Here is a 57,671-nt window from a genome sequence, read left to right as displayed (position 1 = left end):
GCTTATCATGATTGACTACCTTCAGTTGATGCGCGTGCCGTCGTTGTCCGACAACCGTACGCTGGAAATCGCCGAAATCTCCCGCTCACTGAAAGCGCTGGCCAAAGAGTTGCAGGTGCCGGTGGTGGCGCTGTCGCAGCTTAACCGCTCTCTGGAACAACGTGCCGATAAACGTCCGGTCAACTCCGACCTGCGTGAATCCGGCTCCATTGAGCAGGATGCGGACTTGATCATGTTTATCTATCGTGATGAGGTTTATCACGAAAACAGTGACTTAAAAGGCATTGCGGAAATCATTATTGGTAAACAGCGTAACGGCCCTATCGGGACGGTGCGCCTGACATTTAACGGGCAGTGGTCGCGCTTTGATAACTATGCGGGGCCTCAATATGATGACGAATAAATTTCCGTCATCCTTCGTGCCGCAGGTGCGTTGACGGAGCCCGCTCACCCGGTCACTTAGTTTACTAAGCTCCCGGCGATCCCCGGGTTTATCTCCCTCCTGCGACACGAATGATTCAGGAAATTCTTTTAGTAAGGAATTGAAATGCAAGCGGCAACCGTAGTAGTGAACCGCCGCGCTCTGCGACACAATCTGCAACGCCTGCGCGAACTGGCCCCCGCCAGTCGACTGGTTGCAGTCGTGAAAGCGAACGCCTATGGACACGGTCTTCTTGAGACCGCGCGAACGCTCCCTGATGCCGACGCTTTTGGCGTCGCCCGTCTCGAAGAAGCCCTGCTCCTGCGTGCAGGCGGCATAACGCAACCGATCCTGCTGCTGGAAGGTTTTTTCAATGCCGAAGCGTTGCCGCTGGTCGCTGAACATCAGCTACAGACCGTCGTCCACAGCGAGGAACAGCTTAAGGCGCTGGAAACGACCCCTCTGAACGCGCCAGTCACCGTGTGGATGAAACTCGATACCGGCATGCACCGTCTTGGGGTGCACCCCAATGAAGCGGAGGCCTTTTATGCCCGCTTGTCGCAGTGTAAAAACGTCCGCCAGCCAGTGAACGTCGCCAGCCATTTTGCCCGTGCCGATGAGCCGGAGTGCGGCGCGACGGAACGCCAGCTCGATATTTTCACCACCTTTACCGACGGTAAGCCAGGCCTGCGCACGATTGCTGCCTCCGGCGGCACGTTGCTGTGGCCGCAATCGCACTTCGACTGGGTGCGTCCGGGCATTATTCTGTATGGCGTATCGCCGCTGGAAGACAAACCCTGGGGTGCAGATTTCGGTTTTCAGCCCGCGATGACCCTGACTTCACAGCTTATTGCTGTGCGCGAACATAAAGCAGGTGATGCTGTAGGGTATGGTGGCACCTGGCAGAGCGAACGCGACACCCGCCTGGGCGTGGTCGCGATGGGTTACGGCGATGGCTATCCTCGTGCTGCGCCTTCCGGTACGCCGGTGCTGGTTAACGGGCGTGAAGTGCCGATTGTGGGGCGGGTAGCGATGGATATGATTTGCGTCGACCTGGGGCCGGAAGCAGAAGATCGCGCCGGTGATAGGGTCGTGTTATGGGGCGAAGGGTTACCCGTTGAACGCATCGCTAAAATAACGAAGGTAAGTGCTTACGAACTTATTACGCGCCTGACCGCCAGGGCGACACTGAAATACATCGACTAAAAAGGATTGCCCTTTGTCTCCAATGGAAATCGCCGCCTGCCTGGCCTATGCCCTCTCTGTATGGCTTGCCGCGCGCAATAACATGCACACCTGGTGGACGGGGATTATCGGCTGTGTGCTGTATGGCTGGGTGTTTTACTCGGTGCAACTGTACGCGGACGTCACCCTGCAAGTGTTCTTTATTGCCAGCAGTATTGCCGGGTGGGTCAATTGGCTGAAAGGGAATCATGGCAGTGAACTGGCGGTGCGCAAAACGCCGATCGGTCGGCTGTTGCCCATGCTGGCTGGCGCGTTGCTGGTGGCGGGCGGTTATGCGTGGTTGCTGCACCGTTTTACCAACGCGTGGTCGCCGTGGCTGGATTCCGCCATCATGGTGTTCAGCGTGCTTGCGCAGTTCATGCTGATGGGGCGCAGGCTCGAGAGCTGGTATTTCTGGCTACTGGTCAACACCATTGCCGTACCGCTTTATGCGGCGCGCGATCTCTGGCTGACCGCCGGGTTGTATCTCGTTTTTTGGTGTAACGCATGGCACGGTCTGTACCAGTGGCGCAAGGCGCTGGTCGCGCGATGACACGTTTCGCCAGTGGACTGGTGGTGGGGAAGTTCGCCCCGCTGCATTGTGGTCATGAGCGGCTGATCAATGCCGCGCTGGCCCAGTGTGACCGCGTCTGGCTGATTAGCTATTCGCAACCGGAAATACCGGGTTGTGAGCCAGAAAAACGCGAACGCTGGCTGCGGGAGCGGTTTCCGCAATGTGAAATCGTTGTTCTGACCCCGGAGCGCGTTGCAAGCTGGGGGCTCGGTGCGTTGCCGCATAACGATGCTCCCGGTGACCAGCATCGGCATTATATGGCCGACCTCTGTTTGCAGGTTCTGAACTGCTGCCCACAAGCGGTCTTTACCGCTGAAGATTACGGCGACGGCTTTGCCCGCGTGCTCAGTGAACGTTTTGCTCAGCCTGTGGTGCATGTACGCTTACAGCGTGAGCAGGGCGCACAGGCACCTTCCGGCACGCTGATCCGGAGCGATGTCCACCGTTGGCGGCAGATGCTCTCGCCCAGTGTCTATCGGGATTTTGTTCAACGCATTTGCCTGCTGGGAGGTGAATCCACCGGTAAAAGCACTCTGAGCGCAGCCCTGGCGCAGGCGCTGGAGACGGTTTACGTGGCGGAATATGGCCGGGAGCGCTGGGAAGAAAAGGGCGGTGAACTGGCGTACGATGATTTGCTGATTATTGCGCAGACACAGGTAAGGCGTGAAGACGCGGCGCTAGCGGCCCGTTGGCTGGTATGCGATACCTCGCCACTCACGACGTTGTTCTATACGCTGGAGATGTTCGGCAAGGCGCCGGATGAGCTATACACACTGGCAGAGCGGCACTATCACTGGGTGGTGCTGTGTGAAGATGATTTTCCTTTTGTGCAGGACGGCACGCGGCAGGATGAAACGTTCCGCCAGCGGCAGCAGGCATGGTACGTTGACCAATTGACACAGCGCGGCATCCCTTTTCTTCGCGTGCGGGGTTCGGTAAACCAGCGCGTGGCACAAATCCTTACGGCTCTTCGCGGCTAACACGCTTATTTTTCGCCACTATCATTGCTGCTCTCGACCTTCCCTGACTTCCGGTTTATTGTGTGAGTTCATGCCTACTGTAAACCTGGAGAATACACGCGTGTTTCAGAAAGTTGACGCCTACGCTGGCGACCCGATCCTCTCTCTTATGGAGCGGTTTAAAGACGATCCGCGTAGCGACAAAGTTAACCTCAGTATCGGGCTCTATTACAACGAAGACGGCATCATTCCACGCTTGCAGGCTGTCGCCGAAGCAGAAGCGCGCCTCAATGCGCAGCCGCACGGCGCGTCTCTGTACCTGCCGATGGAAGGGTTGAACAGTTACCGTATGGCGATTGCGCCGCTGCTGTTTGGCGCGGACCATCCCGTGCTGGAACAAAAACGTGTTGCGACAGTACAGACGTTGGGCGGTTCCGGTGCGCTGAAAGTGGGTGCAGATTTTCTGAAACGTTACTTCCCCGACTCGGGCGTATGGGTGAGCGATCCGACCTGGGAAAACCACGTTGCCATTTTTGAAGGTGCCGGTTTTGTAGTAAGTACTTACCCCTGGTACGACAATGAGACCAATGGCGTGCGTTTCTCTGCTTTCCTGGAAAAACTGAATACGCTGCCGGCACAAAGTATCGTTCTGCTCCATCCTTGCTGCCATAACCCGACCGGCGCGGATTTAACCAACGCGCAATGGGATGACGTGGTTGAGGTTGTAAAAGCACGCAATCTGATCCCCTTCCTCGATATCGCGTATCAGGGCTTTGGCGCAGGCATGGAAGAAGATGCCTACGCGATTCGCGCGATGGCCCGTGCCGGGTTGCCAGTGTTGGTCAGCAACTCCTTCTCCAAGATTTTCTCCCTGTATGGCGAGCGTGTCGGTGGCCTCTCCATTGTGTGTGAAGACGCAGCTGCCGCCGATCGCGTACTCGGTCAGTTAAAAGCCACCGTTCGCCGTAACTACTCCAGCCCGCCGAATTTTGGTGCGCAGTTGGTAGCGACCGTGCTGGGCGATGCGGGGTTGAAAGCCTCATGGCTGGCGGAAGTGGAAACGATGCGCACCCGCATTCTGGCAATGCGCCAGGAACTGGTAAAGGTTCTGAAAGAGGCGGTACCGGGCGGTAATTTTGATTATCTGATCAAGCAACGCGGCATGTTCAGCTATACCGGTCTGAGCGCACAGCAGGTAGAAAGATTGCGTGAAGAGTTCGGTATTTACCTGGTGGCCAGCGGGCGTATTTGTGTTGCCGGTCTGAATAGTCGCAATGTGCATCGTGTCGCGCAGGCTTTTGCATCAGTGATGTAAGTACTTGCTCACATTTTCATCCTGATCCCCTGCTTTTCAGCAGGGGGTTATTCCCCCGTATTCTCTTATTCTATGGCTAATCCGCAGAAAATCCTTTGTTTCACCTGCCGCTGGGGTTATGGTCGGGTAGATTTTTGACCGTTCGCACCATTTATAAAACATAACGAGCTGATAATTTAGGGATAAATATGCGAAAGTTCACACTTGCCCTTGGCGCTGCCTGTCTGTGGTTTACGCTGGGAGGCGCTGCGGTTTATGCCTCCGCCCCCACACCCTCTTCTGATGGCACCAATGTGGCCAAACTGGCGGAACAGGCACCCATTCACTGGGTTTCCGTCGCACAAATTGAACGTTCGCTGGTTGAACGCCCACCAATGGCGGTAGGGTTTGATATTGATGATACCGTGCTGTTTTCCAGCCCTGGTTTCTGGCGCGGGAAGAAAACCTGGTCGCCAGACAGCGAAGCGTATCTGCATAACCCGGCATTCTGGGAAAAGATGAATAACGGATGGGATGAGTTCAGTATTCCCAAAGAGGTGGCGCGCCAGCTTATCGCCATGCATGTGAAGCGCGGCGACAGCATCTGGTTCATCACCGGACGCAGCCAGACAAAAACCGAAACCGTCAGCAAAACCCTGCAGGACGATTTTCTGATCCCGGCGGCGAATATGAATCCGGTGATTTTCGCCGGTGACCAGCCCGGGCAAAATAGCAAAACGCAGTGGCTGAAGGCGAAGCAGATCCGCATCTTCTATGGTGACTCAGATAGCGACATCACGGCCGCTCGCGAAAGCGAAGCACGGCCGATCCGCGTATTACGTGCCTCCAACTCAACGTATCGCCCGCTACCGCAGGCGGGAGCAATGGGTGAAGAGGTGATCGTCGATTCCGAATATTAGCCGGGGTTTACCTTTCGGCGCTATGCTGCACACTTAAGCAACATCATCTTTTCGGCTAAGGAGCAGTGAATGTGGTATCAACAAACTATTACGCTTGGCGCAAAGGCGCGCGGGTTTCACCTGGTCACGGAGGAAGTGCTCGGGCAAATCCGCGATCTTTCCCGTGTGCGGATCGGTTTGTTGCATCTATTGCTTCAGCATACTTCGGCCTCTCTCACGCTGAATGAAAACTGCGACCCGACTGTGCGTTACGACATGGAACAGCACTTTCTGGACAGTGTGCCGGATAACGCCCCCTATAAGCATGATTATGAAGGGCCGGATGATATGCCATCGCATATCAAGTCTTCTCTGCTTGGCGTATCACTATTACTGCCCGTGCAAAACGGGCGGGTACAGTTAGGTACCTGGCAGGGGATCTGGCTGGGGGAGCACCGCATTCACGGCGGCGCGCGGAACATTATCGCCACGCTGCAAGGGGAGTAGCGCCGTTCTCCCGGTATTTACTGCTTCTATCGTCAGGATTTGTAACGATCGCCGTTTTTTTCATCAATACACTACGCTTAAATGAGTCAACCGGGCCGATCGGACGATCCATCGCAACACGACGAGGAGAATCAACGTGACAATTTCGGAGTTACTGCAATATTGCATGGCGAAGGCGGGCGCTGAACAGAGCGTACATAGCGACTGGAAGGCGACGCAAATCAAGGTCGCCGATGTGCTGTTTGCGATGGTGAAGGAAGTTGAGGGTCGCCCTGCGGCGTCGCTAAAAACCAGTCCGGAACTGGCGGAACTGTTGCGTGAACAGCATCAGGATGTACGCCCCAGCCGCCACCTGAATAAAGCGCACTGGAGCACGGTGTATCTGGATGGTTCGTTACCGGACTCGCAGATTTACTATCTGGTGGATGCGTCCTACCAACAAGCGATAGAACGGGTGCCGGAACAGGTCCGGCACCAGCTGTCAGTGTGACGATTTCAGCATCGGCTTAAGAAACCGCGCCGTGTGTGAGGCTTCGCATTCGGCAACGGTTTCCGGTGTGCCGGAGACGAGGATTTCGCCGCCGCCGCTGCCGCCTTCCGGGCCGAGATCGACTATCCAGTCCGCAGTTTTAATCACGTCCAGGTTATGCTCAATGACCACAATGGTATTGCCCTGATCGCGCAATTGGTGCAGCACGTCCAGTAACTGCTGGATATCGGCGAAATGCAGGCCGGTAGTGGGTTCGTCGAGAATATAGAGCGTCTGCCCGGTTCCGCGTTTTGACAGCTCACGCGCCAGTTTCACACGCTGGGCTTCGCCGCCGGAGAGCGTGGTCGCTGACTGACCAAGACGGATATAGGTCAGCCCGACATCCATCAGCGTTTGCAGCTTACGCGCCAGCGCGGGCACGGCATCAAAGAACTCACGTGCTTCTTCGATGGTCATATCCAACACTTCATGGATAGTTTTGCCCTTGTATTTGATCTCCAGCGTTTCGCGGTTGTAGCGTTTGCCTTTGCACTGGTCGCACGGCACGTAAATATCCGGCAGGAAGTGCATCTCTACTTTGATCACCCCGTCACCCTGACAGGCTTCACAGCGGCCGCCGCGCACGTTAAAACTGAAGCGCCCTGGCGTATAGCCGCGCGAGCGGGATTCTGGCACGCCGGCAAACAGTTCACGCACCGGCGTGAATACGCCGGTATAGGTCGCCGGGTTGGAACGCGGCGTACGGCCTATCGGACTTTGGTCAATATCGATCACTTTATCGAAATGCTCCAGCCCGTGGATATCGCGGTATGGCGCTGGCTCGGCAATCGTCGCACCGTTTAGCTGGCGCTGCGCGATGGGGAACAGTGTATCGTTGATCAGTGTGGATTTACCCGAACCGGACACGCCGGTAATACAGGTAAAGAGACCGACCGGCAGCGTCAGCGTCACGTCTTTCAGGTTGTTGCCGCGTGCGCCGGTGAGTTTCAGTACTTTGCTCGGATCGGCCGGAACACGCCGTTTCGGGATATCAATTTTGCGTTTGCCGCTCATGTATTGCCCGGTCAGCGACTCCGGCACTGCCATAATCGCGTCCAGCGTGCCTTCCGCCACAACCTGACCGCCATGTACACCCGCGCCCGGCCCAATATCGATCACATGATCCGCTGCGCGAATGGCGTCTTCGTCATGTTCGACGACAATCACCGTGTTACCCAGATTACGCAGATGGATTAATGTGCCAAGCAGGCGCTCGTTATCGCGCTGGTGCAGACCGATTGAGGGTTCATCCAGCACATACATCACACCTACCAGACCTGCGCCAATCTGGCTTGCGAGACGGATACGCTGTGCTTCGCCGCCGGAGAGTGTTTCAGCAGAGCGTGACAGCGTCAGGTAGTTCAGTCCGACGTTAACAAGGAATTTCAGGCGGTCGCCGATCTCTTTCAGCACTTTTTCGGCAATTTTTGCCCGCTGACCAGAGAGTTTCAGGTTGTTGAAGAAGTCCATCGCATGACCGATGCTCATATCCGAAATGGTCGGCAGCGGCGTGTTTTCAACGAAGACATGGCGCGCTTCGCGGCGCAGACGGGTGCCCTCGCAGGCGGCGCATGGACGGTTGCTGATAAACTTCGCCAGTTCCTCGCGCACCGCGCTGGATTCCGTCTCTTTATAGCGGCGCTCCATATTATGCAGCACGCCTTCAAACGGATGACGGCGCACCGAGGTGTCACCGCGATCGTTCATGTATTTGAACTCAATCGATTCTTTACCCGAACCGGAGAGGATCACTTTCTGCACGCTGGCGCTCAGGCTTTCCCATGGCGCTTCAACGTCGAATTTATAGTGTTCCGCCAGTGACTTCAGCATCTGGAAATAGTAAAAATTGCGGCGATCCCAGCCGCGGATTGCACCGCCAGCCAGCGACAGTTCCGGGTTCTGAATCACGCGGTCCGGGTCGAAATATTGCTGCACGCCCAGACCGTCACAGGTCGGGCAAGCCCCGGCCGGGTTGTTGAAGGAAAACAGGCGCGGTTCCAGCTCGCGCATGCTGTAGCCGCAAATGGGGCAAGCGAAGTTGGCGGAGAACAACAGCTCCTCGGCGTTGGCATCGTCCATATCGGCAACCACCGCCGTGCCACCGGAAAGCTCCAGTGCGGTTTCAAACGATTCCGCCAGGCGCTGGGCCAGATCGCTGCGGACTTTAAAACGGTCAATCACCACTTCAATGGTGTGTTTCTTTTGCAGCTCCAGTTTCGGCGGATCGGAGAGGTCGCAGACTTCGCCATCAATACGCGCCCGGATATAGCCCTGGCTGGCGAGGTTTTCCAGCGTTTTGGTGTGTTCGCCTTTACGCTCTTTTATCACCGGAGCCAGCAGCATCAGGCGTTTGCCTTCCGGTTGCGACAGCACGTTATCGACCATCTGGCTGACGGTTTGCGCCGCCAGCGGCACATCGTGATCCGGGCAGCGCGGTTCGCCTACACGCGCGAAGAGCAGACGCAGATAATCGTGAATTTCAGTGATGGTCCCGACGGTGGAGCGCGGGTTATGCGAGGTCGATTTTTGTTCGATGGAAATAGCCGGCGACAGCCCTTCAATATGGTCGACGTCCGGTTTTTCCATCAACGACAGAAACTGGCGGGCGTAGGCGGAAAGCGATTCAACATAGCGGCGCTGCCCCTCCGCGTAAAGCGTGTCGAAAGCCAGTGAGGACTTGCCAGACCCCGACAGCCCGGTGACAACGATCAGTTTGTCGCGAGGGATGACGAGGTTGATGTTTTTGAGATTGTGGGTGCGGGCGCCCCGAACTTCTATCTTATCCAATCCATTCACCTTTTACCCGGAGGAACGCTATTTTGCCTGGTATGTTTGAAGGACAACCGGCGGTCAGAAACGGCTAATTATGACACAATTTAACCTGAATGAATATACAGTATTTGCATGCATCCTGGCAGCGAATATGTAAAAATGCGCTGCCGCGAGAGATCTCTGGAACCTGCTTCGCAGCTATCAATAAGCCATATGGAAATGGTACACTCGCGCGTTTACACTACTAAGAAACGTTTTCAGGAGACACGATCATGGCCAGCAGAGGCGTAAACAAGGTGATTCTCGTCGGTAATCTGGGCCAGGACCCGGAAGTACGCTATATGCCGAGTGGTGGCGCAGTGGCCAACATTACGCTGGCTACTTCCGAATCCTGGCGTGATAAGCAGACCGGCGAAATGAAAGAGCAGACCGAATGGCACCGCGTTGTGCTGTTTGGCAAGCTGGCAGAAGTCGCTGGTGAATACCTGCGTAAAGGCTCTCAGGTTTATATCGAAGGCCAACTGCGTACCCGCAAATGGACCGATCAATCCGGTCAGGAAAAATACACGACTGAAGTCGTTGTGAACGTTGGCGGCACCATGCAAATGCTGGGCGGACGTCAGGGTGGCGGCGCACCGGCAGGCGGCGGCCAGCAGCAGGGCGGTTGGGGCCAGCCTCAGCAACCGCAGGGCGGCAACCAGTTCAGCGGCGGCGCGCAGTCCCGCCCGCAACAGCAGTCTGCTCCGGCGCCGTCTAACGAACCGCCGATGGACTTCGACGACGATATCCCGTTCTGATTTTTCTTCATCAGAAAACAAAAAACCCCGCAATGCGGGGTTTTTATTGTTCAGCGGCTGAACATTACTTCGACACATCCGCACCGAAGTATTTCTGAGAAATACGTTCGTAGGTGCCGTCGGCCTTGATCTCTTCCAGCGCTTTATCAATCGCGGCTTTCAGTTCCGGGTTGTTTTTACGGATCAACACGCCAGATTTTTCAGCATTGTCTTCGGTGGCCACGATTTTCACCGGCGCAGACGGTTTGTGTTTTTTGAAGTCCAGGTAAGAGAGGTTATCGTTAATGGTCGCGTCGGCACGGCCCTGCACCACCAGATCGATAGACTGGTTAAAGCCATCGGTCGGCACAATTTCCGCGCCATATTTACGGGCGATCTGTGCGTAGTTACTGGTCAGTGAATGGGCGGATTTCTTGCCTTTCAGATCGTCAAAGCTCTTGATGCTGCTGTTTTTGTCATTCACGATCAGCACCGCTTTAGAGGCGATGTACGGCTCAGAGAAGTCATATTTTTTCTGGCGCGCTTCAGTAATGCCGACCTGGTTAATGACCGCATCGTAGCGATTTGCATCGATACCGGCGATCAGACCATCCCATTTACCTTCAACAAACTGCGCTTTCACTTTCAGGCGCTTGGCCACTTCCTGGCCGATTTCAACGTCAAAGCCTTCCAGCGTGCCGGACGCGTTATGGAACGTGAACGGAGGATAGGTGCCTTCGGTACCAATTTTCAGAACCCCGGCGGACTGGATTTTTGCCAGGTCGTCCTGCGCCAGCGCCGCGTGGGCGAAACCAAGCTGCATAACCCCTGCAATAACGAGTGTTGCGAGTGCTTTCATCTAAATCTACCCCAAGTGATTGTTATTGGTTCGCCCCGATCTCCGGGAGCGCAGTGCTTAAAGAGGCGATAAATTCCGCAGTACGCGGTTTTTTCGCGTGTGAAAAGAGGTCGTTGGCGGTACCGGATTCTACAATTTCCCCGGCTTCAAGAAACACCACCTGACTGGCGATATTGGCCGCCAGGCGCAGGTCGTGCGTCGCCATAATCATTGTTGTGCCTTCCTGCGCCAGCTGGCGCAGAACCGCCACCACTTCGCCGGAAAGTTCCGGGTCGAGCGCAGACGTAGGTTCATCACAGAGCAACACCGCCGGTGACGGCGCAAGCGCACGGGCAATGGCCACACGCTGCTGCTGCCCGCCGGATAACGTATTCGGCAGAGCGTCACGTTTGTGCAGCATGCCTACTTTCGTCAGCAACGCTTCACCACGCTGACGCGCACGGTCGCGATCCCATTTGTGCACGGTGATCAGCCCTTCGGTGATATTTTCCAGAACCGTCATATGCGGAAACAGTGCGAAGTTCTGGAACACCATCCCCGTCTGACGGCTGATGCGGCGAATATCCTGGCCTTTAATGCGCGCGTCCGGCGAAAAGGTGATGCTCTCTTTGCCAATGGTTAGCGCCCCGGCCTGAGGGATCTCCAGTAAGTTAATACAACGCAATAACGTACTTTTGCCGCTGCCGGACGGGCCAATCAGCGTGGTTACCGTGCCTTCTTCAATGGTTAAATTGATATTTTTCAGGACACGATGACCATCAAAACTCTTATCAAGGTTGGAGAGCGTTATCATTGACGGCTCCTTTAGGTGTCGTGCCCGCTAATTTCTGTTCAAGTTTGTTCTGCAAATGCGATAACACGGAACTGAAGAACAAATAAATGACGGCCGCCTCGCTATACAGAATCAGCGGTTCATAAGTCACAGCCGCAATTTGCTGCGCGGACAGGAACATTTCCGGCACCGTGATCACCGACGCCAGCGAAGTGTCTTTCACCAGCGAAATAAAGGTATTGGAAAGCGGCGGCACCGCAATGCGTGCGGCCTGCGGCAGGATAATACGGCGTAATGACTGCGCCCAGGTCATGCTGATGGCATGGGCGGCTTCCCACTGCGACTTCGGTACGGCCAACAGCGTAGCGCGGATCACTTCGGAGGTATAAGCCCCGATGTTAACGGTGAAACCAATCACCGCGGCCGGGAAGGCATCGATCGTAATGCCCGCGCTGGGCAGTGCGTAGAAGATCAAAAACAGCTGCACCAGCAAAGGCGTACCGCGGATCAACCAGACATAAAACCGGACCACCGGTTTCAAAAATCCCGGCCCGTACAGGCGCAATAATGCAATCACAAACCCCAGGGTCAGGCCGAGAACAAACGAGCTGAGGGTGAGGGGAATAGTGAATTTCAGACCTGCGGAAAGCATGGGCCAGAATGAATCAATTGCTAAGGGTAACCATGTTGGCACTGCGCACCTTCCGGACAGAGCGTGTTGCCAGAAAAATGCTGGCAGAATGTGAATATATATTAGCCCAGTTAATAATTCTGGCACCGTATTAGAGCGGATTATATGCCTTGAACCGAACGCGAAAACAAATATATCCGAATAACGTTATGCAGAAATGAGCTAAGCAATGCTTTTTTGATACATAGGCGCTTTTACGCTGCTTCCACTCTCGCTTCCGTTGCACCTTTTACCTCTTTTTTCCCCCTTTATCTGCACCAAAATGACGCCCATGCACAGTGCGTAATTTTTGATCAACCCATCTCTATCCCCATTTTTTCAGTGAGTTACAGGCTGGCATTTTTCTTGCAGTTCCATTTAGTGAAACTGAAGTCCCATTTTATGAGACCTTGCCATGTCCATTTTAGAAACGACAGCCAGCATTCTTAAATTGATGGTGGATCTGCAACGCGGCATCCGCATCAGCGATGTAATTACCCATCTTGGGATGCCAAAAAGCACGGCTTCCCGTGTGATGAGCCAGCTTGAGTCCTATGGCTATCTCGAAAAAGACGACGGGCAGGGCACTTTTCTGCCCGGTCCGTTGCTGATGTCGGCATCCCATCTGGTGAGTCGCCACATCACCCTCAGTGACCATGTTGACGCTGCGCTGCGCAGCCTGTGTGAACGCACCGGTTACACCGGCTATATCTCCATGCTGGATAACCAGGAAATCCTCGTATTGCGAGTGATTCATGGTCGCCAGGCGCTACCGGTGGTGACCTGGCCGGGTTCTCGTTCCCCTGCATGGGGAACATCGACCGGCCGGGCGCTGCTGGCGCGCTTCACGGACACGCAACTGCACGACTTTTTTGCCAGCCCGCTGGTGGTCTCGCAGCTCAGCGGTACGCCGCACGATGTCAGCATGCTGGTGGCGGCGGTTGCCCGCGCCCGGGATGCAGGTTACGCAACGGCAGTGAACGAATCGGTCGCCGATACGGCTTCCGTCAGTTGTGCCGTTGGCGACCCGGCCACCCACGAAGCCGTGGCGTTCTGCCTCTCTTTTCCCCAACAGCTTGCCACCCCTGAAGAGTTGCAACGGATAGCGACATTACTGAAAGAGACTGCCCTCACCATTGCCGGAAAAACCGGCGACACGCAGGTGATCGGTCCACTTTGATTTTTTCCTTTTGCCAATGCCAGGAGAATAACCGTGAGTCAAATCGCCCCTTCCGAAACGTTGCCAGCGCACAGCGAGAGCCATCCGCGTGCTTTTGCGCCTGCCACGTTGTTGCTGTTGTTGGTATTAAGTATCTTCGGCGCCGTGATTGGCGTGCAGTTACTGACGACCCTTGGTGTGACGCCGAATACCGCCATCATCGGCGCGATGGCGGCCATGATCATTGCCCGTATTCCATTACAGTGCTTTGCCCGTTTCCGCTCCATCCATATTCAAAACCTGGCGCAAAGCGCGACCTCCGCCGCCACATTTGGCGCCGCGAACTCCTTGCTTCTGCCTATCTCTATTCCCTGGCTGTTTGGCCATAACGAAATGGTGATGCCGATGTTTATCGGTGTGGCGCTGGCCATGCTGCTGGACGGTTGGCTGCTGTACCGTTTGTTTAATACCCGTATCTTTCCGGCAGAAGGGGCATGGCCACCGGGTATTGCGGCGGCGGAATCCATTAAAGCCGGTGATCAGGGCGGTAAACAGGCGGCATTGCTCGGTACAGGTATTGTGATTGGTGCGATTGGCTCGTGGTTCAAGTTTCCGATGGCGGCGCTGGGTACGGCGTTTATCGGCAATATTTGGGCGCTTGGCATGCTGGGTGTCGGTTTCTTATTGCGTGGTTACTCCGCACCGCTGTTCGGCATTGATATCAATAAACTCTATATTCCCCATGGCGTTATGGCGGGCGCAGGCGTTGTGGCGTTGTTCCAGATTATCCGCTTGATCCGCCAGAGCAACCGCGACAAAGCGGAGCGACATCAGGATGATGAAGCGCTGTCGTCGGCGCAGAATGCACAAATTGGCCAAACCATTCGTTTTGGCGCACTCGGTTTTATGGCCATTTCCGTGCTCATTGCGCTGGGCAGTGGTTTATATGCCCATCTTTCTTTGCCGTGGCTGGTGGCGTTTATGGTCTATGCCGCGTTTGCTGCTTTCCTGCACGAAATGATCGTCGGTCTCGCCGCGATGCACTCCGGCTGGTTCCCGGCGTTTGCCGTCGCATTAATCACTCTGCTTATCGGTATTTTGATGGGCTTCCCACCGGAAGCGCTGGCGATGCTGTGCGGTTTTTCCGCCGCCACCGGCCCGGCGTTTGCTGATATGGGGTATGACCTGAAAGCGGGTTGGATCCTGCGCGGTAAAGGCGAGCACACCCGTTTTGAACTGGAAGGACGTCGCCAGCAGTTGCTTGCCGCAATGCTGGCCTTTGTGGTGGCAATGCCCGTGGTGTTGTTTATTTTCCGCGACTATTTCGCGCAGGGACTGGTGCCGCCGGTGGCGAAAGTCTATGTCGCGGCGATCAACGCCGGGGTGTCACTGGATATTGCGAAATCACTGCTGATCTGGGCGATCCCTGGGGCCATTATTCAGCTGATAGGCGGTCCTGGTCGTCAGATGGGAGTGCTGCTGGCTACGGGTCTGTTAATCAACAACCCACTGGCGGGCTGGGCGGTACTGATCGGGATTGCTATTCGCGCCATCGTTTTGCGTGCGGGTGGCGAAGCGATGCGTAACAAAATCGAGGTGTTGGCGGCGGGATTGATCGCCGGTGATGCCTTGTTCAGTTTCTTTAATTCCGTCCTGCCGGGTGGCAAAAAGTAATCACGCAACATCAGAGAAAATAGTATGAGCTTACAACAAACATTACAGGTCTTTGCGTTACTCGACAGCGCATACGCCAGCGGCGATAAGGTGAAAGCCCTACTGGCCGAATACCGCAATATCGCGGTGAGTGTGAAAGCGGTCAGTGGCCCGAAAGGCAGCACCGACTTCGTTAAAATCGTGATTCCGGGTACACAAGGGAAACGCAGCGGCGGTACGGCACCAACGCTGGGGATTGTCGGGCGTTTAGGAGGGATTGGCGCACGTCCGGGGCGCATAGGTCTGGTGTCCGATGCTGACGGCGCAGTGGCTGCCGTCGCCAGTGCGTTGAAGCTGGCGGAAATGCAGCGTCAGGGCGATAGCCTGCCGGGCGATGTCATTGTCACGACGCATATCTGCCCGGATGCACCGACGCGCCCGCATGAGCCGGTCGATTTTATGGACTCGCCGGTGGAAACCGAAGACATGAACGAGCAGGAAGTCTCGGATGAAATGGATGCCGTGCTCTCTATCGACACCACCAAAGGCAACCGCATCATCAACCATAAAGGTTTTGCCATTTCGCCAACGGTAAAACAGGGCTATATCCTGCGTGTGTCAGACGATCTGCTGCGGGTGATGGAGATGACCACCGGGCAATTGCCTGTCACTTTCCCGATCACCACCCAGGACATTACCCCCTATGGCAACGGTGTTTACCATCTCAACAGCATTCTGCAACCGTCGATTGCTACCGCTGCGCCAGTGGTCGGTGTGGCGATCACGGCAGTGAGCGCAGTGCCGGGCTGCGGCACCGGCGCGAGCCATGAAACGGATATTGCGCTGGCGTGCAAATTTGCGGTTGAAGTGGCCAAAGAGTTTACCCGCGGCACCTGCCAGTTCTTCGATAGCGCAGAGTACCAGCGCCTGCTCGACCTGTATGGTTCGCTGGCGCATTTGCAAAAACGTCAGCCTGGGGTGTGAGATGGCTATTCGCACAATGGGCACCTTGACCATTGGTCAGGCGCCGCGCAGCGATATCACACCGATACTTGATGCCGCCTTGCCTTCCCATGTGAGGTGTCTGCATGCCGGTGTGCTTGATGGGCTGGATGACGCTACCATCGCGGCGCGTTTTTCGCCGCAAGCGGGCGACGCCCTCCTGACGTCACGCCTGCTGGACGGGCGCGCCGTGGTGATGGGCAAACCCGCTGTTGGTGCCGCGTTGCAGCAAAAGATCGTCGATCTGGAAGCACAAGGCTGCGAGATGATCGCTATTCTCTGTACCGGTGAGTTTCACGGCCTGCACAGCCAAAAAGCCTGGTTGATCGAGCCGGATCGGATCCTGCCGCCAGCGTTGAACGCGCTGGTCGGAGATCGCCGGGCAGGGATCCTCGTGCCGCTCGAATCACAAATCACCAGTGAGCTGGAGAAATGGCGCGGTGTGCACCAGCCCCCCGTATTTGCTATCGCTTCGCCCTATACTGCCAGCGAAGAAGAGGTGGCAAAGGCCGCCCGTTCGCTTGAAGCACAGGGCGCGGAAGTGATCCTGACTGATTGTATGGGCTATACCGGTTGGCATCAGGCGATTTGTGCGCGCCATACGGCGCTGCCGGTGGTGTTGTCCAATAAATTGTTGGCCGATCTGCTGCGTAACCTGCTGTAGCGGTAAAAGGAGACTGTGATGGATTTACTGTTGTTGAGTAACTCGGTGCTGCCGGGTTCCGGATATCTGGAATATGCCCTCCCACTGCTGAAAACGCAGTTTGGCGGGCGTCGTAAGGTGGTGTTTATCCCCTTTGCTGGCGTAACACAAAGCTGGGATGCCTATACCGATAAGGTGCGGCTTGCGCTGGCGGAACTGGATCTGTCGATCACGGGTGTGCATACCGTTGATGACGCGCCTGCGGCCATTGCCGCAGCAGACGTTGTGATGGTCGGTGGCGGCAATACGTTTCATTTGCTGAAACAGTGCCGTGAACGCGGGCTACTCGACCCGATCCGCCAGGCGGTGAAGAACGGGGCGTTGTATGTTGGCTGGAGCGCCGGGGCAAATCTGGCCTGTCCGACGATACGCACCACTAACGATATGCCGATTATCGACCCGGGCGGACTGGATGCGCTGAACCTGGTGCCATTGCAGATCAACCCGCATTTTACAAATGCGTTGCCTGCCGGGCATCAGGGAGAGACGCGTGAGCAGCGTATCCGCGAACTGCTGGTGGTTGCACCGGAACTGAACGTGATCGGTCTACCGGAAGGGGGATGGATCACCGTGCAGAACGGCCATGCACAGTTGGGTGGCGACAGGCCAGCGTTATTGTTTAAGGCCAATGAAGAGGCGATTACACTGGCTGCGGGTTACCGCTTTTTCTGAGGGATACACCCTGGTGGGGATCATTCGGGTATTAACCCATGGCGATGCGCATTTCATTGAGGAGCATGGACGTCTGATTCCGCTGGAGTATGTAGGGTATTGCATCGATCAGCCGCAACATTGATGAGCAGTGCGGCGAGCCTGTTTGCCAGCCAACGGGGTTAATACAGCTGGCCCGGAAACGGGCCTGCTGTGCTGTAATGCGTTTATTCTTTGCATTTAACAGCCTTCTTTTTACCCCATCAAAAATAATCCCAGCAATAAATTTATTTTTCCCGATATGGATTGAAGGCCGAAAAAATATATCATGCGTTGGTGTTCTGTTGGCTGAATCGAATAACCAGACAACCGCGAAAATAATAGGGAAATAAGTATTTTACTGATTTCAAATATATTATTTCTCATAATGAAAAATGGGACTATTCTTATCTTTCATTACATCTCAGTTTCAACTATATCCAGATAATATTAATTACATTGCCAGTGTTAGTGGACTCACAGCCGCGTATACATTGTTATCTATTGTCATTTCCGGTATTGAAGTCGCCTGAAGACAGGTTTGTTCCCGGAATATTCGCCTCTGTCAGTAAGGAACTCGTATGGTTAACCGGATAACCGTCCTGTTGTCCGCCGGGAGTGATTCGCTCTTATTCTGGATGTTAACAGGAGAGGAGAAACTCTCAGCGCCATTTCGTTTTCAGGTGGATCTGTTAAGTAAAGATTTCACCCTTGATCGGCAAAAATTGCTCGGTCAGAACATGACGGTGGTCATTCCGGGTCAATCAGGCGCTGAGCGTTACCTTTCTGGCAAAGTGACCGCTGTTGCCGTTCGTTCCGAAGAGTTGGACGGTACGCGCTACGCTGTTTATCAAACCACGCTGGAACCGGATTTCTGGCCCATGATGCGCGACCGCAACTTTCGCATCTTCCAACAGCAGCGCGTACCGGACATCGCCAAAACGCTGTTTACAGAATACAACGTTAACATCGAAGACAAGCTTACCCGCAGCTATCGGCAATGGGATTATTGCGTGCAATACGCAGAGAGCAGTTTCCATTTTCTGAGCCGTCTGCTGGAGCTTGAAGGTATCAGCTATTTTTTCCGTCACCATAAAGACGGTCACACGCTGGTGCTGATGGATGATTACTCTCAGGCGGAAGCGTTCCCTGGCTATGAGACCCTTCCCTGGCATGCGCAGGCGAGCGGCGGGGCGGTGAGCGAGGAGGGTATCAGCCAGTTACTGGCGCGGCATGTGGTCACGCCTGGCCTGTACAGCACGGACGACTATGATTTTCGAAAACCGCACGCATGGATGCTACAAACGCTGCAAAACCCGGTCTCGCCAACACCAGGGCGCATTGACGTTTATGACTGGCCGGGGCGTTTCGTTGAACATGGCGATGGTGAATCGTATGCCCGTATTCGCCAGCAGTCATGGCAGGCGGAGCAGCAGCAAACCCAGGGAACGGCTACCGCAACCGGCATTGCGCCGGGGCACACTTTTACGCTGATCAATGCGCCCCATTATGCCGACAACGCGAAATGGCTGGTGGTCGGCGCACATTACGCATTCGAAGAAAACCAGTATGCGTCTGGTGATACGGGTGAGGCAAAACACCGCATTGATTTTACTGTGATCCCCGCAGCGACGCCGTTTCGCCCGCCGGTGACGACCGATTGGCCTCGCACGTACGGGCCGCAGACCGCCCGTGTGGTAGGGCCGAAAGGAGAGTCCATCTGGACAGATAAATACGGGCGCGTAAAGGTGAAATTCCACTGGGATCGCGAAAGTCAGGGGGATGAAAACAGCTCCTGCTGGGTGCGTGTCTCCAGTGCCTGGGCAGGTCAGGGTTACGGTGGCGTGCAGATCCCGCGTGTGGGCGATGAAGTGGTGGTGGATTTTATCAACGGCGAGCCGGACAGGCCGATCATCATTGGCCGGGTCTATAACGAAGCCAGCATGCCGCCGTGGGAGTTGCCTGCTGCGGCAACGCAGATGGGCTTTATGAGCCGTTCGAAGGATGGCTCGCCGGATAATGCCAACGCCCTCCGTTTTGAGGATAAACCCGGTGAAGAGCAATTTTGGCTGCATGCCGAGCGCAACATGGATACCGAAGTCGAGAACGACGAAACCCATGATGTGGGCAGTAACCGGACGAAAACCGTCGGCAAAGACGAGACCAGCCATATCAAGCAAAACCGCACCCGCACCGTCGACGGCAATGAAACGGTCACGATTGGTCAGGATCGCAGTAAAACCATTAACGGCAATGAGACCACCACGGTGCAGCAAAACCGCACCGAAAGCGTGAAGGGCAATGAAACCCTCAGCGTGGATCAAAACCGCGATGAAACCATTACCGGCAATCACACCACCACGGTGAAAAGCAATAACACCGGTACGGTCGAAGGCAATCAGACACTGACAGTGGTGCAGGATCGCAGTCGTACCGTTCAGGGCAATGAAACGGTCAGCGTTCAGCAGAACCGGACCGTGAATGTCACCGGCAACCAGACGCTTGATGTCACCGGCAACCGCAATGTGACGGTGCACAGCAGTGAAGTGCGCACGGTGACGCAAAAGCAGGATGTCAGCATTGGTGCCGGGCGCACATTGAGCATTACCGGCGGCGATACACGTTTTACGCAAGGTAGCGTGGCGGATAGCGCCACGGATACGTTCCGCATCAATGTGGGGGAAAGCGGCATTCTGATCGGTAACGGCAGCGTGGAAATTACCGCAGGCGGATCGACCATCACCATTAATGCCGCCGGCGTTATGGTGAATGGCAAAAAAATTGAGCTTAACGCCTGACGGGGAATGTGAATGAGCACCGCGAAAAACCCCACCGAAAAAATGATGACCGACCTGGAGTTAAGCTGGCTGGATGCCAGTGAGCACTCAGCACAGACCCGCCTGTTTATCTGGCGGATCCCGGCGGGAGGAGAATCGCTGTTGGACGGTTTTATCGCGCTGCAACAGCACCCGGAAGGACGCACGCTGCCGGATCTGTTTCTTGGGCTGACAACGCCTTTTGAAACCGGCTTCGGTTACAGCGAGGCACTGGGCCGTGAATTTGTTGAACATTATGAGGCCACGCCAGATGTCGCAGAGTGGCAGGCGGAACCCTATCTACCGTGTTACTCCCCTGCACAGTTGCGCCAGTTGCTACAAGGGTTCGCCGACCGGTTTGCAGAAGATCTTCGCTACCTGGTGCTGGTGCTCAAACCTTCCGCCGTAAGCGACGACAGCGCATTAACACGCTGGCTTAACGGCTGGCTGGAACAGGGTGAACCCGCGCCGCGATTGCTGTTGATTGATACCGTTGAACAGCCGGTGTGGCAACCGCTGCTTGATGCACATCCCCATGAGGTTCAGCTGATAGTCGATGACATTGATGGCATGAAGGTGATGCACCAGACCGCACAGCAACAGACCGATCCCGATGGCGATCGTTTGCTGTTTCGCCGCTATCTGGCGGATGCGATGCTGCTGCTGGAAAAAGGCACTGCCGCGCAAGTGGCTGCGCGCGGCGACCTCGCGCTGGCGATTGCCCGGCAACGCGGCTGGGCCGATCAGCAGGCGATGATGCATAACCTGATAGCGGGCGGTTGGCTGAAGGGCAATGATCCTGCACAGGCGGTCGCGCACTACCGACAAGCACAGGATATCTCCGGTGAGATTGCCGAGCCAACGCTGAAAGGACAGTTGCGCACACAGAGTACGTTTGGTGAAGCCGGTGCGTGGTTTGCAAAGAAAGAGTATCTCCGGGCGGCGAAACGTTACCGTCAGGCCGCGCTGGAGGCGCAGGCGATCCCTCACCCGGTTTTTGAAATGGAAGGCTGGCGCATGTCTGGCTTTTGCCTCTGGCTGGCCGGGCATCGTCCAACGGCGATGGAGGAGTACGCCCGTGCGGTGAAGGCGGCGGAAAGCGTTCCTTTACCCGAACGCGGGCAAACCACGCTGCCGCTGGTGTTTCAGGATTTACTGCGTATACATGACAAACGGCGTACCGAGGCCATTGAAGCCTGTGCCGCGCGCTGGCAACGCGAGAAACGCGATTTAATCCAACAGACGGAAGCGCGATTGCCCGCGCAGCCGGGTATTGAACAGGTGAAGCAGGCGGAAAGCCGTCTGCAATTACAGCTTGAAGCCATGTTTACCGTGATCCGCGAAGAGCGGGAGAATCTTATTCGCCGCGGAGATGAAAGTTTTCGACGCGTTATCCGGCTGGCGCGGGAGAAACTGCACCCGCACTGGAATGGTTTGCCGGATATCGCCCACCCCTTTGATGCCCCACCCGGTGAGTGGCAAAGCCTGCCCGCATGGGGGGAAACCGACGTATTGTTATCTGAATCTGCAGGAAGCAACCCCTTATGAAGACCCGTATTATTACCATTGTTGTTGTGACGCTGCTCGCGCTGCTGTTTTTGAGTCTCTCCGATAGCGATCTCGCCACCGAGATCCGTACCTTCCTGCGCGCGCTATTGCGGGCTATGTTCTGAGGCGCGACTGATGCACTCCGGCGCTCACTTCGATCCGCAGCTTGGGCTGGATATTCACACCTACCCGTGGCCGCTACCGACACCCCATATCGGCATCGTGTTTGATGTGTTTGATTATCTCCCGCTGATTGGCACCACGGTGCACGTCAACAGCATTAAGCGTGCCAGCGCCGGAACGGGCGGGATTGCGGTGCATATTCCCGTGGGCGGAGCGTGGATCCCACCGCTGCGTGCACCGGGTGGTCCGCAAATCGAAGATGAGTTGTTTATGGGCAGTAAAACCGTCTCTGTGGACGGCGAGCCCTTCTCCCGCATCGGCATGCCGGTGCTGAGTTGTAATATTCTTGGCCTGATCCCGCCATTTCGCCTGAAACGCGCCACCAAGCCGAAGCCACTGTCACTGACGCTACCGCTGACCTTTAACCTGGCTATCCCCAACAATGTGATTGTGGGCGGGCCGCCGACCATCAACCTGATGGCGCTGCTGATGCGCGCCGGGTTAAGCGGCCTGGGTAAGGGCTTCAAAAAGTTGAAGAAGACGCCGCAGTGGCGGTTGTTTATGCGCCGTTTTCGCAAGCTTCGGCAAAAGCTGTTCCGCAATATGGATCCTGGTTTCCTGAAGTGCCGGGTCCTTCGCGCCGAACCGGTCGATATTCGTGATGGCAGCGTCAGCCTTGAGCACCAGGATTTTCTGTTGCCGGGGCGTCTGCCGCTGGCGTGGAACCGCACTTACTCTTCGGCGGATCTTGATGTTGAAGGGGTGTGCGGCCACGGCTGGTCGACGCCAGCGGATATCCGCCTGGAGGTGATGGTGGATGAAGGCATCGCCATGCTGACGCAACCGGAAGGGATGACGCTGTTTGCCGGATTGCCGCAGGTCGACGGGTATGAGCAGGGCATTCCGGGTTTGCCGGACGGTAGCCGATTGTGGCGGGAAACGGTTAACGGCGAAGTGCTGTGGCAGGTGGCGCAGGAGAGTGGCCCGCAACTGCAATTTAGTGGCGAACAGGGGGTGTTGCCGATCCGCCAGCTTGCCGATCGTAACGGCAATGGCTGGCGTTTTGAGTGGAACGGTAGCGAACTGCTGCAAATTCGCGAGTTCACCCATCAGGGAATGACCGCGCGTGAAATCCTCGTCACCCAGGAGAATCACCGCCTGCTCGCCCTGCGTTTGCGTAATGCGCTGGATGGCGACATCACGCCGCTGACCCGCTACGAATATGACGAGGAAGGGCAATTGAGTGCGGAGATCGATGCCCTGTCGCATCCGCGCCGTTTTTATTATCAGCAGCATCACCTGGTCAGTCACGTTGACCGCAATGGGCAAGGGTTTCACTACCAGTACAACGACATCTGGCAAGTGGTGCATGCCTGGGGCGACGGCGGTGTCTGGGATTATCGGTTTGCGTATCACGACCTGCTTAACGAAGTGGAGATCACGGATTCACTGGGGCATGTCTCGCGCATTACCTTTGACGAAAACGGCTTGCCGGTGTCGGAAATCGATCCGCTGGGTGGCAACACCGTGTTCCGCTATGACGATTTTGGCCGCACGCTGGAGCTGATTGAGCCGGACGGCAGTAGCCATCGCTGGGAGTATGACGAACTGGGGCGCATGACAGCCGAATATATGGCGGACGGAAGCGTGATTCAGGCGACATATGATGCGTTTGGTGAGGTGTTGGCGCTGACCGATGAGAAGGGCGCTATCTGGCGTTCAGAGTATGATGCGCACGGGAATTTGATTGTCACGATTGACCCGACGGGCGTTGCTTCACGTTATCACTATGATCGCTTTGGGCAGCTTGCTGAGGCTCATAAACCCGGTTTGCCGTCGTGCTGCTATCGCTACGATCGTTTCGGTTTCCTGGAATCGGTAAGCCCTGGTGGGGCAGGTACCACCCGTTTCCGCCACGCCGTGCGCGGCACATTGATCGAACGTATTGATGCTGGTGAGGGGAGCACCCGCTATCACTGGGATAGGAAAGACCGGCTGGTGGCGACGGTGAATCCGGCAGGTGGCGAAGTCCGTATCGCTTACGATCGGGAAGATAACCCGGTTCACTTTACCGATGAACAGGGCAATGTAACCCGTTTCCGTTATAACGGCACCGGGATGCTGACCGCCTGCGAAACGCCCGATGGGGCGACGCTCGGTTACCAGTATGACCCGGAAGATCGGTTGTTGGCGGTGATTAATCAACGCGGTCAGCGCTGGCAATTGACCCGCGATGCCCTCGGGAGAGTGACGGCGGAAAGCGACTACTGGGGTCAGGTGACGCGTTACGGCTGGGACAGGGCCAGTCGCCTGATCAGCCGTGAAGATGCACTGGGGCGCAACGTGCGCTATGGCTATGACAAAGCCGGAAGGCTAAGCGAACGGCGCAGTGGTGACACGCTACAAGCGAAATATCACTATGATTTGTGCGGCCGGATGGTGCTATGTGAGAACCCCTGGCGCAGGCTGACATGGCGCTATGACGATGCCGGGCGGCTGCTACTGGAAGAGCAGGACGGTTTCCAGTTGCGTTACAGCTACAATGATCGCGGGTTGCTGATCGCGCGCGATAGCGACAGCGGCCATCAGGTGCGTTATGGACTGGATGAGCATGATCGCCTTGCGCAGGTGCAGCTTAACGATGACGCGCCCATTATTTTCACCTACGACGACAGCGGGTACAGGATCAGCGAGCAGCTCTCCGACGCAGTGAGGCGTAACTTCAGTTACGATCGACTTGGGCGGCTCACCTCGCAGCAGGTACTGCAAAACGATTTACCGCTATTTGCCAGCGGTTTTGCCTATGACCGCACAGGTAACCTGACGTTGCGCGAAGAGAGTTTGTGGGGCAGTGATCGTTATACTTACGATCCGGCCGGTCGGTTGATGGCGCATTCCTCACCGGATGGCGTGCTGCGGCAGTTTGTGCAGGATGCAACCGGGAACCATTTGCAGACGCAGACACGCGATGTGAACGACAGTGCGGGCGGCTGGTTCCGTGAAGGCATCCATCATGGCGTGCGCTATGTCTTTGACCGCGCAGGGGAATTGCGCCAGCGCCGCCATATGCAGGACGAGAGCGAAGAAAAAGAAGATTTTACCTGGGATGATCACCGCCAGCTCATTGCTGTGCGCAAAGGCGACAGCCTGGTGCGCTACGGTTATGACGGACTGGGGCGGCGGGTATTCAAACAGACCGCCACGGAAACGCACTGGTTCTACTGGCAGCGTGATGCGCTGGCAGGCGAGACTGTTGCCGCTACGCAAGAGCCGCTGGCGGCGTTAAGCATTTTCGATGCCGGTGGCAGGCTAAAACGGCAGAAAGCCCAGGCGACATTATTCAGCAGCATGCGTGAATATATCTACTATCCCGACAGCTTCCGGCCGCTGGCGCTGCTGACACAGGAAGGAGAGGCAAAACAGAGTTGGCACTATCACTGCGATCCGAACGGTGCGCCAGTGCGACTGACCTCGCCTGACGGGGAAATCGTCTGGTCGGAGAATATCGGTGTCTGGGGGGAAAAAGGGTATGTGTATGTTAACCGCATCGATAATCCGTTGCGCTTCCAGGGGCACTATTACGATGCGGAAACCGGGCTGCACTATAACCGCTATCGCTACTACGACCCGGCAATCGCCGCGTATATCAGCCAGGATCCGATAGGGCTGGCGGGCGGATTAAATGTTTATCAATATGCTCCAAATCCTCTCACATGGATGGATCCTCTTGGTTTAGAGGTGGTGCGTGTTTATCACTACACAAGCAAAGAAGGATATAATGCGATTATGGGTTCCGGTGTGATTAAATCCAGTGATCCTGGTGCCAGGGGACGCGGGTCGATTCAGGGTAAACCTAAAGGCGTTTATGTAACCAAATTGTCGCCAGAAGAATTAAATTCATCCGGGTTAAGAGGTAAAATGGGCCTGACGAAAGATAAAAGTACGCATTATATTTCTTTTGAGATTGATAGCAGTAAGGTAAAAACAGTAGACCGACAGAATACGTATCTGCGACTCTATATCGAAGAAGATATACCGCTGAGAAATGCCAATAATAAGTTGCGCGATGATGTTGTTCATGGCCTTTCTGGATGTAACTAATTTAGGAGCGATATATGGCTGAATGGACGGGTGTAATGTATGGGTTTTATACCAATAAACCGCTAGAGGACGTTTTTTCCTCGATGGCGGCGAAAGTAAAACCTGATGGTTATCAACATCAGCGCAACAGTGTGCGTGATGAAGAGTTTTTGCTGTTCTATAAAGATGAGGAAATGCTGAATTACCATCTGGAGAATGGTTATAATTTAGATATTGGCGGGGAAGGGTGTTTTTGCATTGAGGCGAAATCAGCCACGTTGAATGGCGCTGCGACCTTATTTGAGTTTGAAAACGACTCGGATTTTGAGCCTTATGATATAAACCTACGCTTTAATCATATTTATTATTATGTGCTCATTTTACCTGACTTTATTGATAGTGCGGATTTTTGTCAGAAAATATATAATTTATTTGTTAATGTTCTGGAAGAAAATTGATAAATATTCGATATATATCGATAAAGACAATAACAGCCTTGTTGTTTATAAAATGAAAGGCCGGATATACTGATTTACGGCCTTAAAAAAACGTGTTATTCGATGATAATACAACGCGTTGCTGCCAGAAAACTCCCTTCTCAATTTATCTTAAGTTGTATTTTCCTATTTTTTATGCTCGCAAAATTTTGATTATTTGATGAAACCATGCTAAACATGGTTATTAAGAACATAGTGAACGGTGCATGTTATTTAAACTATTGTCTGATATTGATGTGGTGCTTGTCGCTGATAACCCTGAATGGTTACATAATGTATTCAACTACCAATTATGTCTTGCGTGAGGGCACAATGTGTCTGGCATAAATGTGGCCTCAGATTAAATTTAGGATAAGAGCAGAATTTGCCTTTTTATCGCGTCAAAGCAAATAAGAGTTCGCCCGATTTCATTCTCCTGGGGCGGTCGACAATATGGTTCGGAGTTTTTTCACTCCACCCTGTTATTAAGGAGCGCATTCCAGTGCATGACTTATACGACGTAAACCCGGTTTTAGGCGATACCATCGATAAGATTGTCAAAGAGGGCGACAACGCAAGGCAGCGTGGCGATATGGAGAGCGCCCTCTCATTGTACGATAACGCCTGGGGGCTGGTGCCGGAGCCTAAAAGCGACTGGTTGATGCCTTCATTGTGGATCGCTTCCGGTTTTTGCTCCGCCTGGTTTGATAAAGGTGATTTCGTCCGTGCCAAACCCTGGGCTCAGTTTTTGTTAAATCTGCGAACCGACAGGGATACGGCACCTGCTATCATCATGGGCATGGTGTGCTATGAACTTAAGCAGTATGACGAAGCATACGAACATTTTCATCTTGCTTACGGTTATGGGAAAAAGAAGGCATTTCAGGGCCGCGAGAAAAAGTATCTCGACTTTTATCTGCTGGAACGCAAAAAAAAGTAGGTGTTCTTTTTCGGAACGGTTGATAACGGATTTTTAGCACTCAATAAGCAGCATACAGGCTTGCTGTAACAGAGAGTGGCGTGAAAGCATGGCCGCAGACCAGAGAATTATCGAACTGGTCTGAATGGCGATGCAAATTATATTTCTTATTATCAACTTCTTTTTGCGGTTGAGTCATTCAGCCTCGCATGTCGATATATTTCCGTGATGATTTTCCTTACCAATGCCAGGGTTGTTATTTGTGACTATTAGCATACATATCAATAATCTCAAAAAAACCTCTATATCTGTATAGTGCAATGCTTCGCTATTTTCGTTTTTTTACACTTTGACTTTTTTTACTATTTAAATTCCATAATAAGATTTTCCTTACGCATATATTTCTCCAGTCAGTGCTAGTAGTAAAAGCTCCCGCATAAAACCTGCCAATATGCCGATTGACAATAAGGGAGTCGCACTGTGAACACGTTGAAACCGCTGCTGGCCAGAAACCGTAGCTGGGCGCTATTAAAGCTGAACAGCGATCCGCACTATTTTGAGCAACATCTTCATCAACAACAGCCGCATTCGTTATGGATAGGGTGTTCCGACAGCCGTGTGCCAGCTGAGGTGCTAACCGGCTCTCATCCCGGTGAATTATTTGTTCACCGCAATATCGCCAATATGGTCGACCCGGCGGACGACAACTTTATGAGTGTGTTGCAGTACGCGCTGCATTACCTGAAGGTGCATCGCATCGTGCTGTGCGGCCATTACGGTTGCGGTGGCGTGCAGGCTGCACTGCAATTACCGCAGATGGCACTGGCGGACGAGTCTTCGGCGTTGTCGCGGCGTATTGGTCAACTGCGCGATGTGCTCGGGCATAAAATTGAGGGCGCCGCGCCCAAAACGCCTGATCCGGAAACCCTCAACCACCTGGTGGAAACCAACGTCATCACTCAGTTTTCGCGGCTGGTGCAGACACAACCGGTACTGGACGTGTGGCGCAGTCAACGCGAGCTGAATATTTACGGCTGCGTCTATGAACTGGCGACAGGCCACCTGAAGACGTTGATTGAGAAAACGGCGGAGGAGGCGGTATGAAGAGCAATGCATTGCGCCAGGATACGCTGGCCGGAGTGGTTGTCTTCCTTGTGGCGCTGCCGCTGTGCTTGGGGATTGCCCAGGCCAGCGGGTTACCGCCGTTTGTTGGTCTGCTGACCGGCATTATCGGCGGTTTGTTGGTCACGGCGCTCAGCCCGTCGCGCTTTGCTGTCAGCGGCCCGGCGGCGGGGCTGGTGACCATTGTGGTGGCTTCGGTTGATGCGCTGGGATCGTTCTCTGCCTTTCTGTTTGCGCTGGTGCTGGCGGGCGTCCTGCAACTGGCGATGGGACTTCTGCGCGCCGGACGCTTTATTACACTGGTTCCCGGCAGTGTTATCAAAGGTATGCTGGCAGCCATTGGTTTATTGTTGATTATGCAGCAGATTCCGGTTGCCTTTGGTGCGGTGGAAGAGAGCAGTTTACGCGCGATGTTCAGCGGTGAATTTGCGTTTTCACTGACATCGTTCGCCGTGGCGGCAGGGGGATTGTTGCTGTTGTGGTGCTGGGATTCACGGTCAATTAAGCGCTTGAAAAGCCTGGGTTGGATCCCCGGCCCGCTGGTTGCAGTGGTTCTCGGGTGCGCTGTGTCCCTGGTGCTTATCGCCACAGCGCCGCATCTGTTACCTGCGTTGCCGCGTATAACGTTGCCGGAGTTTGGCTCGTTTAGCGATCTGCTCGGCGAGCTGGAAGGGCCGGACTGGATGGCATGGCAAAATCCGGCCGTCTATACCGTGGCGATTACGCTGGCGCTGGTCGCCAGCCTTGAGACGCTGCTCAGCCAGGAAGCGCTGAAGAAGCTGCGCCCGCAAAACCCACCGCCGTCACCCGACAAAGAACTGGTGGCTCAGGGGGTGGGTAACCTGTTTTCGGGGCTCGTCGGAGCAATGCCGATCACGGCCGTGATTGTGCGCAGTTCGGTCAACGTCAGCAACGGCGCGCAATCAAAATTCTCGGTGCTGTTGCAGGGTGTACTGTTGCTCGTGTGCGGTTTGTGGTTCGGCGGCTTTTTGTCGGTGATCCCGCTGGCGAGCCTGGCTGCGGTGCTGCTCTATACCGGGTATAAGCTGGCGACGCCACGTCTGTTTATTGAGCAATTCCGCGCCGGGCCACAACAGTATGTCCCGTTTCTCACCACGGTGGTGGGGATCATCGCGTTTGGCATGCTGGTGGGTATTGCCCTTGGGTTGGTGATGCAGGTGGCGTTAAGCATCTATTACAGCCATCGCAATGCATTGCAACTGGCCCGCTTTGACGATCACTATGTGTTGCGTATTCATCAGAACCTGACGTTTTTGCACAACCCGCGTTTGCAGGCGCTACTGGCGAAGATCCCGGAGCGCAGTGTGGTGATTGTTGAGCATGACAACGCCCACTATTTCGATCCCGATGTTAAAGCGGTGTTGAGCGAGTTTGCCGAAAACGCGCCGCAGCGGGGAATTGAACTGAGTCAGTGGCCGGCAAAATAAACCGCAGTGAAAGCGCTCGCCGTGGCGGGCGCAACCTGCCATGCTGGGTGCTCTTTCCAGAGAGGGCGAAGACCATGTTGACCAATCTGCTGCAACACTTTCCCGCGACTGCCCGTGCAGGCGAAGAGGAGACGTTCGACGATCTGCTGGTGCGACCCGATGTGAAAATCGAACGGATCATCTCTACCGGGCAGGCCAGTCCGCCGGATTTTTGGTACTGCCAGCCGCAAGGAGAATGGGTATTGATACTACAAGGCGCCGCTGGTTTGCAGCTTGAAGGCGAAACGGAAGAACGTGTGTTGCAGGTGGGGGATTTTGTCAATATTCCGGCGCGTTGTCGCCACCGGGTGAACTGGACGCAGGCCGAACCGCCAACCATCTGGCTGGCGATCCATTATGAGCGGGCGGGTTAACTCAGTTATCGGGCAATAAAATGGGTTGCAGACGTTGCCATACCGCCGGGCTGGCAGCCCAGGCGTTGTTGCCTTGCGTCAGCCCATTCCTGGCGAGAAAGTCATTGTGCATGCCGCCTGCTTCTTTGATGATCACCAGACCCGCCAGCGCATCCCAGCTATGCAGGTGCGCCTCAAAGTAGCCGTGTACCTGGCCTGCGGCAACATGGGCCAGCATCAACGCACCTGCGCCGAAACGGCGGTGTTCAACGCCGTGTTCAAACAACGTTTCAATGGTGCGGGTATAGTCGCGCGGCGCAGTGCGGCTTGAACGCCCTAATCCCAGAACCACGGCATCGGGTGCCGGGTCGGTGATCGTCAGTTTCTGGTCATTTAAAAACGCGCCTTTCCCGCGTTCGGCGAAGAAAAACTCCTCGCGATCAGGCGCATAAATCACGCCCAGTTCAATGTGATTGCCCCTGACATAGGCGACGGAAATACACCAGTAATCCATACCAAGAATAAAGTTGGTGGTGCCATCAATAGGGTCAATAACCCACACTCCTTCACTGCCCGGCTCCAGACCTCGCTCTTCGCCAAGCAGGCCGTCCTGCGGACGCTGCGCTTTTAGCCAGGTGCGCAATGCGGTTTCCACATACACATCCGCCTGTGAAACAAAATCCTGGCGGCCTTTCTGTTCAATGGTCAGCCCGTTATCGCGAAGCTGTTTCGCCTCCTGACCGAGACGACGAATCAATGCGCACAGCGCGTGGGTAAACTGTTCTGTCATATCTGGACTCTTAGCCAATGCGTGGTGAGGTTTGTCGGTGAATCAGTTCCACCTTAACCCACTCAATGCGGGAAGGCTGCAACGGATTTTTTGCCCGCTCCAGCAGACGCGTCAATGCCCGGCGGGCGATCTCAGACACATCCTGATGCAAGGTGGTTAACTGGTAACTGAACTGACCGCTTTGCGGTGTGTTATCAAAGCCAATCAGGTGAAAATCCTGTGGGGCGAATTTGCCGCGCTGGCGCATGCCGTCGAGGAAGCCGCACGCCAGTTGCGCATTGGCGCAGAAAATACCTGCCGGTAATTCACCTGTCCATGCGCGGGCGGCCTGAAAACCTCCCTCGTAACCCTCTTCGCTGGCGGTGATGTCGCTTATGTGGCGTTGCGTATCCACACCGAGCTGATGCAGAGCCTGATAAAAGGCTTCGCCGCGCATCATCCCGGCCCAGGTGGATCCCCTATTATTCAGCCAGCCAAAACGGCGGCAGCCAGAGTGAAACAGCTGTTCTGCGGCCTGATATGCGCCGGAGTCATTATCCGAGCAGACAAAGTCCACCAGCGGAATATCCGGTTGGCGGTTAATGCCGACCACCGGGATCTGTTGACTGACACACTCATTGACCAGTTTTTCCGGCGGCTTGCCGGAGGTCACGATGACGCCGGACACGCGAAACTGGGTAAAGCGGCGCAGCGTTGGCGTCAGATCCTGCTCGCCGGTGATTTCGGTCACCAACGCCTGATAGCCGCGACGCTGGATCTCATGCAATAAGCCCTCCAGTAAGCTACTGCGAAACGGATCGCCAATACGTGCGACGATCACGCCGATCAAATGGCTGCGCTGGCGGTTCAGTCCCTGGGCAAGGAAATTGACCTGGTAACCCAGTTCCTGCGCCGCGCGCAGTACTTTTTCTTTGGTGGACGGGGAGATGCTGCCATTGCTGCTCAGGGCGCGAGAGACCACGGCGCGGGAAACGCCCGCTCGTTTTGCCACGTCCTCGGCGGTGACGGTCTGCTTACGCATTGTCTGACTCAATCTGTCGCCTCCGCATAAGGATTGAGATCGATGGTCATGCCATCCTGGCTGAGAAATAACCCTGGATGTGCCGCGCACGCCTGTGCCAGTGCCGGTAGCGCTGCATCATGACAGTGATACAAGCCCATGCGCGGTAAACGCAATTGTTCAAACAGCGCCAGACAGCCAGGAAAATCGCCGTGCGAGGCATCACTGGCGAGTGCGGTCAGCGACGCGCACTCCTGAAAGGCCAGGCTGGCGTGATGCATCAGCGCGGTGCTTTCCGGTGTCGGACGACCATCGCCACTGTAGAACAGTGCCTTATCACCCATCTCAATGCGCAACGCGAGGTTGGGGATTTCATGATGGGAAAACGCCGTGCGGATTTGCCAGCCTTGCCAGTGCCATTCGGGTTCGCTGTCTCGCCAGTCAATAGGAAAACAGAGGCCGCTCTCAGGCCAGTTCGCGAGGCTTGCCAGTTGCATCAACACCGGGCGCTGCTCGCGTTGCGACCAGATTATCAATGGTTTGCGGCGACCAAAGCTCTTCCAGTGATTGAGCAGCGCTGTCAGCCCGGTGCAGTGATCCGGATGGACATGGGTAAAGTAAATCGCATCGATGTCATTGACATCGCCACGCCGCTGCCAGAGTGCGCGTGGGATCGTGGGGCCACAATCGATCAGCCACTGGCGATGATCAGGGTCAGTCACGCAAATTGCCGAGGTATTTTGCTGCACGGAAAAGGCGCTGCCGCACCCCAGGACATCTATTTTCATTTCGCCCACCAAATTTATTGATGACTTAATCAAATTGTCACAAATAGACGACAAAGTAGGCTCACATAATGTCGGTGCAAAGTTGCATTTTTTTTACAAATAAATGAACACGTGTTCATCGACGCTAAAAAATCGAATAAAAGGATCGCCCGTGAGTTATTTGCAAATTGAAAATCTGAAAATTGGCTATGGCGATAAGATTGTTTTGCACGATATTCATTTGTCGGTAGAAAAAGGCGAAATGATTGCACTACTGGGGCCATCAGGTTGCGGAAAAACCACACTTCTCAATGCATTATGCGGATTCATTCCGGTGAGGTCGGGCGAAATAGCGATTGCCGGTCGAGACATTACTCACACTACGCCGGAACAGCGAAATATCACTATGGTGTTCCAGAGTTATGCGCTGTGGCCACACTTTACCGTTGCACAAAATATTGGCTATGGGTTGAAAGTTCGTCGCTGGAAAAAAGAGGCGATCCAACAGCGGGTAGAGGAATTATTAAAAATCGTCAATCTTGACGGTTATGCGGAGAGTAAAGTCACCGCGCTTTCAGGCGGGCAACGACAGCGTGTGGCGCTGGCGCGCGCGCTGGCCATTGAACCGGACGTATTGGTGCTTGATGAACCTCTGTCAAACCTGGACGCCAAAGTGCGTCTCAATGTGCGCCACGAAATAAAAGCGCTGCAAAAGCGGCTGGGATTTACCTCGCTGATTGTCACCCACGACCAGCAGGAAGCGTTGGTCATGGCGGATCGTATTGCGGTGCTTAACCGCGGTCGCATTGAACAAATCGGCACGCCGGAAGCGATTTACCACCGCCCGGCAACGCCTTTTGTCGCCGATTTTATGGGGGCCGATAACTGCATTACCCGTCAGGATGCGCGTGGGGAAACACTCTATTTTCGTAGCGCTGATGTGACCATTCACGGGGCATCTGTACCGCCTGACGCACAAGGATTATTGCTGGATGGCGTGGTGGAAGAGAGCGCATTTCTTGGTCACCAGTACCGCCATAGCGTGCGTTGTGACGGGCAGTTATTACTGGCGGATTCGCCACAATGCTGGCCCCCCCGCACGAACGTCATTTTGCATGTACCGCAGCCCGCGCTGCATGTTTTTGAAACTGCTTTGTAATGCCAACCGACACACTCTTTTCCTGGGGATACATCATGTCCGTAAAAACGAAACTTGCTGTACTGGCCACTCTCTGTCTGGGCTATGGAATACACGCTGCGAACGCCGAAACGGTACTCAATGTCGCGACGGCGGGCGATCAAAATATGGTGGACTACGTGAAAACCTGGCTGGGGCCGAAGTTTGAGGCTGCGCATCCAGGTGTGAAAGTGCAGGTGGTCGGAACCGGGCCGGGAGATGCCGGATCAAACAAAATCATGGAGAAACTGACCGCTCAGCAACAAAGCGGCGCGAAAAACTGGGATATCGACGTGGCGGTGGTTCACCAGGCTGTCGGGGGGCAACTGGTGGAAAAAGGATTGCTGGAGAAATACCGCCAGGCCATTAACACCGGTTCGATGGTCTCAGCGGAAAATGCCAAAAATGCTCTGGGCGTGAATGTTGATGGCTACGTGATGCCGATGTTTTTAAGTCAGACGGCGATCGCGTTTAACAGCGAGATGATCAAAACGCCGCCGAAATCTTATGACGAACTGGTGCAGTGGTCGCAACAGAACCCGAAAGCGTTTGGCTATAACGGCATTAAAAACGGCATGTCCGGTGTGAGTTTTGTGGTGGGTTGGATGTATGCCTATGGCACGGATGCACAGCGTTTGTCTGCGCTGCCGTATGACAAAGGTGTGGAAAAAGAGTGGGGGCAGGCCTGGGCCAAGCTGAAAGAATTTAATAAGAATGTGACCTTTACGCCGGGCAACGCCGGAACGCTGGATATGTTGAGCCGTGGCGAGATCACCATGGGGCCGGTGTGGGTGGATATGTTCTATAGCTGGAAAGATCAGGGCAAGCTTCCACCATCCATCAAGTTGGCGTTGATCTCCCCCGGCATGCCAGGCCAGCCAATGTATTACGTGGTGCCTGCACATGCAGCGCAGCCAAAACTGGCACAGGCGTTTATCGCGCTGGCCACCAGCCCGGACGTTCAGGCACAGGGGATCGTAAAACAGTTTAACTGGTATCCGGGTATCGATGCGCAATACGTCAAAGGCAAGCTGGATGAGGCCACCTGGCAGAAACTGTTTGCCGAAATTTCGCCGGAAGATTTGGCGAAATACGGTAAAAGCTTCCCGATTAACCCGTACTTCACCGATATCAAAGAAGGCTACGAGAGCCAGGTATCTAACTGATTAACCTTGGTGTCCGCAGCGCTGTGTCTGCGGGCATCTTTTTTGCGGCAACGACTCAGGTTTACCATGCGACACGCAATAAAATATTTACTGTTGGTTGCCCCGGCCACGCTGATGATTGCGGTGTTTTTTCTCTGGCCGTTGGGTTTTTCACTGATTTCCGCATTTACCCGCGAGTCACATCACCTGACGCTGATGCACTTTGCGAAAGTGCTGAGCCTGTATTCGAACGATATCCTGTTCACGGTAGTCATTGTGCTGGCATCGCTGGCGATCCTGCTGCTGCTGTCCATCACCCTTTCGGCGGTGATTGTCCTTTCGCCCTTTCGGGGGATCGTTAAAGCGTTGGCCTTTTTATATCGCCTGCCGTTGTTCATTCCCTTTATTGTCACTGCGCAGATGATGCGGACATTTCTGGCGAAAAACGGCCTGATGAATAATGCGCTGGTGGCTGCGGGCATACTTACCCCCATGGATACTACCTCGCTGTTGGGCTGGAGCGGGATCATCATTACCTTTGTCTGGAAACAGATGGCGTTTTCAACGTTGTTGATTTGCGGAGCGATGTCGGCGGTGGATCCGTCGCACATTCTGGCGGCGAAAAATCTGGGTGCGTCGCGGCTGCGCATGCTCTTCGATATTATTTTGCCGCAGGTGATGCCGACGATTGGCGTGGCGACAGTGCTCTCCACCGTGACCATGATGTCGGTGCTCTCGGTGCCGTTGATGATCGGCACCGGTACGCCAACGATGATGACCGTCGATATGGCGTTTCGTGTTAACTCCTATGGCGACTACCCGGTTGCCAATGCGATGGGGGTGATTTCATACCTGATTTGCGCCCTGTTGTCCTGGTTCTATTTACGCCACAGCCTGCAAGCCAAAGGAGTCAACTGATGAACCCTATTCGGTATAAAATTCACGGTAGCTTTATTCTGCAAACGCTGCTGTTGACGTTTCTGGTGCTGGCGCTGTTTGGTCCGCTGCTTAACCTGTTGATCTGGACGGTGGCGGAGAGCTGGTTCTTTCCCCATGCGTTACCGGGGCAATGGGGGTTGAAGTACTGGGGCCAGGTCTTTAGCCCTTACAGCGATGTTTCCGGATCGTTGTCGATCAGTGTACTGATTGCAGTGCTGGCGGTGATCGTCTGCCTGATCATTTCGGTGCCGGCGGGGTATGCGCTGGCGCAGCGATCCATGCCGTTGCGTGCCTTCTTTATGCTGCTATTTCTGATCCCGCAGGCATTTCCGAACCTGACGGTGTATATGAATGTGGCGCGTCTGTTTTATCAGTGGGGATTAAATGGCAGCGTTGCCGGTGTGGTACTGGTGCACAGTGTGCATGGTTTGATGTACGCCATCTGGATCAGCGTGGCGGCGTTTTCATCCGTCGATCCGCAGCTGGCACGCGCGTCGCGCAATCTTGGCGCGGGGCCGGTGTACACCTTTTTCCATATCGTCCTGCCGCAGGCCGCGCCCGGGCTGATTGCCGCCAGTATCTTTGTTTTTCTCGAGTCGCTGGATGAGTTTACTGCCACCTTCTTTGTTGGCGCGCCGGACATTACTACGCTGCCGATCCTGCTCTATACCGCCAGTATGTCCGGCAATTACCAGGTCTCATCCATTACGGCGTTGATTCTTTTGGTGCCGTCAGTGCTCTTTATGCTCATTATTCAAAGATTTATGCGCCCGGAAATGTTGTCGAAGCTGGGGAAATAGGGGGCGATATGTGCGCTGCTGGTGTGGTGAAGGTATGCTAACCGGCTGTTTGGAATGAAAAAAAGCGCCTGTCGGCGCTTTTTTTCATCAGGTAATGACCATCGGCCACTCTGGCGGTGCTTTGCGGGAGATTTCCTCCATCACCACAACCAGGTTGTGCCAGATATTGGAAAAGTCCACAACCGTCATGCCAAGCAGGCCGGTGGCAAACCAGCATGCTGCGGCCAAACCCAGACCGCTACTGATCACCGCAAGACCCACATAGTCTGCTCTGCGAAAGCGAATGTTCAGTGTACTGGCCATAAACATCAACACTGCGCTCAATATCTGCCAGCGCAACAACACGACGCTGGTGGTAAAGGTAGCCATGAAACCATCCTCAGAAGAATCAAATACCGGGCGGACTGGCGTTATGCACGAGTGGCAGAGATGACGCAGGCGTCCGCGGAGTAGCACAACAAAGTGAAACGGTGTTTTCCATTTCACGAATGTGTGAACTATATCACACTTGGTTGTTTATTCGCCAGTGTGAAAACAGGCCATTTTGTCTCTTTTTTCGTCGATATGTTGGGCTGCGTTATACCGCTATTGTCTTACGGTTATATTTAACCAGGATGGAAATTGATTTAACTTAAATTTATTGATACCGCGCCGTGAATATTTAGCAGACTTATTACTGCAATATTTACAGTTTACAAAACATCTATTATGCTTTTCTGGACAGTAGTCTCTACCTGTGAGTGATTATTCAGGGGATTTGATTTTAAGCGGCATATTCTCTACTGGCACGATTTCGTTACGTCGTTCAGTGTTGTTTTTTCGCCTGCTGTCTGGGCTAATTCGTGGGTGTGACTTTTCCTTCCTGATTCAATCATTCCAGGCCGGCCTGGTGCTTAATAACCTGCGAATGATAAAACATGAAAACAGAGATTTCCGCTGCACCTTTGGAAGATGGGACTGCGGCGCTGGCGCTGCTGGCGAAACTGATGCCGTGGCTAACCGGGAAACATTCGCTGGAAGAGATTCTTCATGCTATCAATGCGGCTTTGGGCGCAAGCCTGGTGTGGGTGCTGGTCGAGCAAGAGGGCGTGCCGCAATTCACCCGCGTGGGTGAGATAACATGCACATTGCAGGATGCGGTAACGTTGCTGGAACAGTCACAGTTACGACGGAATCTGCGTGCCTGGCGCGTTATTTGTTGGCGACGTCATGTCGGTACACTATTATTCCCTGAGAAAACTATCGTCGGTAATAAATTAAAAAGTGGCATCCTGTGTAAATTGCATGTGCAGGAGTCTGGTCTTAGTGGTTATTTCTTTGTGGCATTTCCGCAGTCCACTTTATCATTATCTGTCATGAAGAATGTCGTCATCATTTTAGTTGAAAAGCTAAAGAGTTTTCTTGTAGAGATTATTTCACGGGATCGCGCAGCAAAAGAGATACAACACGTTATCGAACAATATAAAGCGTTATTTGATCGCGCCCCGGTATTAATGAATTCCTTTGATAAAAATAACCGCTGTATTTTATGGAATGGTGAATGCGAACGTCTCTTCGGCTGGACGCTGGAGCAACTCAACCAGCAGCCCGATCCATTAGCATTGTTTTTCCCTGATCCACTGGTGCGTCAGCAAGTTCGCGCTTCGGTTAATACTTCACCGGCTGTCGACATGCACGAGTGGCACCCTGTACGCCGTGACGGCCAGGTACTGACGGTACTTTGGTCAAACATCCTGCTGCCCGATCATTCCATCCTCAGTATCGGGCTGGATATCACTGCGCGTAAAAAGGCGGAGCAGCAGATGGAGAGAAAAGCCACCATTGACGATCTGACGGGATGCTACAACCGATTTGCTATCCTGCAACATTTAAAAGCGTTGCTGGTCAGTTGTAATCCAAGCGATCCACGTAGTCATTTCAGTCTGTTAATGCTCGATCTTGATCACTTCAAGAATATCAACGATCGCTGGGGACACCTCACGGGCGATGCGGCACTGATCCATTTCTGCGATAAGATCCGTGAGCATAGCGATCCCTCCTGGTTGTTTGGGCGATTGGGTGGTGAGGAATTTCTGATTTTGATGCCGTACACCAGTAGCAAATCGGCATTGCGTTTTAGCCAAAAAATGCGTGCTACCTTAACGCAAACGCCATTATTAAGCATTGGTGAAAAGATCACCTTATCCTTTAGCGCTGGTTTAGTATTTGTCACCAGCGACCAGGTGGATACTTCAGTTTTACTTACGCTTGCAGACAATGCGTTGTACGATGCGAAGCGTGCCGGACGCAGTAAAACCGTGATTGCTGGAGCCTTTTGATAAATAAAGGAGGAATTATGAAGGAAACTCAAAATCCGCATGAAAAAATTTCCGCATGGCCTGTTCTTTTTTATCCTGTTGTTAGTTTGGCTTAATCAGCGATTCCTGGTTGCATTAAGTAAAAACTAACCTGAACTACGGATTAATATTTTCCCTAATATAAACATCGAGCCGACTTTTAGTTTGGCTTACGGTCGAATATTATCGTCATAACCAAATATTAGGTTTTTAATGATAAAAGTCAGTTGCTAATGTCGTATGATTCATGCAACGTAATCACCTGTTTATCAAAGCATCCTGCCGTACAATTAAAAGGCACATAAAATGCATGGATATAGGCGGACATGAATCATAGCGTGCGTCGCAAGATGCTCTGGGTCATTGGGATAATCCTGGTAGTACTACTACCAGTGATGCTCTCGCTATGGTTTGCGCATATCCGTGCGGTAAAAGAAACAGGCGAGCAACTCCACTCCTTTGCTCAATTGGCGTTAAATAAAACAGAAGCGGTAGTTCAGCAGGTGGATACGGCTCGTTTAGCCGCAGAGAAATATCAAGGTCAAATTTGTACGCCAGAGCATCGGGCTGCAATGCTCAATATCGTGCGCGGCAGTTTGTATGTCTCCGATTTAATTTATGCACGCAGTGGACATTTTTTATGTTCGAGCGTAATAACGCCCGAACAACCGTATGCTATTTCACCAGCTGAGTATAAACGCCGTCCTGATATTGCTATTTATTACTACCGGGATACCCCTTTTTACGCTGGCTATAAAATGGTCTACATGCAGCGTGGAAATTATGTTGCGGTGGTTAACCCGCTCGCCTATAGCGATGTCATGTCAGAAGATAATGAACTGGCATACGGTGTTTACGATACGGTAACCCATTTATTCTTCTCAGTGAGTCGTTCGACGGATATCGGCACGCTGTCAAAGCTGGTGAACCGGAACGACGCGACATTTCAGCAGGGCACGCGTTTTTACACCATTGCCCACTCTGACAAACGGCCGATTGCTATTATCGTGTCCACCTCCAGCGACCACTATCTTCAGGCCTTTTACCGCCAGGTGACGTTCACCCTGCCGCTGGGGATGGTCTGCAGCGTGATCATCTTATTAATATGGTCACGAACGCGGCAGGAATTTAATTCCCCGCGCCGTCTGCTCCATCGGGCATTAACGAAGCGCCAACTCTGCCTTCATTACCAACCTATTATTGATATCAAAAGTGGCACTTGCGTGGGGGCAGAAGCGTTGTTGCGCTGGCCGGGTTTTAACGGCCAGGTCATGAGTCCGGCTGAATTTATTCCGTTGGCGGAAAAAGAGGGCATGATCGAACGTGTGACCGATTATGTCGTCGATGAAGTCTTTAATGATTTGGGCGATTTTCTGCCGCAAGTTCCCGATCTCTACATCTCCATCAACTTATCTGCTGCGGATTTCCACTCTTCACGCCTGATTTCGTTAATTGCCAACAAAACCAGGGAGCATGCCGTGCGCGCCGGGCAAATCAAGATTGAAGTGACCGAACGCGGGTTTATCGATGTACCGAAAACCACGCCGGTGATTCAGGCGTTTCGCCAGGCTGGCTACGAAGTGGCAATAGATGATTTCGGCACCGGCTACTCCAATTTGCACAATCTCTACTCCCTTAATGTCGATATCCTGAAAATCGACAAATCCTTTATTGATACGCTCACCACCAACAGTACCAGTCACCTGATTGCCGAACACATTATCGAGATGGCGCAGAGTCTGCGTCTGAAGATCATTGCGGAAGGGGTGGAAACGGCGGAACAGGTGACCTGGTTGCTAAAACGGGGCGTTCAGTTTTGCCAGGGGTGGTACTTTGCGAAGGCGCTGCCGCCACAGGAATTCAAACGCTGGGTGCAGCAGCCGCCGTCGTTAAACTGATTGCCCATCAGGCATGATGTCGGTAATCGCTGGGGGTGCGGTCAAACTCCCGGCGAAATACGCGCGAAAACGTCTGCTGTGAGACGTACCCCAAATCCATCGCAATATCAAAAATAGGGCGTTGTGTCGTACGCAGTGCTTCCGCTGCCAGCAGCAAACGGCGCTGACGAATATAGTCGCCAAGCGTTTGATGCATTACGGTACGGAACATTCGTTGCAGATACCACTTTGAATAACCTGACTTTCTTGCGACAACATCAATGTTCATTGGTTGGTCGATATGTTCATCAATCCATTCAATAAGGGTCTGAATAATCTGCTGATGGGACATAAAGCTTCCTCATTTCCCGATTCGTCGTTTTGTCTGGGAGCGAGTATAATTCCTCAAGTTAACTTGAGGTAAAGAGGTTTTATGGAAAAGAGAATGCCGCGTATAAAAGCCCTGCTGAGCCCCGGTGAAGTGGCGAAACGTAGCGGGGTGGCTGTCTCGGCGCTGCACTTTTATGAGAGCAAAGGCTTGATTAAAAGTACCCGTAATACCGGTAATCAGCGGCGCTATACCCGTGATGTGCTGCGTTATGTGGCAATCATTAAGATTGCGCAACGCATTGGCATTCCACTGGCGACCATCGGTGAAGCATTCGGCGTCTTACCGGAAGGGCACACGCTCAGTGCAAAAGAGTGGAAACAGTTGTCGTCTCAATGGCGCGACGAACTGGATCGCCGCATTCATACGCTGGTTGCGCTACGCGATGAGCTGGATGGGTGTATTGGTTGCGGTTGCCTGTCGCGCAGCGACTGCCCGTTACGTAACCCTGGCGACCAGCTTGGGCAACAGGGTACCGGCGCGCGCCTGCTGGAAGACGACTGAGACGCATAAAAAACTAAAGCGCCCGTTGGGGCGCCTTAGTCGTTTTCCGGTCTTTGTCTTTCTCTCTATCCCGCTCTTCTGCAGGAGGGTTTCCCCCGACATCAGCACCCCTCGTCATGTTGGAGGTTCCGGGTTATGCTGACACTTTTAGTCTAGGTCACCGTAGCAGAATTGCCACTTTTTTGAGCAATTTTTTTCAGGTTTTTTTCTTCGCTCTTTCATCCGCAACGATGCCGATTTTCTATAGTTAATTCATATGGATCCTCGGGAGAAAAACATGCTTACGGTGCATCATCTGAATCAGTCCCGCTCACAGCGCATTCTTTGGGCTTTAGAAGAACTGGGCGTGCCGTATCAAATTGTTCGCTACCAGCGTGAAAAAACGATGCTCGCGCCGGCATCACTTCGCCAGGTTCACCCGTTAGGCAAATCGCCTGTCATCGAAGATAACGGGTTGATCCTCGCGGAGTCGGGCGCAATCCTGGAGTATTTACAGGAAACCTACGACACAGCGCAGCGCTTTAAGCCGCAGGCGATGCAGCAAAAGCTGGATTACCGTTTCTGGTTGCACTATGCAGAAGGGTCGCTGATGCCGCTGTTACTCATGAAGCTGGTTTTCGCCAGTCTGGGTAAACCACCGGTACCCTTTGGCGTTCGTAGTATCGGCAAGCTGCTTTCGTATGGTGTTCAGAAAGCCTGGCTGAACCGCCAAATCACCACGCATGCGCGTTTTCTTGAAGAGGAACTGGCGCACCATAGCTGGTTTGCCGGTGAGCAACTGAGTATGGCAGACATGCAGATGAGCTTTCCGGTCTTCGCGTTGCTGTCGCGCGGTGGGGTGGATAACCTGCCTGCCTTGCGGGCGTGGAAAAAACGCATCGAAATGCGCCCTGCCTGGCAACGCGCTATCGTGCAAGGCGGTCCGTTCGATCTTCCCGGTGGTTAAAATGATCCGAAAATGTTGCAAAGTTGCGCATCGACGATAACGTTTGCGCATCGGTCGGTGACTTCTTAATCACCATAAGCGAAATTTAGCGAAAAGCGGCAAAGTTCAGTTGAAAAGCGGTATCTAAACGCTGGATAATCGTTTGCCTTTTTTCGACCAACCGTTGTATGCGCGGAGTTAAACGTTTGCTTTTTTGTGGCCCCCTTGCCACAACGCAGCACAGGGAGATGACGTTTAACCGGCAGTGGACTGTCCACCACGCATGCGAACGAACAATAAAATTCTCAGGGGATGTTTCCTATGTCTACGCCTTCTGCGCGTACCGGCGGTTCGCTTGACGCACTGTTTAAAATCTCTGCCCGCGGCAGTACTGTTCGTCAGGAAATCGTTGCTGGTTTAACCACCTTCCTGGCGATGGTCTACTCGGTCATCGTTGTTCCCGGCATGCTGGGTAAAGCGGGTTTCCCACCTGCGGCTGTATTTGTGGCCACTTGCCTGGTTGCAGGCATTGGCTCCATCGTGATGGGGCTGTGGGCGAACCTGCCGTTGGCTATCGGTTGCGCTATCTCTCTTACCGCGTTTACCGCGTTCAGTCTGGTGCTGGGTCAGCACATTAGCGTGCCGGTTGCGCTGGGTGCCGTGTTCCTGATGGGTGTGCTGTTTACCGTGATTTCCGCGACCGGGATTCGTAGCTGGATCCTGCGCAACCTGCCGCAGGGCGTTGCGCACGGAACCGGCATCGGTATCGGCCTGTTCCTGCTGCTTATCGCTGCAAACGGCGTAGGCCTGGTTATCAAAAACCCGCTGGATGGTCTGCCGGTTGCGCTGGGGCATTTCGCCAGTTTCCCGGTGATCATGTCGCTGATTGGCCTGGCGGTCATTATTGGTCTCGAAAAACTGAAAGTGCCGGGTGGCATTCTGCTGACCATTATCGGTGTGTCGATTGTGGGGCTGATTTTCGATCCGAACGTACACTTCTCCGGTATTTTCGCCATGCCTTCGCTGAGCGATGACAAGGGTAATTCCCTGATCGGTAGCCTGGATATTATGGGCGCGCTGAACCCGGTTGTGCTGCCAAGCGTGCTGGCGCTGGTGATGACCGCGGTGTTTGACGCCACCGGGACTATCCGTGCGGTAGCCGGGCAGGCAAATCTGTTGGATAAAGACGGTCAGATTATCGATGGTGGCAAAGCGCTGACCACCGACTCCCTGAGCAGCGTGTTCTCTGGTCTGGTTGGCGCAGCACCGGCAGCGGTATATATCGAATCTGCGGCCGGTACGGCGGCGGGCGGCAAAACCGGTCTGACAGCGATCACCGTTGGCGTACTGTTCCTGCTGATCCTCTTCCTCTCCCCGCTCTCTTACCTGGTGCCGGCGTATGCCACCGCACCGGCGCTGATGTATGTGGGTCTGCTGATGCTGAGCAACGTTGCGAAAATCGATTTTGCCGATTTCGTAGACGCCATGTCAGGCCTGATCACCGCCGTCTTCATCGTGCTGACCTGTAATATCGTTACCGGCATCATGATCGGTTTTGCCTCGCTGGTCATTGGCCGCGTGGTCTCCGGCGAGTGGCGTAAGCTGAACATCGGTACCGTGGTGATTGCGGTTGCGCTGGTTATATTTTATGCAGGCGGCTGGGCTATCTGATCGCGAAACGTGTTAACAATGGGCGACTCCGGTCGCCCATTTTTTTTGCCCACAGCCCGGTTTCTTTGCGTTAAGCTGGATGTTCTGGCATCAAGGTCTGAGGCCTTTATAACAACACATCGCAAACAGGGAACGCATGGAAATATTCTTTACCATTCTCATCATGACCCTTGTGGTTTCGCTTTCGGGTGTCGTCACCCGTGTTCTGCCGTTTCAAATCCCGCTACCGCTGATGCAAATCGCCATTGGCGCACTGCTGGCTTTTCCCACCTTTGGCCTGCATGTGGAGTTTGACCCGGAACTGTTCCTGGTACTGTTTATCCCGCCGCTGCTGTTCGCCGATGGCTGGAAAACCCCCACGCGTGAGTTTCTCGAACATGGTCGTGAAATCTTCGGTCTGGCGCTGGCGCTGGTACTGGTCACCGTGGTAGGTATCGGCTTCTTAATTTACTGGGTGGTGCCGGGGATCCCGCTGGTGCCTGCTTTTGCGCTGGCGGCGGTACTGTCGCCAACCGATGCGGTGGCGCTTTCCGGCATCGTCGGCGAAGGGCGCATTCCTAAGAAAATCATGGGGATTTTGCAGGGCGAGGCGTTAATGAATGACGCCTCTGGCCTGGTGTCACTGAAATTCGCCGTCGCCGTGGCGATGGGAACCATGGTCTTTACCGTGGGCGGCGCAACGGTTGAGTTTATGAAAGTGGCGATAGGCGGCTTGCTGGCGGGCTTTGTCGTAAGCTGGCTGTATGGCCGTTCGCTGCGCTTTCTCAGCCGCTGGGGCGGCGATGAGCCCGCGACGCAAATCGTCCTGCTATTTCTGCTACCGTTCGCCTCGTATCTGATTGCCGAGCATATCGGCGTTTCCGGCATCCTCGCGGCGGTGGCGGCCGGGATGACCATCACCCGTTCCGGCGTGATGCGTACCGCGCCGCTGGCGATGCGTCTGCGTGCAAACAGCACCTGGGCGATGCTGGAGTTCGTTTTTAACGGCATGGTGTTTCTGCTGTTGGGGCTGCAATTACCGGGTATCCTGGAGTCTTCTCTGGTGGCGGCGGAAGCCGACCCGAATGTTGAAACCTGGATGCTGTTCACCGATATCGTGCTGATTTACGCCGCGTTAATGCTGGTGCGTTTTGGCTGGTTGTGGACGATGAAAAGATTCAGCCGCCGTTTCCTTTCCAAAAAACCGATGGAGTTTGCCTCCTGGAGCGATCGCGAATTATTGATTGCCACCTTTGCCGGGGTGCGCGGGGCGATCACCCTTGCGGGTGTGCTCTCTATTCCGCTGTTGCTGCCCAGCGGCGATGTCTTCCCGGCGCGATATGAGCTGGTGTTCCTGGCCGCCGGGGTGATCCTGTTCTCGCTGTTTGTCGGTGTGATCGCGCTGCCGTCGCTGTTGCAGCATATTGAGGTGCGCGATCACGCGCAGCAGCATAAAGAGGAGCGGATGGCGCGGGCCGCCACGGCCGATGTGGCGATTGTGGCGATCCAGAAAATGGAGGAACGCCTGGCCGCGGATACCGAAGAGAATATCGATGATCAACTGCTGACTGAAGTCAGTTCGCGGGTGATTGGTAATCTGCGGCGACGTGCTGATGGGCGTAACAACGTGGAAAGCTCGCTACAGGAAGAAAACCTGGAGCGCCGTTTTCGCCTGGCGGCGCTACGCTCTGAACGCGCCGAGCTTTACCATTTGCGCGCTACCCGTCAGATCAGCAACGAGACGCTGCAAAAATTGCTGCACGATCTCGACCTGCTGGAAGCGTTGTTGCTGGAGCATAAGTAAAAAAACGTGCCGGATGGCGACGTTGCGCAGCCGACAAACTCAGACAGGTTTGTCGGTTTACTCCGCGTCACACCGTCCGGCGGTTAGAGCCAGAACCCTTTGCAGCACTCCAGCCACGCCTGAGCACTACGTGAAAGGTAAACCCCTTCGCGCCAAATCATCCCCAGTTGCCAGTGTAAATCGCTCTGTAACGGCAGCCAGCGCAGCGTCTGCTTATCTAACCGCTGGCATATCGGCTCCGGCAATATCGCAATACCCACACCGGCCTGCACCATGGCCGCAAGGAAATCCCACTGGCCGCTGCGCACCGCAATGCGCGGCTTCACGCCGTGCTGATTGAACAACTGCATTAACTGGCGGCTGAGGGCGAAATCTTCGTTATAAATCAGCAAAGGGTGCTCTCCCAGCTCTTCCGGTGTGACCACCTCGCGTTCAACCCACTCTCCGGAGCGCGGCACCAGCACACACATTGGGTGGCTGAACAGCGGCAGCGTCGACAGACCGCTCTCTTCTTCTATTGGCAGCGCCGTCATGGCCAGATCCAGATCGCCGCTGACCACCGCTTGTTGCACCACCAAACCGCCAAATTCAGAGATTTTAAGCTCTACGCCAGGGTAGCGCTGGCGAAACAGGCTGATCGGTCCGGCCATCAACATACCGACCATCGGCGGAATGCCAAGGCGTAACACGCCTTTATTCAGATGGTTAATGTCATTGAGTTCGGCTTCCAGTTGACGAAATTCCGCCAGGATCGCCACGCCGCGCTCAAACACCACTCGCCCGGTATCGGTAAGCAGAAGTTTGCGGCCATCGCGGATGATCAGCGTGCAATCCAGTTCATCTTCCAGATTCTTCAGCATTTTGCTGATGGTTGGTTGGGTGACAAAAAGACGTTCCGCCGCGCGAGTGAAGCTTTGCTGGCGAACCACCTCCACAAAATAACGCAGCGTTCGGATGTCCATAACTATTCCTTTCAACTATGCCCGCGATGATTTTAATTCATTTCTGTCACGCCTGGCGGCTCTCTATACTGAGCGCCTGCATATTTCATGGGAAATCAATATGGACGTGGCGTTAAGACGTGTTACGCCTGCCCTTGTGCGTCGTCTTCAGGTCCCGGTTCAGGTCGTACTGTACGCCGGGCTGTTCATCGTTGCTGAATACCTTGTCCAGTGGTTGCATCTGCCGTTACCTGCCAACCTGGTGGGCATGCTGCTTATGCTGGGCTTAATCGTGTGCCGGGTGATCCCGCTGAATTGGGTACGGGAGGGGGCGCGCTGGCTACTGGCGGAAATGTTGCTGTTTTTTGTGCCTGCCGTGGTCGCAGTGGTGAATTATGCGCAATTGTTGATGGTGGACGGTTGGCGTATTTTTGCCGTCATTGGCCTGAGTACGTTACTGGTGCTTGGCGCGACGGCCTGGGTAGTGGATAAGGTCTATCGCTTTGAAGTGAGTAGGCTAAAAAATGAGTGAGTTCTCATTAAGCGTACTGTGCCTGTTATTGACGCTGGGGTGCTATTTTCTCAATAAGCGTATTTACCGGCGTTTCCACACCTTGCCCTTAATGCCGCTGGTCTGCACGCCTGTGCTGTTAGTGTTGCTGCTGGTGTTTGGGCATATCTCGTACCAAAGCTATATGGGCGAGTCGCACTGGCTGATATGGTTTCTGGGACCGGCGACCATCGCTTTTGCCGTCCCGGTGTATGAAAACCTGGCGATCATTCGCCGCCACTGGATGTCGCTGTCCGCGGGGGTGATCACCGCTACCGTGGTGGCGGTCACCAGTTCGGTCTGGCTGGCGCGCTTATTCACATTGCCGGATGCGATCCAGCGTAGCCTGGCGGTCCGTTCGGTTACCACGCCGTTTGCGCTTGCTGCCGCGAAACCCCTTGGAGGGCAGCCTGATTTGGTGGCGCTGTTTGTTGTGGTGACGGGCGTGTTCGGCATGGCGGTGGGCGATATGCTGTTTCTGCGTTTGTCGATCCGCGAAGGGATGGCAAAAGGTGCAGGCTTTGGCGCGGCTTCCCACGGTGCGGGCACGGCGCGATCGTATGAGTTGGGGCCGCAGGAGGGCGTCGTTGCCAGCCTGGTAATGATGCTCTCTGGTGTGGTGATGGTGCTGAGTGCTCCGCTGGTGGCATGGGTGATGTTTTAATGCCCCGCCAGCGCTGACGGGGCGCAGGGGTTACTGTTTTTTCAGGCGGGCGACCAGTTCAAACTCGTTAAAATTAACCGGGCGCTGTTGCTGCATGGCGATATTCCCGGCGATGCCGGTCAGGATCGACATGGCGCCCGCGCGGTGATCGGCGGCGCGTTTTAAGGGATCATGACCCGGTTCGCCAAACAGGTCCGCCAGCATGGCATTATCGCCGCCGCCATGTCCCCCCTCGCCGAGGATAAAGTCTGCTTTCCACGGTGCGGCGAACATCGGGAAGACGGTAATGTCACAGGATTCAAGGCTGCCCTCATTGGCGCGCTCGCCTCCGGCGTTAACGTAAGATTTTTCGACGATTTTCATCTCCAGCCGCCCCTGACTGCCGTTAAAAACCACGTTGAGCCCTTCCCACGGCAGGTAAGTGTTCAGTGAATAGCTCAACTGGCACTGGTTCTGGTATTTCACCAGTACCGACAGCGTATCTTCAATGGTGATGCCATCGCTGAAGACGCTCTGATCGCGCCAGTAGTGGTCTTCATGCTCCGCATCCAGGTACAGCGCTTTCAGTTGTGGATTCTCATCCATGTGCAGGGCAAAGGGATCGTTTTTCGCAGCAGCATAACCATGGGCGCGTGGGTAAAAGTGGCTGATGCCGCGTTTTTCCGCGTTCTCTTTACCGTAAAAGCGCAGCCCGCCTTCGGCATAAACCCGAAGGGGATAGCTGTCGAGCCAGAAGTTCATCAAATCAAAATGATGGGTCGATTTGTGCACCAGCAATCCGCCGCTGTTGCGTTTTTCCCGATGCCAGCGGCGAAAATAGTCCGCGCCATGTTCGGTATTCAGCAGCCACTCGAAATGCACCGAGTAGACCTCGCCGATGGTGTTGTTCATCAGCAACTCGCGCACTTTGCTGTGGTGCGGCGCATAGCGATAGTTAAACGCCACGCGCACGGTATGCCCGGTCTGTTCAATGGCATCCAGAATGCGTAGTGCGCGCTGTTCATCAATGGTCATCGGCTTTTCGGTGATCACATCGCAGCCGGCATGCAGCGCCCGCACGATATAGTCATCATGGGTACGGTCCAGGGTGGTGACGATAATGATGTCCGGCCGGGTTTCCGCAATCATCGTTTCAAACTGCGCGGCTTTCCAGGTAGAAACCGGTGCAGCGCCTTCGTTTTTTAACAGCTGATTGGCGTACTCCATCCGTGTCTGGTTGCTGTCGCAAAACGCTACCATGCGGGCATTCTCTTTCCACTGACCACCAATGGCGGAGATATATAATCCGGCGCGCCCGCCAGTACCTACCAGCGCATATTTTTTCATCGCATCCTCGCAAGTCATAAATGAATTAACGTGTTGATGTATTAAAACGTTGTTTCAGGTTGGATTTTTTACTGTAGCGCGATGGCGGAAGAGGGGTACTGGCAGGTGGGGAAAATGTGATCCCCGGCCATTACTGGCCGGGGTAGAGCATTAATGTGCGCGGCCTTGTTCGATACCAATACCGGTCTGCGAACGGATAAACTGCGCGCGGAACAGTTCGCGCTCGCGGTTACCCTCTTCGGAGTTATCGGTGATGGAGAAGATCCAGATGCCGATAAACGCAATCGCAATGGAGAACAGCGCCGGGTACTCATACGGGAAGACAGCGGTAGCATGACCGAGGATCTTCACCCAGATAGTTGGGCCAAGCACCATCAGGATCACGGCGGTTAACAGGCCAAGCCAGCCGCCAACCATTGCGCCACGAGTGGTCAGTTTCGACCAGTACATGGAAAGCAGAATGATCGGGAAGTTGCAACTGGCGGCAATCGAGAAGGCCAGTCCGACCATAAAGGCGATGTTCTGGTTTTCAAACAGGATCCCCAGCAGGATAGCCACCACGCCAAGCACCAGCACGGTGATTTTCGAGACCTTCAGTTCCTGACGCTCCGTTGCACCTTTACGGAATACGTTGGCGTAGAGATCGTGAGAAACCGCAGATGCACCCGCCAGCGTCAGCCCGGCCACCACCGCAAGAATGGTGGCGAAGGCGACAGCGGAGATAAAACCGAGGAACAGGCTGCCACCGACCGCATTAGCGAGATGCACTGCCGCCATATTGTTGCCGCCAATCAGCGCGCCCGCCGCATCTTTAAACGCCGGGTTTGCGCCCACCAGCATGATGGCACCAAAGCCGATGATAAAGGTCAGGATATAGAAGTATCCCATAAATCCGGTGGCGTAGAAGACGCTCTTACGGGCTTCACGCGCGTCGCTGACGGTGAAGAAACGCATCAGGATATGCGGTAAACCCGCAGTGCCGAACATCAACCCCAGCCCGAGAGAGAGGGCCGAGACAGGATCTTTAACCAGCCCGCCAGGACTCATGATCGCGCTGCCTTTTGGGTGCACGGACATGGCTTCGCTAAACAGGTTATTAAAACTAAAGCCCACATGCTTCATCACCATAAAGGCCATAAAGCTGGCACCGAACAGCAGCAATACCGCTTTGATGATTTGTACCCAGGTGGTAGCCAGCATGCCGCCGAACAGCACATACATCACCATCAACACACCCACCAGTACGACCGCAACGTGGTAGTTCAGGCCGAACAGCAGTTCAATCAATTTACCGGCGCCGACCATCTGCGCAATAAGATAGAGCGCCACCACCACCAGCGAACCGCAGGCGGAGAGTGAGCGGATCGGACCTTGTTTAAGACGATACGAGGCAACATCGGCAAAGGTATAGCGCCCGAGGTTACGCAAGCGTTCGGCAATCAGGAACAGGATGATCGGCCAGCCGACAAGAAAGCCGAGCGAGTAGATCAGACCGTCGTAACCGGAGGTGTAAACCAGTGCGGAGATCCCAAGAAAAGAGGCCGCCGACATGTAGTCACCGGCAATGGCCAGCCCGTTTTGCAGGCCAGTGATATTGCCGCCAGCGGTGTAGTAGTCGCTACGTGTGCGGGTGCGTTTAGACGCCCAGTAGGTGATGCACAGTGTTAACGCCACAAACACCACAAACATGATGATCGCCTGCCAGTTGGTGGGCTGGCGTTGTACTGCACCGGTAATGGCATCGGCGGCGTTGGCTGTGAAAGGCAGTGTGGCGGCAAGCGCCGTCAGGACTCTCTTCATGATGCTTTTACCTCGTTCATCACCGCTTTTGTCAGACGATCAAACTCACCGTTTGCCCGCCAGACGTACACGCCGGTCAGCACAAACGAAATCAGGATCACACCAATGCCAATCGGAATACCACGCGTTACGCTGGTGCCTTCATGCAGCGGCGTACCGAGCCACTGTGGTGCAAAGGCAATCAACACGATAAAGCCGACATAAATAATCAGCATGATGATGGAAAGGATGAAGGCAAACCGTTGCCGTTTTTCCACTAACTCCCTGAAATGCGCACTGTTTTCAATCTGTTGATAAATATTATTCATCACAGAATTCTCCAGAGGTAAGGTCGAGGCGTTTTTTTGTACCCTCCCCCGAAGGGGAGGGCTGTAGGGGAATTACGATGGCATGGTGATTGCCTGCTTCTCTTCGAGCAGTTTCTCCACGACACCCGGATCGGCGAGCGTCGAGGTATCACCCAGATTACTGGTATCGCCTGCGGCAATTTTGCGCAGAATACGGCGCATAATTTTGCCGGAGCGGGTTTTCGGCAGCGAGTCGGTCCAGTGCAGGACATCCGGCGTTGCCAGTGGGCCAATCTCTTTACGCACCCAGTTGCGCACTTCGGTGTACAGCTCTGGCGAAGGCTCTTCGCCATGATTTAAGGTGACATAGGCGTAAATGGCCTGGCCTTTGATGTTGTGCGGAATGCCCACCACGGCGGCTTCGGCGATTTTCGGGTGCGACACTAAGGCCGACTCAATTTCCGCCGTGCCCAGACGGTGACCGGAGACGTTGAGCACGTCATCCACGCGTCCGGTGATCCAGTAGTAGCCATCTTCATCACGACGGGCACCGTCGCCACTGAAGTAGCGGTTCTTAAAGGTCGAGAAATAGGTTTGTTCAAAGCGTTCGTGATCGCCAAACAGGGTACGGGCCTGGCCCGGCCATGAATCGGTGATCACCAGGTTGCCTTCTGTTGCGCCATCCAGCGTGTTGCCTTCGTTATCGACCAGCGCAGGCTGAACGCCGAAGAACGGGCGGGTGGCGGAACCGGCTTTCAGTTGGGTTGCGCCCGGCAGCGGGGTGATCATAAAGCCGCCGGTTTCGGTCTGCCACCAGGTATCCATGACCGGGCATTTGCCATTGCCGATTTTGGACCAGTACCACTCCCAGGCTTCCGGGTTAATGGGCTCGCCCACGGAGCCTAAAATACGCAGTGACGAACGGTCGGTGCCTTCAATCGCTTTATCGCCTTCAGCCATCAGTGCACGGATCGCCGTTGGCGCGGTATAAAGAATGTTCACCTTATGTTTGTCGACCACCTGGCTCATTCGTGCCGGGGTCGGCCAGTTTGGCACCCCTTCAAACATCAGCGTAATTGCGCCGCAGGCCAGCGGACCGTACAACAGGTAGCTATGACCGGTGACCCAACCGACATCGGCGGTGCACCAGTAAACATCGCCCTGGTGGTAGTCGAAGACATATTTAAAAGTTGATGCGGCATACACCAGATAACCGCCGGTCGTATGCAGAACCCCTTTCGGTTTGCCGGTCGAGCCTGATGTATAGAGGATAAACAGGGGATCTTCTGCGCCGACGGCGACAGCCTGATGTTGGTCGCTGGCGTTAGCGGTCAGATCGTGCCACCACAGGTCGCGGCCTTCATGCCACTCCGTGTTGCCACCGGTACGTTTCAACACCACCACATGTTCAACGCTATTCACGTGCGGGTTTTTCAGCGCGTCGTCGACGTTTTTCTTCAGCGGGATAGTACGTCCGGCACGGACGCCCTCATCGGCGGTGATTACCAGACGTGAACTGGAGTCGATAATGCGCCCGGCAACGGCTTCCGGCGAGAAACCGCCGAAAATAACCGAATGCACAGCGCCAATGCGTGCGCAGGCGAGCATAGCGACGGCGGCTTCCGGCACCATGGGCATATAAATCGCCACCACATCGCCTTTTTTAATGCCGAGATCGACCAGCACGTTAGCAAAACGGCATACGTCGCGGTGCAACTCGCGATAGGTAAGGGTTTTGCTCTGGCTTGCGTCATCCCCTTCCCAAATAATCGCTGCCTGGTCGCCGCGTTCAGCGAGGTGTCGGTCCAGGCAATTGGCGGCAAGGTTTAGCGTGCCGTCTTCATACCATTTGATGGAAACATTGCCAGGGGCGAAGGAGGTGTTTTTCACCTTCGTATAAGGCGTGATCCAGTCGAGGATCTTGCCTTGTTCGCCCCAGAAAGCGTCAGGGTCTGTTACGGATTGCTGATATTTGGCCTCATACTGCTCCGGATTAATCAGGCAACGTTCCGCAATATTTGCGGGAATATCGTGTTTATGTATTTGGCTCATGGCATTTGCTCTCCTTGTAGGATGTTAATAATATGTCACGTAAAAGTTAATTGAAGAGCCCTTACCCGTTTTGTTTATTATTTGCGCGACAGATCACGCATTAATTGTATGGTATGAAAAAGCAGCAAAATAAATGCACTAGCGTGCATTGGAAGCAAAAAAAAGCGGCGCGGGGATAAAATAGATTCATAACAGCAGGTTATGAAAAGTGACAATTCGATTACCCTGGTAGGGTGGCCTGGCGGTATGTGAAGATAAGTCTCTGAAAATTTATCGCCTGATAGATAGGGTGTTTATTATTTTTTGTGTCAACTATTCACTTTTCTACTGAACAATCGCAGGCACGCTTCCCGCAATAAATTGTCAGCACGGCATTTTTCCTGCCTAAAAAATACGCAAATGAACAAATACGCGCTAATAATTTCCAAACGTAAATATTGGAATTGGGCTGGCTAAAAATTTTTTTATAACAAAAACTTATTTAACGTAACTAAAATAAAAGACGGTTTTTAGATAAAAATTCAGTCAAACCCCCTCCCGGTATAGGGTTGCGCGTTACACCCCGCAAATGGTACTGATAATGCGCATTAAAAAACCCCGCAATACCGTGCGACGCTAATCATACCCTTTCAGTATGTGTCGTTCCTGAGCATGGAATGGTGCTTCATTGAGGATGTCTGTAGTTATGAAAAACATGAAAGTCAGCCTGGCCTGGCAGATTTTGCTGGCCCTGGTGCTGGGGATTCTTCTGGGTAGTTATCTGCATTACCAAAGCGACAGCCGTGAATGGCTGATTGCCAATCTCCTGTCTCCGGCAGGCGATATCTTTATCCATTTGATCAAAATGATTGTGGTGCCGATTGTTATCTCCACGCTTGTTGTCGGGATTGCCGGTGTCGGTGATGCGAAACAGCTCGGGCGTATCGGCGCGAAAACCATCATCTATTTCGAAGTGATCACTACGGTTGCTATTGTTCTTGGCATCACGCTGGCGAATGTGTTCCAGCCGGGTGCGGGTATCGATATGTCGCAGCTGGCGACGGTGGATATTTCGAAATACCAAAGCACCACCGCGGAAGTGCAAAGTCACGCCCACGGCCTGATGGGGACGATCTTATCGTTGGTGCCGACCAATATCATCGCGTCAATGGCAAAAGGCGATATGCTGCCGGTTATCTTCTTCTCGGTACTGTTTGGTCTGGGGCTCTCTTCTCTGCCAGCATCGCACCGTGAACCGTTGGTGACGGTGTTCCGCTCAATCTCTGAAACCATGTTCAAAGTGACCCACATGGTCATGCGCTACGCGCCGGTAGGTGTGTTTGCGTTGATCTCAGTGACGGTGGCGAATTTCGGTTTTGCCTCGCTGTGGCCGCTGGCGAAGCTGGTGATCCTCGTCTATTTCGCCATTCTGTTCTTTGCCTTGGTGGTGTTGGGTATTGTGGCGAGAATCTGCGGGCTGAGCATTTGGATTCTGATTCGTATCCTCAAAGAAGAGCTGATTCTGGCGTACTCCACTGCCAGTTCGGAAAGCGTGCTGCCGCGCATTATCGAGAAAATGGAAGCCTATGGCGCACCGGCATCAATCACCAGCTTTGTGGTGCCGACCGGTTACTCCTTCAACCTCGATGGTTCCACGCTGTATCAGAGTATTGCCGCGATCTTTATTGCCCAGTTGTACGGCATTGATCTGTCGCTCGGGCAGGAGATTATTCTTGTACTGACATTAATGGTAACCTCAAAAGGCATTGCTGGCGTACCGGGTGTCTCGTTCGTGGTGTTGCTGGCAACGCTGGGCAGCGTCGGTATTCCGCTGGAAGGCCTGGCGTTCATCGCCGGTGTTGACCGTATCCTCGATATGGGCCGTACCGCGCTGAATGTGGTGGGCAACGCGCTGGCGGTACTGGTGATTGCGAAGTGGGAACACAAATTTGACCGCAAAAAAGCGCTGGCGTATGAGCGCGAAGTGCTGGGTAAATTCGACAAAACCGCCGATCAGTAAGCTTACTGAACCCCTTTTGGTGCATCCGCACGAAAAGGGGTTTTCTGTTATTCCGTTACGCCTCTCATTTCTTCTCTTCCGTATACCTAACTGATTGACACCGCTTATCTTAATGCCATGCTGGTTCGATATATTCACCAGAAGGATTAACGCTGAAATGACCACGCGTAAACCCGATGAGGAAAACAGCGATGCGGCGTATCGTCGCGTCCGGCTGGAAGATATCGCCACGCGTTGTGGCACCTCGCTGAGCACCGTTTCCCGCGCGTTATCCGGGGAAAAGGGCGTGAGCCAGGCGCTCCGTACCCGCATTCAGGACGTGGCCCGTGCGATGCGTTACGCGCCGGCACAAGAGATGGGGGGCACGCGCATCGTCCTGGCGGTGTCACAGGTGGCGATGCTTGATTACAGTCGCTATCAGTTCAGTTGGTATGTTCTGCAAGGGTTAAAAGAGCGAGCGAAAGTGATCGGCGTGGAACTGACGACACACGCGCTGAGTGGGGAAGATGACGATGCGATGCAAGCGCTGCTAAACGAACCCGACATTGGCGGTGTGCTGGCGTTGACCGTCGATGATCCGGTTTTTCTCAATGCGATGGCTAACCTGAAAAAACCAGCGGTACTGGTCAATAGCGAAGATCCCCTGATGCGCCTGTCCAGCGTTTTGCCCTGTAACCGTTCGGCGACCCGCATGGCCTGCGACTACCTGATCGCCCGTGGTCACCGCCATATCCTGTTTCTGACGCATCCCGGGCGGCGCACTATTGAACAGCGAGAAGAGGGCTGGCGCGAAGCGATGCGCTGTGCGCAATTATCCTGCGAAAGTGTGGATATTTTGAGCGTCACTGACTGGTTGCCGGAACTCGCTGAACAGGCGGTGATGGCGTGGTTTGCTCAGCATTCACACCCGCATACCGCCATCTTGTGCGCCAATGATTCGTTGGCGCTGGGGGCAATAGCGGGGCTGGACAAATTGGGTATTCGCGTGCCGGAGGATATCTCTGTGGTCGGAATGAACGATCTGCCGCAAGCGGAATTTGCCTCACCGGCACTCACCACCGTGCACCTGCCAGTACAGGAAATGGGAACGCTGGCGCTTGAGTTGTTGCAGGACATGATTGCGGGAACCCTTGAGATCCCGCGCCGTATTGAGCTGGCTTGTTCAATGGTGGAGCGTCAGTCGGTTTCGGTCGCACCATAAATCACCCGGCAGGCGTACCTGCCGGGCGGTACATCAGTCAAACTTCGCACGTTCCATTTTTGGTACTAACAACAAATACATCACACCCCATGCCACCAGGTAAGCGACCGAACTGATGGCGAACAGTGCCCAGTAGTTTCCGGATGCCTCAAGCACTGCGCCAATCACCGTAGAGAAGATAACGCTGCCGATCATGCCGAAGGTGCTACCAATGCCGACCACGGAACCGACCGCCGCATTGGGGAACAAATCTGAAACAGAGGTCAGTATATTGGCCGACCAGCCCTGGTGCGCGGCGGCGGCTAATCCGACGATAGCGACGGCTGCCCACAGGCTTTCAACCTGCGTTGCGGCAAAGATTG

The 57,671-nt window shown here is 54.2% G+C and carries 52 protein-coding genes (2 of these 52 cut by a window edge); 37 read left to right on the top strand and 15 right to left on the bottom strand.

Features of this window, described 5'->3' with window-relative positions:
* From dnaB to O9K67_RS22925, 8 genes are all read left to right on the top strand, one after another.
* Nucleotides 1–403 carry the 3' portion of a replicative DNA helicase gene (dnaB, locus tag O9K67_RS22960; RefSeq protein WP_061498819.1) on the top strand. Its footprint begins 1,004 nt before the window's first position, so only the last 403 of its 1,407 coding nucleotides appear in the window; its start codon lies off the left edge, out of view; the stop codon is at nt 401–403.
* Between the two features lie 144 nt (nt 404–547).
* Complete coding sequence (gene alr, locus O9K67_RS22955) at nt 548–1,627, top strand: alanine racemase (protein ID WP_061498817.1); 1,080 nt, start codon at nt 548–550, stop codon at nt 1,625–1,627.
* A 13-nt stretch (nt 1,628–1,640) separates the two neighbouring features.
* Entirely contained in the window at nt 1,641–2,198 is a 558-nt protein-coding gene (gene pnuC / locus O9K67_RS22950) for a nicotinamide riboside transporter PnuC (RefSeq protein ID WP_170933831.1), read from the top strand.
* Nucleotides 2,195–3,199, top strand: a complete 1,005-nt coding sequence (locus O9K67_RS22945; protein ID WP_061498811.1) for an AAA family ATPase — start codon at nt 2,195–2,197, stop codon at nt 3,197–3,199. The genes pnuC and O9K67_RS22945 overlap by 4 nt, the downstream gene beginning before the upstream one ends.
* A gap of 100 nt (nt 3,200–3,299) precedes the next feature.
* Nucleotides 3,300–4,493 carry an aromatic amino acid transaminase gene (gene tyrB, locus O9K67_RS22940; protein WP_061498809.1) on the top strand — a complete coding sequence of 398 codons (1,194 nt, stop codon included), beginning with the start codon at nt 3,300–3,302 and terminating at the stop codon, nt 4,491–4,493.
* A 188-nt stretch (nt 4,494–4,681) separates the two neighbouring features.
* Nucleotides 4,682–5,392, top strand: coding sequence for an acid phosphatase AphA (aphA, locus tag O9K67_RS22935; protein ID WP_061498806.1), 711 nt, complete (start codon nt 4,682–4,684; stop codon nt 5,390–5,392).
* A gap of 69 nt (nt 5,393–5,461) precedes the next feature.
* Nucleotides 5,462–5,878, top strand: a complete 417-nt coding sequence (locus O9K67_RS22930) for a secondary thiamine-phosphate synthase enzyme YjbQ (protein ID WP_061498803.1) — start codon at nt 5,462–5,464, stop codon at nt 5,876–5,878.
* Nucleotides 5,879–6,014: 136 nt separating this feature from the next.
* Entirely contained in the window at nt 6,015–6,368 is a 354-nt protein-coding gene (locus O9K67_RS22925; RefSeq protein ID WP_061498800.1) for an MmcQ/YjbR family DNA-binding protein, read from the top strand.
* Here the strand turns inward: O9K67_RS22925 and uvrA are convergent.
* On the bottom strand, nt 6,360–9,194 hold the full coding sequence (uvrA, locus tag O9K67_RS22920) for an excinuclease ABC subunit UvrA (protein WP_061498797.1): 2,835 nt from the start codon (nt 9,192–9,194) through the stop codon (nt 6,360–6,362). The genes O9K67_RS22925 and uvrA overlap by 9 nt on opposite strands.
* Before the next feature lie 257 nt (nt 9,195–9,451).
* On the opposite strand from uvrA, the gene ssb1 reads away from it, so the two are divergent.
* A complete protein-coding gene (ssb1, locus tag O9K67_RS22915) occupies nt 9,452–9,976 on the top strand; it encodes a single-stranded DNA-binding protein SSB1 (protein ID WP_061498794.1) in 525 nt (174 codons plus the stop codon).
* A gap of 64 nt (nt 9,977–10,040) precedes the next feature.
* On the opposite strand, the gene O9K67_RS22910 is transcribed toward ssb1, so the two are convergent.
* The 3 genes from O9K67_RS22910 to O9K67_RS22900 are packed head-to-tail and all read right to left on the bottom strand — an operon-like array spanning nt 10,041 to nt 12,280.
* Nucleotides 10,041–10,814 (bottom strand): amino acid ABC transporter substrate-binding protein, encoded by a 774-nt coding sequence (locus O9K67_RS22910; protein WP_061498791.1) that lies wholly within the window; start codon nt 10,812–10,814, stop codon nt 10,041–10,043.
* 22 nt (nt 10,815–10,836) lie between these two features.
* On the bottom strand, nt 10,837–11,607 hold the full coding sequence (locus O9K67_RS22905) for an amino acid ABC transporter ATP-binding protein (RefSeq protein WP_061498788.1): 771 nt from the start codon (nt 11,605–11,607) through the stop codon (nt 10,837–10,839).
* On the bottom strand, nt 11,585–12,280 hold the full coding sequence (locus tag O9K67_RS22900) for an amino acid ABC transporter permease (protein WP_071890636.1): 696 nt from the start codon (nt 12,278–12,280) through the stop codon (nt 11,585–11,587). Before O9K67_RS22900 ends, O9K67_RS22905 begins: the two co-directional genes overlap by 23 nt.
* A gap of 391 nt (nt 12,281–12,671) precedes the next feature.
* Here O9K67_RS22900 and O9K67_RS22895 point away from each other — a divergent pair, with 391 nt between their 5' ends.
* The 14 genes from O9K67_RS22895 to O9K67_RS22830 all read left to right on the top strand — a co-directional run bounded on the left by O9K67_RS22895 (nt 12,672) and on the right by O9K67_RS22830 (nt 30,408).
* Nucleotides 12,672–13,436 (top strand): IclR family transcriptional regulator, encoded by a 765-nt coding sequence (locus tag O9K67_RS22895; RefSeq protein WP_061498782.1) that lies wholly within the window; start codon nt 12,672–12,674, stop codon nt 13,434–13,436.
* 60 nt (nt 13,437–13,496) lie between these two features.
* The gene (locus O9K67_RS22890) at nt 13,497–15,089 is read left to right on the top strand and encodes an OPT/YSL family transporter (protein ID WP_088237422.1); all 1,593 of its coding nucleotides are present in this window, start codon (nt 13,497–13,499) and stop codon (nt 15,087–15,089) included.
* Nucleotides 15,090–15,113: 24 nt separating this feature from the next.
* Nucleotides 15,114–16,052 carry a DUF1177 domain-containing protein gene (locus O9K67_RS22885; protein ID WP_061498779.1) on the top strand — a complete coding sequence of 313 codons (939 nt, stop codon included), beginning with the start codon at nt 15,114–15,116 and terminating at the stop codon, nt 16,050–16,052.
* Nucleotide 16,053: 1 nt separating this feature from the next.
* Entirely contained in the window at nt 16,054–16,734 is a 681-nt protein-coding gene (locus tag O9K67_RS22880) for an AroM family protein (RefSeq protein ID WP_082794193.1), read from the top strand.
* A gap of 18 nt (nt 16,735–16,752) precedes the next feature.
* Nucleotides 16,753–17,445 (top strand): dipeptidase PepE, encoded by a 693-nt coding sequence (gene pepE, locus O9K67_RS22875; RefSeq protein WP_061498774.1) that lies wholly within the window; start codon nt 16,753–16,755, stop codon nt 17,443–17,445.
* A gap of 599 nt (nt 17,446–18,044) precedes the next feature.
* Nucleotides 18,045–20,261 (top strand): type VI secretion system Vgr family protein, encoded by a 2,217-nt coding sequence (locus O9K67_RS22870; protein WP_061498771.1) that lies wholly within the window; start codon nt 18,045–18,047, stop codon nt 20,259–20,261.
* A 12-nt stretch (nt 20,262–20,273) separates the two neighbouring features.
* Nucleotides 20,274–21,827: a hypothetical protein gene (locus O9K67_RS22865; RefSeq protein WP_061498767.1), complete on the top strand. Its 1,554-nt coding sequence runs from the start codon at nt 20,274–20,276 to the stop codon at nt 21,825–21,827.
* Nucleotides 21,824–21,952: a hypothetical protein gene (locus O9K67_RS22860; RefSeq protein WP_148654725.1), complete on the top strand. Its 129-nt coding sequence runs from the start codon at nt 21,824–21,826 to the stop codon at nt 21,950–21,952. Before O9K67_RS22865 ends, O9K67_RS22860 begins: the two co-directional genes overlap by 4 nt.
* A gap of 10 nt (nt 21,953–21,962) precedes the next feature.
* Entirely contained in the window at nt 21,963–26,051 is a 4,089-nt protein-coding gene (locus tag O9K67_RS22855; protein ID WP_082794192.1) for an RHS repeat-associated core domain-containing protein, read from the top strand.
* Nucleotides 26,052–26,065: 14 nt separating this feature from the next.
* Nucleotides 26,066–26,488, top strand: a complete 423-nt coding sequence (locus tag O9K67_RS22850) for a hypothetical protein (RefSeq protein WP_061498763.1) — start codon at nt 26,066–26,068, stop codon at nt 26,486–26,488.
* Between the two features lie 520 nt (nt 26,489–27,008).
* Nucleotides 27,009–27,446 carry a tetratricopeptide repeat protein gene (locus tag O9K67_RS22845; protein ID WP_061498759.1) on the top strand — a complete coding sequence of 146 codons (438 nt, stop codon included), beginning with the start codon at nt 27,009–27,011 and terminating at the stop codon, nt 27,444–27,446.
* Nucleotides 27,447–27,905: 459 nt separating this feature from the next.
* Nucleotides 27,906–28,529, top strand: a complete 624-nt coding sequence (locus tag O9K67_RS22840) for a carbonic anhydrase (RefSeq protein ID WP_061498755.1) — start codon at nt 27,906–27,908, stop codon at nt 28,527–28,529.
* Entirely contained in the window at nt 28,526–29,995 is a 1,470-nt protein-coding gene (locus O9K67_RS22835; protein ID WP_061498752.1) for a SulP family inorganic anion transporter, read from the top strand. Before O9K67_RS22840 ends, O9K67_RS22835 begins: the two co-directional genes overlap by 4 nt.
* 74 nt (nt 29,996–30,069) lie before the next feature.
* A complete protein-coding gene (locus O9K67_RS22830; protein WP_061498750.1) occupies nt 30,070–30,408 on the top strand; it encodes a cupin domain-containing protein in 339 nt (112 codons plus the stop codon).
* Nucleotide 30,409: 1 nt separating this feature from the next.
* On the opposite strand, the gene O9K67_RS22825 is transcribed toward O9K67_RS22830, so the two are convergent.
* From O9K67_RS22825 to O9K67_RS22815, 3 genes are read right to left on the bottom strand one after another with little or no spacing between them, the layout of a single operon-like run.
* Complete coding sequence (locus O9K67_RS22825) at nt 30,410–31,177, bottom strand: inositol monophosphatase family protein (RefSeq protein WP_061498747.1); 768 nt, start codon at nt 31,175–31,177, stop codon at nt 30,410–30,412.
* A gap of 10 nt (nt 31,178–31,187) precedes the next feature.
* On the bottom strand, nt 31,188–32,198 hold the full coding sequence (locus O9K67_RS22820) for a LacI family DNA-binding transcriptional regulator (protein WP_061498744.1): 1,011 nt from the start codon (nt 32,196–32,198) through the stop codon (nt 31,188–31,190).
* 8 nt (nt 32,199–32,206) lie between these two features.
* Nucleotides 32,207–32,965: an MBL fold metallo-hydrolase gene (locus O9K67_RS22815; protein WP_061498741.1), complete on the bottom strand. Its 759-nt coding sequence runs from the start codon at nt 32,963–32,965 to the stop codon at nt 32,207–32,209.
* 151 nt (nt 32,966–33,116) lie between these two features.
* On the opposite strand from O9K67_RS22815, the gene O9K67_RS22810 reads away from it, so the two are divergent.
* The 4 genes from O9K67_RS22810 to O9K67_RS22795 all read left to right on the top strand — a co-directional run bounded on the left by O9K67_RS22810 (nt 33,117) and on the right by O9K67_RS22795 (nt 37,005).
* A complete protein-coding gene (locus O9K67_RS22810; protein ID WP_082794190.1) occupies nt 33,117–34,103 on the top strand; it encodes an ABC transporter ATP-binding protein in 987 nt (328 codons plus the stop codon).
* Nucleotides 34,104–34,138: 35 nt separating this feature from the next.
* Nucleotides 34,139–35,287 (top strand): ABC transporter substrate-binding protein, encoded by a 1,149-nt coding sequence (locus O9K67_RS22805; protein ID WP_061498734.1) that lies wholly within the window; start codon nt 34,139–34,141, stop codon nt 35,285–35,287.
* Nucleotides 35,288–35,353: 66 nt separating this feature from the next.
* Nucleotides 35,354–36,184, top strand: a complete 831-nt coding sequence (locus O9K67_RS22800; protein ID WP_061498732.1) for an ABC transporter permease — start codon at nt 35,354–35,356, stop codon at nt 36,182–36,184.
* Nucleotides 36,184–37,005, top strand: a complete 822-nt coding sequence (locus O9K67_RS22795; RefSeq protein ID WP_061498729.1) for an ABC transporter permease — start codon at nt 36,184–36,186, stop codon at nt 37,003–37,005. The genes O9K67_RS22800 and O9K67_RS22795 overlap by 1 nt, the downstream gene beginning before the upstream one ends.
* An 87-nt stretch (nt 37,006–37,092) precedes the next feature.
* On the opposite strand, the gene O9K67_RS22790 is transcribed toward O9K67_RS22795, so the two are convergent.
* The gene (locus tag O9K67_RS22790) at nt 37,093–37,374 is read right to left on the bottom strand and encodes a YjcB family protein (protein WP_061498726.1); all 282 of its coding nucleotides are present in this window, start codon (nt 37,372–37,374) and stop codon (nt 37,093–37,095) included.
* Between the two features lie 548 nt (nt 37,375–37,922).
* Here O9K67_RS22790 and O9K67_RS22785 point away from each other — a divergent pair.
* A complete protein-coding gene (locus O9K67_RS22785; RefSeq protein ID WP_061498723.1) occupies nt 37,923–39,323 on the top strand; it encodes a GGDEF domain-containing protein in 1,401 nt (466 codons plus the stop codon).
* Nucleotides 39,324–39,667: 344 nt separating this feature from the next.
* A complete protein-coding gene (locus tag O9K67_RS22780) occupies nt 39,668–41,239 on the top strand; it encodes an EAL domain-containing protein (protein WP_061498720.1) in 1,572 nt (523 codons plus the stop codon).
* Nucleotides 41,240–41,246: 7 nt separating this feature from the next.
* Here the strand turns inward: O9K67_RS22780 and soxS are convergent, their stop codons facing one another.
* Complete coding sequence (gene soxS / locus O9K67_RS22775) at nt 41,247–41,570, bottom strand: superoxide response transcriptional regulator SoxS (protein ID WP_061498717.1); 324 nt, start codon at nt 41,568–41,570, stop codon at nt 41,247–41,249.
* A gap of 81 nt (nt 41,571–41,651) precedes the next feature.
* Between soxS and soxR the strand changes: the two genes are divergently transcribed.
* From soxR to O9K67_RS22755, 4 genes are all read left to right on the top strand, one after another.
* On the top strand, nt 41,652–42,110 hold the full coding sequence (gene soxR, locus O9K67_RS22770; RefSeq protein ID WP_061498714.1) for a redox-sensitive transcriptional activator SoxR: 459 nt from the start codon (nt 41,652–41,654) through the stop codon (nt 42,108–42,110).
* 277 nt (nt 42,111–42,387) lie between these two features.
* Nucleotides 42,388–43,056: a glutathione S-transferase family protein gene (locus tag O9K67_RS22765; RefSeq protein WP_061498712.1), complete on the top strand. Its 669-nt coding sequence runs from the start codon at nt 42,388–42,390 to the stop codon at nt 43,054–43,056.
* A 300-nt stretch (nt 43,057–43,356) separates the two neighbouring features.
* The gene (ghxP, locus tag O9K67_RS22760) at nt 43,357–44,706 is read left to right on the top strand and encodes a guanine/hypoxanthine transporter GhxP (RefSeq protein ID WP_061498709.1); all 1,350 of its coding nucleotides are present in this window, start codon (nt 43,357–43,359) and stop codon (nt 44,704–44,706) included.
* 136 nt (nt 44,707–44,842) lie between these two features.
* Nucleotides 44,843–46,489, top strand: coding sequence for a Na+/H+ antiporter (locus O9K67_RS22755; RefSeq protein WP_061498704.1), 1,647 nt, complete (start codon nt 44,843–44,845; stop codon nt 46,487–46,489).
* Nucleotides 46,490–46,572: 83 nt separating this feature from the next.
* Here the strand turns inward: O9K67_RS22755 and O9K67_RS22750 are convergent, their stop codons facing one another.
* On the bottom strand, nt 46,573–47,451 hold the full coding sequence (locus O9K67_RS22750; protein WP_061498701.1) for a LysR family transcriptional regulator: 879 nt from the start codon (nt 47,449–47,451) through the stop codon (nt 46,573–46,575).
* Between the two features lie 100 nt (nt 47,452–47,551).
* Here O9K67_RS22750 and O9K67_RS22745 point away from each other — a divergent pair, with 100 nt between their 5' ends.
* Nucleotides 47,552–47,962, top strand: a complete 411-nt coding sequence (locus O9K67_RS22745; RefSeq protein ID WP_061500235.1) for a CidA/LrgA family protein — start codon at nt 47,552–47,554, stop codon at nt 47,960–47,962.
* Nucleotides 47,955–48,644 carry an LrgB family protein gene (locus O9K67_RS22740; protein ID WP_061498698.1) on the top strand — a complete coding sequence of 230 codons (690 nt, stop codon included), beginning with the start codon at nt 47,955–47,957 and terminating at the stop codon, nt 48,642–48,644. The genes O9K67_RS22745 and O9K67_RS22740 overlap by 8 nt, the downstream gene beginning before the upstream one ends.
* Nucleotides 48,645–48,674: 30 nt before the next feature.
* On the opposite strand, the gene O9K67_RS22735 is transcribed toward O9K67_RS22740, so the two are convergent.
* From O9K67_RS22735 to acs, 4 genes are all read right to left on the bottom strand, one after another.
* Nucleotides 48,675–49,970, bottom strand: a complete 1,296-nt coding sequence (locus O9K67_RS22735) for a Gfo/Idh/MocA family protein (RefSeq protein WP_061498695.1) — start codon at nt 49,968–49,970, stop codon at nt 48,675–48,677.
* A gap of 150 nt (nt 49,971–50,120) precedes the next feature.
* On the bottom strand, nt 50,121–51,770 hold the full coding sequence (actP, locus tag O9K67_RS22730) for a cation/acetate symporter ActP (protein WP_061498693.1): 1,650 nt from the start codon (nt 51,768–51,770) through the stop codon (nt 50,121–50,123).
* Nucleotides 51,767–52,078 carry a DUF485 domain-containing protein gene (locus O9K67_RS22725; protein WP_061498690.1) on the bottom strand — a complete coding sequence of 104 codons (312 nt, stop codon included), beginning with the start codon at nt 52,076–52,078 and terminating at the stop codon, nt 51,767–51,769. The genes actP and O9K67_RS22725 overlap by 4 nt, the downstream gene beginning before the upstream one ends.
* Nucleotides 52,079–52,150: 72 nt before the next feature.
* Nucleotides 52,151–54,109, bottom strand: a complete 1,959-nt coding sequence (gene acs / locus O9K67_RS22720) for an acetate--CoA ligase (protein ID WP_061498688.1) — start codon at nt 54,107–54,109, stop codon at nt 52,151–52,153.
* 685 nt (nt 54,110–54,794) lie between these two features.
* Between acs and gltP the strand changes: the two genes are divergently transcribed.
* Together gltP and O9K67_RS22710 are read left to right on the top strand one after the other, a co-directional pair.
* Complete coding sequence (gene gltP, locus O9K67_RS22715; protein ID WP_061498683.1) at nt 54,795–56,108, top strand: glutamate/aspartate:proton symporter GltP; 1,314 nt, start codon at nt 54,795–54,797, stop codon at nt 56,106–56,108.
* Nucleotides 56,109–56,265: 157 nt separating this feature from the next.
* Nucleotides 56,266–57,309, top strand: a complete 1,044-nt coding sequence (locus O9K67_RS22710) for a LacI family DNA-binding transcriptional regulator (RefSeq protein WP_061498680.1) — start codon at nt 56,266–56,268, stop codon at nt 57,307–57,309.
* 33 nt (nt 57,310–57,342) lie between these two features.
* Here O9K67_RS22710 and O9K67_RS22705 read toward each other — a convergent pair whose 3' ends face one another.
* On the bottom strand, nt 57,343–57,671 hold the 3' end of the coding sequence (locus tag O9K67_RS22705; protein WP_082794189.1) for an MFS transporter. Its footprint extends 1,018 nt past the window's final position; 329 of the gene's 1,347 nt are visible here — the last part of the coding sequence; its start codon lies beyond the right edge, outside the window — the gene reads right to left on this strand; the stop codon is at nt 57,343–57,345.

This window comes from Kosakonia oryzendophytica (genome assembly GCF_027886705.1).
In the GTDB taxonomy this organism is placed as follows: domain Bacteria; phylum Pseudomonadota; class Gammaproteobacteria; order Enterobacterales; family Enterobacteriaceae; genus Kosakonia; species Kosakonia oryzendophytica.
Note: the sequence above shows the minus strand (reverse complement) of the source record. Positions and strands in the feature narration are given on the sequence as shown.

Bases quoted from the DNA above. Each gene is read 5' to 3' on its own strand.
- alr (WP_061498817.1), top strand. From the start codon at position 548: ATGCAAGCGGCAACCGTAGTAGTGAACCGCCGCGCTCTGCGACACAAT.
- O9K67_RS22945 (WP_061498811.1), top strand. From the start codon at position 2,195: ATGACACGTTTCGCCAGTGGACTGGTGGTGGGGAAGTTCGCCCCGCTG.
- aphA (WP_061498806.1), top strand. From the start codon at position 4,682: ATGCGAAAGTTCACACTTGCCCTTGGCGCTGCCTGTCTGTGGTTTACG.
- O9K67_RS22930 (WP_061498803.1), top strand. From the start codon at position 5,462: ATGTGGTATCAACAAACTATTACGCTTGGCGCAAAGGCGCGCGGGTTT.
- ssb1 (WP_061498794.1), top strand. From the start codon at position 9,452: ATGGCCAGCAGAGGCGTAAACAAGGTGATTCTCGTCGGTAATCTGGGC.
- O9K67_RS22910 (WP_061498791.1), bottom strand. From the start codon at position 10,814: ATGAAAGCACTCGCAACACTCGTTATTGCAGGGGTTATGCAGCTTGGT.
- O9K67_RS22905 (WP_061498788.1), bottom strand. From the start codon at position 11,607: ATGATAACGCTCTCCAACCTTGATAAGAGTTTTGATGGTCATCGTGTC.
- O9K67_RS22895 (WP_061498782.1), top strand. From the start codon at position 12,672: ATGTCCATTTTAGAAACGACAGCCAGCATTCTTAAATTGATGGTGGAT.
- O9K67_RS22885 (WP_061498779.1), top strand. From the start codon at position 15,114: ATGAGCTTACAACAAACATTACAGGTCTTTGCGTTACTCGACAGCGCA.
- O9K67_RS22880 (WP_082794193.1), top strand. From the start codon at position 16,054: ATGGCTATTCGCACAATGGGCACCTTGACCATTGGTCAGGCGCCGCGC.
- pepE (WP_061498774.1), top strand. From the start codon at position 16,753: ATGGATTTACTGTTGTTGAGTAACTCGGTGCTGCCGGGTTCCGGATAT.
- O9K67_RS22870 (WP_061498771.1), top strand. From the start codon at position 18,045: ATGGTTAACCGGATAACCGTCCTGTTGTCCGCCGGGAGTGATTCGCTC.
- O9K67_RS22865 (WP_061498767.1), top strand. From the start codon at position 20,274: ATGAGCACCGCGAAAAACCCCACCGAAAAAATGATGACCGACCTGGAG.
- O9K67_RS22860 (WP_148654725.1), top strand. From the start codon at position 21,824: ATGAAGACCCGTATTATTACCATTGTTGTTGTGACGCTGCTCGCGCTG.
- O9K67_RS22855 (WP_082794192.1), top strand. From the start codon at position 21,963: ATGCACTCCGGCGCTCACTTCGATCCGCAGCTTGGGCTGGATATTCAC.
- O9K67_RS22850 (WP_061498763.1), top strand. From the start codon at position 26,066: ATGGCTGAATGGACGGGTGTAATGTATGGGTTTTATACCAATAAACCG.
- O9K67_RS22835 (WP_061498752.1), top strand. From the start codon at position 28,526: ATGAAGAGCAATGCATTGCGCCAGGATACGCTGGCCGGAGTGGTTGTC.
- O9K67_RS22830 (WP_061498750.1), top strand. From the start codon at position 30,070: ATGTTGACCAATCTGCTGCAACACTTTCCCGCGACTGCCCGTGCAGGC.
- O9K67_RS22825 (WP_061498747.1), bottom strand. From the start codon at position 31,177: ATGACAGAACAGTTTACCCACGCGCTGTGCGCATTGATTCGTCGTCTC.
- O9K67_RS22820 (WP_061498744.1), bottom strand. From the start codon at position 32,198: ATGCGTAAGCAGACCGTCACCGCCGAGGACGTGGCAAAACGAGCGGGC.
- O9K67_RS22815 (WP_061498741.1), bottom strand. From the start codon at position 32,965: ATGAAAATAGATGTCCTGGGGTGCGGCAGCGCCTTTTCCGTGCAGCAA.
- O9K67_RS22805 (WP_061498734.1), top strand. From the start codon at position 34,139: ATGTCCGTAAAAACGAAACTTGCTGTACTGGCCACTCTCTGTCTGGGC.
- O9K67_RS22800 (WP_061498732.1), top strand. From the start codon at position 35,354: ATGCGACACGCAATAAAATATTTACTGTTGGTTGCCCCGGCCACGCTG.
- O9K67_RS22795 (WP_061498729.1), top strand. From the start codon at position 36,184: ATGAACCCTATTCGGTATAAAATTCACGGTAGCTTTATTCTGCAAACG.
- O9K67_RS22790 (WP_061498726.1), bottom strand. From the start codon at position 37,374: ATGGCTACCTTTACCACCAGCGTCGTGTTGTTGCGCTGGCAGATATTG.
- O9K67_RS22785 (WP_061498723.1), top strand. From the start codon at position 37,923: ATGAAAACAGAGATTTCCGCTGCACCTTTGGAAGATGGGACTGCGGCG.
- O9K67_RS22780 (WP_061498720.1), top strand. From the start codon at position 39,668: ATGAATCATAGCGTGCGTCGCAAGATGCTCTGGGTCATTGGGATAATC.
- soxS (WP_061498717.1), bottom strand. From the start codon at position 41,570: ATGTCCCATCAGCAGATTATTCAGACCCTTATTGAATGGATTGATGAA.
- soxR (WP_061498714.1), top strand. From the start codon at position 41,652: ATGGAAAAGAGAATGCCGCGTATAAAAGCCCTGCTGAGCCCCGGTGAA.
- O9K67_RS22765 (WP_061498712.1), top strand. From the start codon at position 42,388: ATGCTTACGGTGCATCATCTGAATCAGTCCCGCTCACAGCGCATTCTT.
- ghxP (WP_061498709.1), top strand. From the start codon at position 43,357: ATGTCTACGCCTTCTGCGCGTACCGGCGGTTCGCTTGACGCACTGTTT.
- O9K67_RS22755 (WP_061498704.1), top strand. From the start codon at position 44,843: ATGGAAATATTCTTTACCATTCTCATCATGACCCTTGTGGTTTCGCTT.
- O9K67_RS22750 (WP_061498701.1), bottom strand. From the start codon at position 47,451: ATGGACATCCGAACGCTGCGTTATTTTGTGGAGGTGGTTCGCCAGCAA.
- O9K67_RS22745 (WP_061500235.1), top strand. From the start codon at position 47,552: ATGGACGTGGCGTTAAGACGTGTTACGCCTGCCCTTGTGCGTCGTCTT.
- O9K67_RS22740 (WP_061498698.1), top strand. From the start codon at position 47,955: ATGAGTGAGTTCTCATTAAGCGTACTGTGCCTGTTATTGACGCTGGGG.
- O9K67_RS22735 (WP_061498695.1), bottom strand. From the start codon at position 49,970: ATGAAAAAATATGCGCTGGTAGGTACTGGCGGGCGCGCCGGATTATAT.
- actP (WP_061498693.1), bottom strand. From the start codon at position 51,770: ATGAAGAGAGTCCTGACGGCGCTTGCCGCCACACTGCCTTTCACAGCC.
- O9K67_RS22725 (WP_061498690.1), bottom strand. From the start codon at position 52,078: ATGAATAATATTTATCAACAGATTGAAAACAGTGCGCATTTCAGGGAG.
- acs (WP_061498688.1), bottom strand. From the start codon at position 54,109: ATGAGCCAAATACATAAACACGATATTCCCGCAAATATTGCGGAACGT.
- gltP (WP_061498683.1), top strand. From the start codon at position 54,795: ATGAAAAACATGAAAGTCAGCCTGGCCTGGCAGATTTTGCTGGCCCTG.
- O9K67_RS22710 (WP_061498680.1), top strand. From the start codon at position 56,266: ATGACCACGCGTAAACCCGATGAGGAAAACAGCGATGCGGCGTATCGT.